Origin of the sequence: Vibrio sp. 10N.222.52.C3 (assembly GCF_041474195.1) — a bacterium.
GTDB classification, from domain to species: Bacteria; Pseudomonadota; Gammaproteobacteria; order Enterobacterales; family Vibrionaceae; genus Vibrio; species Vibrio crassostreae_C.
This window is the reverse complement of sequence record NZ_JBFRTQ010000067.1, coordinates 1-49,104: the sequence shown is the minus strand read 5'-3', so window position 1 is coordinate 49,104 and position 49,104 is coordinate 1. Positions and strand designations below refer to the sequence as shown.

40 protein-coding genes, 2 pseudogenes and 1 riboswitch are annotated in these 49,104 nt (G+C 44.8%); of the genes and pseudogenes, 25 read left to right on the top strand and 17 right to left on the bottom strand.

Annotated features, from left to right (window positions below; translation table 11 throughout):
• Positions 1-132: 132 nt before the first annotated feature.
• Positions 133-1,164: a 2,3,4,5-tetrahydropyridine-2,6-dicarboxylate N-succinyltransferase gene (dapD, locus tag AB4517_RS11440; RefSeq protein ID WP_017059885.1), complete on the bottom strand. Its 1,032-nt coding sequence runs from the start codon at positions 1,162-1,164 to the stop codon at positions 133-135.
• Positions 1,165-1,669: 505 nt separating this feature from the next.
• On the opposite strand from dapD, the gene ushA reads away from it, so the two are divergent.
• Positions 1,670-3,370 (top strand): bifunctional UDP-sugar hydrolase/5'-nucleotidase UshA, encoded by a 1,701-nt coding sequence (ushA, locus tag AB4517_RS11435; RefSeq protein ID WP_017064205.1) that lies wholly within the window; start codon positions 1,670-1,672, stop codon positions 3,368-3,370.
• Between the two features lie 84 nt (positions 3,371-3,454).
• Here the strand turns inward: ushA and AB4517_RS11430 are convergent.
• The 5 genes and pseudogenes from AB4517_RS11430 to AB4517_RS11410 all read right to left on the bottom strand — a co-directional run bounded on the left by AB4517_RS11430 (position 3,455) and on the right by AB4517_RS11410 (position 7,745).
• Positions 3,455-4,096 (bottom strand): annotated as a pseudogene (locus tag AB4517_RS11430) (MarC family protein).
• A gap of 228 nt (positions 4,097-4,324) precedes the next feature.
• Positions 4,325-5,314 (bottom strand): GGGtGRT protein, encoded by a 990-nt coding sequence (locus AB4517_RS11425; protein ID WP_372148374.1) that lies wholly within the window; start codon positions 5,312-5,314, stop codon positions 4,325-4,327.
• Between the two features lie 25 nt (positions 5,315-5,339).
• A complete protein-coding gene (locus tag AB4517_RS11420; RefSeq protein ID WP_017068533.1) occupies positions 5,340-6,032 on the bottom strand; it encodes an iron-sulfur cluster assembly scaffold protein in 693 nt (230 codons plus the stop codon).
• 194 nt (positions 6,033-6,226) lie between these two features.
• A riboswitch (Fluoride riboswitch) is annotated at positions 6,227-6,311 on the bottom strand.
• 155 nt (positions 6,312-6,466) lie between these two features.
• Positions 6,467-6,760 carry a YebG family protein gene (locus tag AB4517_RS11415; protein ID WP_008223840.1) on the bottom strand — a complete coding sequence of 98 codons (294 nt, stop codon included), beginning with the start codon at positions 6,758-6,760 and terminating at the stop codon, positions 6,467-6,469.
• Between the two features lie 88 nt (positions 6,761-6,848).
• Complete coding sequence (locus tag AB4517_RS11410) at positions 6,849-7,745, bottom strand: LysR family transcriptional regulator (protein WP_372148373.1); 897 nt, start codon at positions 7,743-7,745, stop codon at positions 6,849-6,851.
• Positions 7,746-7,953: 208 nt separating this feature from the next.
• Between AB4517_RS11410 and AB4517_RS11405 the strand changes: the two genes are divergently transcribed.
• The 5 genes from AB4517_RS11405 (at position 7,954) to recD (ending at position 18,802) form a co-directional block, all read left to right on the top strand.
• Positions 7,954-8,904 carry a TDT family transporter gene (locus tag AB4517_RS11405; RefSeq protein ID WP_017071043.1) on the top strand — a complete coding sequence of 317 codons (951 nt, stop codon included), beginning with the start codon at positions 7,954-7,956 and terminating at the stop codon, positions 8,902-8,904.
• 127 nt (positions 8,905-9,031) lie between these two features.
• Positions 9,032-12,508 carry an exodeoxyribonuclease V subunit gamma gene (gene recC, locus AB4517_RS11400; RefSeq protein WP_372148372.1) on the top strand — a complete coding sequence of 1,159 codons (3,477 nt, stop codon included), beginning with the start codon at positions 9,032-9,034 and terminating at the stop codon, positions 12,506-12,508.
• 6 nt (positions 12,509-12,514) lie between these two features.
• On the top strand, positions 12,515-12,676 hold the full coding sequence (locus AB4517_RS11395) for a hypothetical protein (RefSeq protein ID WP_372148375.1): 162 nt from the start codon (positions 12,515-12,517) through the stop codon (positions 12,674-12,676).
• 241 nt (positions 12,677-12,917) lie between these two features.
• Positions 12,918-16,592 carry an exodeoxyribonuclease V subunit beta gene (gene recB / locus AB4517_RS11390; RefSeq protein WP_372148371.1) on the top strand — a complete coding sequence of 1,225 codons (3,675 nt, stop codon included), beginning with the start codon at positions 12,918-12,920 and terminating at the stop codon, positions 16,590-16,592.
• Positions 16,592-18,802 carry an exodeoxyribonuclease V subunit alpha gene (gene recD, locus AB4517_RS11385; protein ID WP_372148370.1) on the top strand — a complete coding sequence of 737 codons (2,211 nt, stop codon included), beginning with the start codon at positions 16,592-16,594 and terminating at the stop codon, positions 18,800-18,802. Before recB ends, recD begins: the two co-directional genes overlap by 1 nt.
• A gap of 81 nt (positions 18,803-18,883) precedes the next feature.
• Here recD and AB4517_RS11380 read toward each other — a convergent pair whose 3' ends face one another.
• Complete coding sequence (locus AB4517_RS11380) at positions 18,884-19,075, bottom strand: hypothetical protein (RefSeq protein ID WP_046224581.1); 192 nt, start codon at positions 19,073-19,075, stop codon at positions 18,884-18,886.
• 283 nt (positions 19,076-19,358) lie between these two features.
• Positions 19,359-20,696 (bottom strand): amino-acid N-acetyltransferase, encoded by a 1,338-nt coding sequence (gene argA, locus AB4517_RS11375; RefSeq protein ID WP_017065782.1) that lies wholly within the window; start codon positions 20,694-20,696, stop codon positions 19,359-19,361.
• A 161-nt stretch (positions 20,697-20,857) separates the two neighbouring features.
• On the opposite strand from argA, the gene AB4517_RS11370 reads away from it, so the two are divergent.
• From AB4517_RS11370 to csdE, 4 genes are all read left to right on the top strand, one after another.
• Positions 20,858-21,331 carry a DUF2850 domain-containing protein gene (locus AB4517_RS11370; RefSeq protein ID WP_017064193.1) on the top strand — a complete coding sequence of 158 codons (474 nt, stop codon included), beginning with the start codon at positions 20,858-20,860 and terminating at the stop codon, positions 21,329-21,331.
• 81 nt (positions 21,332-21,412) lie between these two features.
• Positions 21,413-22,525 carry a murein transglycosylase A gene (gene mltA / locus AB4517_RS11365; RefSeq protein ID WP_017064192.1) on the top strand — a complete coding sequence of 371 codons (1,113 nt, stop codon included), beginning with the start codon at positions 21,413-21,415 and terminating at the stop codon, positions 22,523-22,525.
• A gap of 113 nt (positions 22,526-22,638) precedes the next feature.
• A complete protein-coding gene (gene tcdA / locus AB4517_RS11360; protein ID WP_065584400.1) occupies positions 22,639-23,448 on the top strand; it encodes a tRNA cyclic N6-threonylcarbamoyladenosine(37) synthase TcdA in 810 nt (269 codons plus the stop codon).
• A 37-nt stretch (positions 23,449-23,485) separates the two neighbouring features.
• Positions 23,486-23,914 (top strand): cysteine desulfurase sulfur acceptor subunit CsdE, encoded by a 429-nt coding sequence (gene csdE, locus AB4517_RS11355; RefSeq protein WP_017059900.1) that lies wholly within the window; start codon positions 23,486-23,488, stop codon positions 23,912-23,914.
• A 69-nt stretch (positions 23,915-23,983) separates the two neighbouring features.
• Here the strand turns inward: csdE and csdA are convergent, their stop codons facing one another.
• From csdA to AB4517_RS11340, 3 genes are all read right to left on the bottom strand, one after another.
• Complete coding sequence (gene csdA, locus AB4517_RS11350) at positions 23,984-25,195, bottom strand: cysteine desulfurase CsdA (RefSeq protein ID WP_372148369.1); 1,212 nt, start codon at positions 25,193-25,195, stop codon at positions 23,984-23,986.
• Between the two features lie 87 nt (positions 25,196-25,282).
• Complete coding sequence (panE, locus tag AB4517_RS11345) at positions 25,283-26,176, bottom strand: 2-dehydropantoate 2-reductase (protein WP_372148368.1); 894 nt, start codon at positions 26,174-26,176, stop codon at positions 25,283-25,285.
• Positions 26,177-26,286: 110 nt separating this feature from the next.
• The gene (locus AB4517_RS11340; RefSeq protein WP_146491379.1) at positions 26,287-27,096 is read right to left on the bottom strand and encodes an outer membrane protein OmpK; all 810 of its coding nucleotides are present in this window, start codon (positions 27,094-27,096) and stop codon (positions 26,287-26,289) included.
• A gap of 586 nt (positions 27,097-27,682) precedes the next feature.
• Here AB4517_RS11340 and AB4517_RS11335 point away from each other — a divergent pair.
• Positions 27,683-29,029 carry a DUF4397 domain-containing protein gene (locus AB4517_RS11335; protein WP_372148367.1) on the top strand — a complete coding sequence of 449 codons (1,347 nt, stop codon included), beginning with the start codon at positions 27,683-27,685 and terminating at the stop codon, positions 29,027-29,029.
• Positions 29,030-29,105: 76 nt separating this feature from the next.
• Here AB4517_RS11335 and AB4517_RS11330 read toward each other — a convergent pair whose 3' ends face one another.
• The 4 genes from AB4517_RS11330 to AB4517_RS11315 form a co-directional block, all read right to left on the bottom strand.
• Positions 29,106-30,464: an AmpG family muropeptide MFS transporter gene (locus AB4517_RS11330; RefSeq protein ID WP_372148366.1), complete on the bottom strand. Its 1,359-nt coding sequence runs from the start codon at positions 30,462-30,464 to the stop codon at positions 29,106-29,108.
• A 53-nt stretch (positions 30,465-30,517) separates the two neighbouring features.
• Positions 30,518-31,066: a peptidylprolyl isomerase gene (locus AB4517_RS11325; RefSeq protein WP_372148365.1), complete on the bottom strand. Its 549-nt coding sequence runs from the start codon at positions 31,064-31,066 to the stop codon at positions 30,518-30,520.
• The gene (locus AB4517_RS11320) at positions 31,066-31,635 is read right to left on the bottom strand and encodes a YajG family lipoprotein (RefSeq protein WP_017067736.1); all 570 of its coding nucleotides are present in this window, start codon (positions 31,633-31,635) and stop codon (positions 31,066-31,068) included. Before AB4517_RS11320 ends, AB4517_RS11325 begins: the two co-directional genes overlap by 1 nt.
• A gap of 66 nt (positions 31,636-31,701) precedes the next feature.
• Positions 31,702-32,853: a methyltransferase gene (locus AB4517_RS11315; RefSeq protein ID WP_017068516.1), complete on the bottom strand. Its 1,152-nt coding sequence runs from the start codon at positions 32,851-32,853 to the stop codon at positions 31,702-31,704.
• A gap of 174 nt (positions 32,854-33,027) precedes the next feature.
• Between AB4517_RS11315 and bolA the strand changes: the two genes are divergently transcribed.
• The 9 genes from bolA to nqrM all read left to right on the top strand — a co-directional run bounded on the left by bolA (position 33,028) and on the right by nqrM (position 41,147).
• On the top strand, positions 33,028-33,336 hold the full coding sequence (bolA, locus tag AB4517_RS11310; RefSeq protein WP_017064186.1) for a transcriptional regulator BolA: 309 nt from the start codon (positions 33,028-33,030) through the stop codon (positions 33,334-33,336).
• Between the two features lie 521 nt (positions 33,337-33,857).
• On the top strand, positions 33,858-35,198 hold the full coding sequence (locus AB4517_RS11305) for a Na(+)-translocating NADH-quinone reductase subunit A (RefSeq protein ID WP_372148364.1): 1,341 nt from the start codon (positions 33,858-33,860) through the stop codon (positions 35,196-35,198).
• A gap of 5 nt (positions 35,199-35,203) precedes the next feature.
• Positions 35,204-36,448 carry an NADH:ubiquinone reductase (Na(+)-transporting) subunit B gene (locus AB4517_RS11300; RefSeq protein WP_010439046.1) on the top strand — a complete coding sequence of 415 codons (1,245 nt, stop codon included), beginning with the start codon at positions 35,204-35,206 and terminating at the stop codon, positions 36,446-36,448.
• The gene (locus AB4517_RS11295; RefSeq protein ID WP_017059911.1) at positions 36,438-37,205 is read left to right on the top strand and encodes a Na(+)-translocating NADH-quinone reductase subunit C; all 768 of its coding nucleotides are present in this window, start codon (positions 36,438-36,440) and stop codon (positions 37,203-37,205) included. Before AB4517_RS11300 ends, AB4517_RS11295 begins: the two co-directional genes overlap by 11 nt.
• Positions 37,205-37,837: an NADH:ubiquinone reductase (Na(+)-transporting) subunit D gene (locus tag AB4517_RS11290; protein ID WP_008223083.1), complete on the top strand. Its 633-nt coding sequence runs from the start codon at positions 37,205-37,207 to the stop codon at positions 37,835-37,837. Before AB4517_RS11295 ends, AB4517_RS11290 begins: the two co-directional genes overlap by 1 nt.
• A 7-nt stretch (positions 37,838-37,844) precedes the next feature.
• Complete coding sequence (gene nqrE / locus AB4517_RS11285) at positions 37,845-38,441, top strand: NADH:ubiquinone reductase (Na(+)-transporting) subunit E (protein ID WP_009848375.1); 597 nt, start codon at positions 37,845-37,847, stop codon at positions 38,439-38,441.
• Positions 38,442-38,470: 29 nt separating this feature from the next.
• Positions 38,471-39,697, top strand: coding sequence for an NADH:ubiquinone reductase (Na(+)-transporting) subunit F (nqrF, locus tag AB4517_RS11280; protein ID WP_372148363.1), 1,227 nt, complete (start codon positions 38,471-38,473; stop codon positions 39,695-39,697).
• A gap of 174 nt (positions 39,698-39,871) precedes the next feature.
• Positions 39,872-40,876, top strand: coding sequence for an FAD:protein FMN transferase (locus AB4517_RS11275; RefSeq protein ID WP_017059913.1), 1,005 nt, complete (start codon positions 39,872-39,874; stop codon positions 40,874-40,876).
• A gap of 16 nt (positions 40,877-40,892) precedes the next feature.
• Positions 40,893-41,147, top strand: a complete 255-nt coding sequence (gene nqrM / locus AB4517_RS11270) for a (Na+)-NQR maturation NqrM (RefSeq protein WP_009848378.1) — start codon at positions 40,893-40,895, stop codon at positions 41,145-41,147.
• A gap of 135 nt (positions 41,148-41,282) precedes the next feature.
• Here the strand turns inward: nqrM and AB4517_RS11265 are convergent, their stop codons facing one another.
• Complete coding sequence (locus AB4517_RS11265; protein WP_017059914.1) at positions 41,283-42,521, bottom strand: response regulator; 1,239 nt, start codon at positions 42,519-42,521, stop codon at positions 41,283-41,285.
• A gap of 162 nt (positions 42,522-42,683) precedes the next feature.
• On the opposite strand from AB4517_RS11265, the gene dinB reads away from it, so the two are divergent.
• Positions 42,684-43,760 (top strand): DNA polymerase IV, encoded by a 1,077-nt coding sequence (gene dinB, locus AB4517_RS11260; protein WP_372148362.1) that lies wholly within the window; start codon positions 42,684-42,686, stop codon positions 43,758-43,760.
• Between the two features lie 64 nt (positions 43,761-43,824).
• Here dinB and AB4517_RS11255 read toward each other — a convergent pair whose 3' ends face one another.
• Positions 43,825-45,759, bottom strand: coding sequence for an ATP-dependent DNA helicase RecQ (locus AB4517_RS11255; RefSeq protein WP_017059916.1), 1,935 nt, complete (start codon positions 45,757-45,759; stop codon positions 43,825-43,827).
• A 145-nt stretch (positions 45,760-45,904) separates the two neighbouring features.
• Here AB4517_RS11255 and AB4517_RS11250 point away from each other — a divergent pair, with 145 nt between their 5' ends.
• The 4 genes and pseudogenes from AB4517_RS11250 to AB4517_RS11235 all read left to right on the top strand — a co-directional run.
• Complete coding sequence (locus tag AB4517_RS11250; RefSeq protein ID WP_017059917.1) at positions 45,905-46,378, top strand: GreA/GreB family elongation factor; 474 nt, start codon at positions 45,905-45,907, stop codon at positions 46,376-46,378.
• An 88-nt stretch (positions 46,379-46,466) separates the two neighbouring features.
• Positions 46,467-47,243 carry a YggN family protein gene (locus AB4517_RS11245; RefSeq protein WP_136982350.1) on the top strand — a complete coding sequence of 259 codons (777 nt, stop codon included), beginning with the start codon at positions 46,467-46,469 and terminating at the stop codon, positions 47,241-47,243.
• Between the two features lie 289 nt (positions 47,244-47,532).
• Positions 47,533-48,894, top strand: a complete 1,362-nt coding sequence (locus tag AB4517_RS11240; RefSeq protein ID WP_017059919.1) for a sodium-dependent transporter — start codon at positions 47,533-47,535, stop codon at positions 48,892-48,894.
• Between the two features lie 119 nt (positions 48,895-49,013).
• Positions 49,014-49,104: pseudogene (locus tag AB4517_RS11235) on the top strand (helix-turn-helix domain-containing protein); the annotation flags it as partial.

Genomic DNA, 49,104 nt, shown 5'->3' with positions numbered 1-49,104 from the left:
AATACGTGGATTCCATATAGGTAATGGGGCAATAATGATTCCCAGAACATACAAAAAAGCCGCTGGATTGAACCCCAGCGGCTTATTATTTTCTAGCATCTAGCATCTAGCATCTAGCATCTAGCGCTTAGATTAGTTGTTGCTGTGTAGTTCGCTGTTTAGCTCAACAGCAGACTTGTTCGCAAGACATTCAATTTGGCCAGTGATTGAGTTACGACGGAACAGAAGATCAGAAACGCCAGCTAGATCGCGAGCTTTAATGATCTCTACTTCGTTGCCTTCTTTATCTAACATGCGAACCTTAGTACCCGCAGTCACGTAAAGACCAGACTCAACCGTACAACGGTCGCCCATAGGGAAGCCAAGACCAGCGTTTGCGCCTAGTAGGCAGTTTTCGCCGATAGAGATAACCATCGTACCGCCACCAGACAGAGTACCCATGATAGAAGCGCCGCCGCCGATGTCTGAACCGTTACCTACAACAACACCCGCAGAGATACGACCTTCAACCATGCTCACGCCAGTTGTACCAGCATTGAAGTTGATGAAACCTTCGTGCATTACTGTTGTGCCTTCGCCTACGTGTGCGCCAAGACGAACACGAGAAGTGTCAGCAATACGAATACCTGTTGGTACTACGTAGTCCACCATTTTAGGGAACTTGTCTACGCAATCTACAGACAGAGCACGACCTGCAAGGCGAGCTTCGATTTGACGCTCAGCCAGCTCAGGTAGGTCGATAGGGCCTTCGTTTGTCCATGCGATGTTGTGCAGTAGACCGAAGATGCCGTCCAGTACCGTACCGTGCGGTTGTACTAGGCGGTTAGAGATAAGTTGTAGCTTTAGGAAGCCTTCAGCAACTGATGCTGGCTTCTCGTCAGTAGCAAGAACAACAAGAACAAGTGGCTGTTCAGACGCTGCCGCTTTTTCTGCGAAAGATGCGTTAGCTGCATCATCGTTTGCTGCGAATGCCTTCGCCAGTTCTGCGCTTTGTGCAGCAGAGATTTCGATAGCTTGGTTGCCTTCAGCGTAACCTGACACTTCAGCTACAGCTGCTACAAGAGCGTCGCTTGGGTTTAGAAGCGGGTTAGGGAAGAACGCTTCAATGATTTTATTGTCGCGATTTTTGGTTGCCGTACCGAAGGCTAGTGAAAAATAAGCCATGTTGAATCTCCATGTGTTGAGTCTTGATTTTGCTATTCCAAAACAACGGCTCGAATAACAAGCGCTGCCGTTAGCAAAGTTAATTTAATTGCGTTCATCATAAAGAGAGCGCCCTCGTTATGAAAGGGCGTATCGGGATAAAGTCTGTAAAATGATATTGCTTGTCTTTTGAGAGATAGTTTTCATTATCCGGATATTATACCTCGCTCTTAAATATGGGCGTTCTTACTTAAGTAGCGCGGTGCCATTTCATTTCCATGCCTGACACTTATCTTTAGTCCATCCTCTTGTTAGCCGTATCAATAGAGTGAGTCACACTTTCTTTATAAATTCATGTTTATTATCAGAATTATTCGACTTCTGTTGATTAATCGCTTGTGCCTACAGTTAGGGTAAATACTCAACTTTCCAGACATGTAATTAAGAGAACGATCACTAAAACCATGCAAGATGTCAGTATATTGCCTGCCATAACGACATTAAAACGATTAATAAAGGATCTTCTATGAATTTTACTAAGTCTTTACTGGTGTTATCTATCGGCGTAGCGATGGTTGGTTGTGGCTCGGACAGTGACGATATCGCAGTGACATGTGACACTGCCGCTTCTTGTACCAAGTTTACTGTTTTACATACCAACGATAACCATGGTCGCTTCTGGGAAAATAGTAAGGGTGAGTATGGAATGGCGGCTCGTAAGACGTTGATTGATAGTATTCGTGCGGAAGTGACTCAAAACGGTGGTGAGACGATCCTACTGTCCGGTGGTGACATTAATACTGGTGTTCCAGAGTCTGATATGCAGGATGCGATACCAGATTTTGTTGGCATGAACCTTCTTGGTTACGATGCGATGGCATTAGGTAACCATGAATTCGACAACACCTTGGATGTGCTTGAGATGCAATCTGAGCTAGCTGACTTCCCGATGCTTGCGGCGAATATTTATATCAAAGATGGAGACACAGTTACTGATGAACGCCTTTTCTCTCCATATAAAGTATTCACCATTAATGGTTTAAAGATTGCTGTTATTGGCCTGACAACCAAAGATACGGCTAAATTAGTTAATCCTGACAACGTCGCGACAATTCACTTTGCCGACCCACAAGTTGAAATCAAAAAAGCCATAAAAGAAATAGAGGCCAATGAAACGGTTGACCTGATTTTTGCTACCACGCATATGGGGCATTACGCAGATGGTCAGCATGGTAGTGAAGCGCCTGGCGATGTATTGCTTGCTCGCTCTCTAGAAGAAGGTCAGCTAGATGCAATTATTGGTGGACACTCTCAAAACCCTGTTTGTATGGAAGGCAATGAATACGCCGACTTCAACCCAGGGGATGACTGCAAACCTGATCAGCAAAATGGTACCTACATCATGCAAGCTCACGAGTGGGGTAAGTATGTAGGCAGAGCTGACTTTGAGTTTTATGACGGCAAACTGCATTTAGCGAAGTACGATCTGGTTCCTGTGAACCTAAAAGAGAAGGATGAAAACGGTGATTATCAGTTTATTCAATCTGAAATAAAGCCTGATGCAGCTGTAAAAGCTACTCTCTACCCATATCAACAACAAGGGCAAGATCTCCTCGATGTCATCATCTCAAAGACAGATGCAAAACTGGAAGGTGATCGTGATGTTGTTCGTTCAGAACAAACTAATCTTGGTCACTTGTTAGGAGAAGCATACCGCACTTATGAATTGGTGAATGCTGACTTTGGTGTAATGAACTCTGGTGGTGTCCGTGACTCAATTGCGGCAGGAGACATTGCTTATCGTGATGTACTGACGGTTCAACCTTTCGGGAACTTCGTGACTAAAGCAACGATGACAGGTGCTGAAGTAAAAGCGTATTTGGACGTTGTTGCGACGAAGACTGCAGGATCCGGCGCTTATGCCCAACTCGACAATATCAGCTTAACGGTTGACTGCGATTTGAGTGATGTGACCATTCGAGACATCAATGGCAAAGGTTTTGATTTAGCAGACACTTACACGTTCTCCGTGATCAGTTTCAGTGCGGCTGGTGGTGATGACTACCCAGTAATTGACGTTGAATCGACACAGTTAACGGATGCCTCGGTACTGCGCGAATTCTTTGTTAAGAACCCTGATGTCACTGCAGCGAATTACGCACCAGCGGATGGTGATCTAATCTACATGAGTAAAGGTTTAGAAGTAAAAGGCTGCCCTGCGAACTAATTTATAATTCGTAAACAAAAGCGCCAAAGAAAATAGCCAGCGAATCGCTGGCTATTTTTGTATCAGAAATTTGTTGTTCTGAGCTTAAACAAACAGCGCCTTATGAGCTTGTTCAATACCTTCAATCAGCATCTGCATACCAATAACGGCGAGTATCAAACCCATCATTCGGGTAATTACATTCAATGCACTTGGTCCAACGGCTTTAACGAAGCGCTCGCCAAATACAAACAATACGTAGGTTAAGGCGCATAGTAGGCCAAAGGCGACGATGGTGATGATGGTTTCGTAGATGCCTTCGGTGCTGGCAAAGTTCATCGCGGTGGCAATGGTGCCCGGTCCGGCTAAGATTGGCATTGCCAGTGGCGAGACGGCGATACTGAGCGCCGCATCTTGTTGAGCGTCTGAGTTGACCTTCTCTTTTGCTTTAGAGTGTGTTGAGTCACCTTGCAGCATATGAAAGCCAATCAAGAACACGAGGATCCCGCCGGTGATACGAAGCGCGTAAAGCGTGATATCAAAGAGGTCGAAGATGAGTTTACCCGAGACAGCAAAGGTGCTGACGATGATGAAGGCGATGAACACTGAGCGGAAAGCGATAGACTTGACCGTTTCCCTATCATTATCACCTGTTAATCAAAGAAAGATCGGTGTGTTGGCGATAGGGTTCATGATGGCAAAAAAGCCCATGAACACGGTAATGGTATGAATGATGAGCTCTTTCATATTATTCCTTTGAAAATATGTAGTTAAATACGACAGCAGAATGTATTTAATCTTAGATACAAATAATTATTAGAAATAGATAGTAGAGCAAGTGTGAATAAAAAACAGCCAGCATAAGGCTGGCTGTTTGGTTTTAGTGATAGGTGTAGAGTTTTAGTCGTCCGTTATTGCTTGATTCTCAACTAACAGACTCTACATAACAGGCAGATTGTGGGACTCACTTTGTCGTTATGCGTGTTGAGATTCACTCACTGCCACAGCCAATGCAACCGTCGATCCGACCATTGGGTTGTTGCCCTTGCCGATGAAGCCCATCATCGCCACGTGAGCAGGAACTGAAGAGCTACCTGCGAACTGAGCATCAGCGTGCATTCTGCCCATGGTATCGGTCATGCCGTAAGACGCTGGGCCTGCTGCTACGTTATCTGGGTGCAATGTTCGACCTGTACCGCCACCTGAAGCAACTGAGAAGTATGGCAAACCTTGGCGAGTGCGTTCTGCTTTGTAGATACCAGCAACAGGGTGTTGGAAGCGTGTTGGGTTGGTTGAGTTACCCGTGATACTCACATCCACTTCTTCTCTGTGCATGATCGCTACACCTTCACGTACATCATCAGCGCCGTAACACAAGATCTCGCCACGAGGGCCTTGTGAGAAGCGGCGACGTTCTGTTTCAACTAGCTCACCCGTTTGGTAATCAAATTGAGTGCGAACATAAGTAAAGCCATTGATGCGAGAGATTAGGTAAGCGGCATCTTTACCTAGACCGTTCAAGATAACTTTCAATGGTGTTTTGCGTGATTTGTTCACGTTCAGTGCAATCTTGATCGCACCTTCTGCAGCAGCAAAAGACTCATGGCCTGCAAGGAAAGCAAAGCAGTGGCTCTCTTCATTGAGAAGGCGAGCAGCCAGTGCGCCATGGCCGATACCGACTTGGCGTTGCTCCGCAACACTGCCGGGTTTTGTGAATGCTTGAAGGCCTTCACCAATGATATTCGCTGCTTGTTCTGCGTTGTTCGCTTTACGGAACAGAGCCAATGCTGCACCAAGAGTGTAAGCGTCAGCTGCGCTTTCAAATGCGATAGGTTGAGTGTCCATCACTAATGCTTTTGGGTCGACATTATGTGATAAACAGTATTGGTTTGCTTGCTCTAAAGAGTCGAAGTTCATTTCTGCCAATACGCGAGTTACTGATTCATTAAATTGAGTGTTCATCATATCTTTCCTCTTTTATTGGCAAAAATTATTGTTGACGTGGGTTAATGGTGGTCACGGCTTCGTCGAAGCGACCATAAGTCCCTGTCGCAAGGTCAGCAGCTTCGTTCGCTGGTACGCCTTGGTTAATCGCCTTCATCATTTTGCCGAGGTTGAGATATTCATAGCCAATCACTTCGCTGTGATCATCAAGTGCAAGCTTAGTTACGTAACCTTCTGCAAGTTCTAGGTAACGAACGCCTTTCGCTGAGGTTGAATAACTGGTGCCGACTTGGCTACGCTGTGTTTGACCTAAGTCTTCTAGTGCTGCGCCGATCTCTAGGCCACCTTCAGAGAAAGCAGACTGAGTTCGACCGTAAACAAACTGCAGGAAGATTTCGCGCATCGCTACGTTGATCGCGTCACATACTAAGTCAGTATTCAGCGCTTCTAGAATGGTTTTTCCGGTGAGGATTTCCGCAGCCATCGCGGCAGATTGAGTCATACCTGAACAACCAATCGTTTCGATTAATGCTTCTTCGATGATGCCGTTTTTTACGTTAAGAGTCAGTTTTGCAGCACCTTGTTGTGGTGCACAAGTGCCAACACCGTGGCTTAAGCCAGAAATAGCGATGACATCTTTTGGGCTAACCATTGCGCCTTCAACTGGAATTGGAGCTGAATTGTGAAGATCACCCCTTTGAATAGGGCACATTGATTGAATTTCTGAAGAGTAGTGCATAATGTTTTCTCACTTATAGAGCCATTTAAGGCCTAGGGCGTTGAGAAAACAGGACGTGTTGGAAGAGGTGCGGCTAATTCACTACAGATCTTGAGTATCGATAATCCAAAGGTGTCATGGAACTTGGTCTTAATAGACTAAGTCCATTTCAAAATGGAGGAATAGCGATACGTCCAACAGTATTACCTGTTTTCGATTCTGTAGGAGTCATTAGCACTGTTCGGAAAGAACGGGCGGTTGAAGCAAAAGCTTAGGTGGAACCCCATCACCTGATGGCTATAGATTAGATCTTCCTCACACTTTCATGCAAGCGAATGTTTAGAGCGATTTCGACTATAAACAAGCTTCATTATATTTCGATAAGTATAAAAAAACGCCAATAACGAACTCTGATTAGAGGCGTCATTGACGTTTTTTAGAAAGGTATCAGCTAGTTAAGCTGCATCTTCTTCTGCGTCTTCAACAGCTTCAAGCTTCTTAGCTTTTTTCGGAGCTGGCTTACGCTTAGCACCTAATGCGTAAAGAACTTCTTCTTTGTTCTTCGCTAGGTACATTGCAAGTTCTTCTTGCTTGCCTTCATCTTCAACTAAATCGCTTTTGCCTAACAGTTCAAAAAGCTCATCAGCCATATCCAGCATTTTGTCGTATGCGTCAGCTTCGGCTTTAGAGGTAAAAGTCATTTTCTCTTCTCCGTTGCGTTCCACCACGTACTTGACGATAACAGCCATGGTTAATCCTCTAAGTTTGATAAATTTTACTGGCTTTTTATACAGTTTCTGATGTTAAAAGTCCAGTTGGAGCCCGTACTATGCGGCCTCAATCTTGATGTGCCGCCCAGTCTTCACAATAACTCATGAAAGATTTCAGCAGTGGGCTTTGATATTTGTCTTTATGGACCAGCATCCAGAATCGGCGTTTCATATCAAGTGGCACATTAAGCGCTTTTACTCGGCCTGAATCGATCGCTCGCTGAGCAGCTAAACGAGACAAACAGGCAAAGCCAAGACCGGCAGAAACAGAGTTGATGATTGCTTCTGTGGTGTTGAGTTCAAAAGATTCATACCAATGTTCGATGCGCGGTGCGACGGCACGAAGGAAAAACTCGCGAGTCCCTGAGCCTGATTCACGTAAAATCCAATGGCTGTCTTCTAAATCGCTTAAAATCACTTTTTCTTTGGCAACGAGAGGATGTTGATTACTAACAATAATGCACATTTCATCGCTGCTAAACTGACTCGAAATGAGTTCAGGGTGTAATGTTTTTCCTTCAATTAGCGCGATATCCAGTTCATAATCCACCAACTTTTGGCAGATCAGTGCACTGTTTGAAATGAACAAGCTTTGATCCTGATGTTGAGTTCGTTCGCGAAAGCATGACAAAATAAACGGTGCGACCTGATTACCAATCGTGTCACTCGCGCCGACCTTTAGATTGCCACTTAAAGGCTGATCATCACGGAACAAAACATCAATACCAGCAGCACGATGTAATATTTCATCCGCCAATGGAAGTAACTTATGTCCCTCTTGGTTGAGAATTAATCGGTTGTTGACCCGGTCAAATAGAGAGTGGCCGAGTTGTTTCTCCATTTCGCCTAGTGCCATGCTGACCGCAGCTTTAGACAGAAACAGAGCCTCAGAGGCAGCAGTCAATGTCGAGTGCTGAGTAATAGTGACGAACACTTTGAGCTGTTTTATTGAAATATTAGCCATCAGATTCCTAGTTTTACTCTGCTGGTGAAAATGGATTCTGTTCAGTATTGATGAACACTTGTTATATATAATTGGATATTGTTTAACGAAGCGCAAGCGTATTATGGCTTCAACAAGCTGATGAGTTCACAAGTTTAGTGAATTAGGTTTAAGAGAGGCTGACATGATTCAACGTATTAAATATAGATTAACAGGAGCTCCAACACCCATGGCAGGGTTAGCACTCGCAATTGCAAGCTTAGGCTGGTGTTGGGATGGTGTTCTAGTCGCACAAGGTATCTTACATACACCGGGTTTGGTGCAGTGGATCAGTGCTGGCATTGCGGCGGTATTACTTCTTGTTTTAGCTGTGAAATTTTTGATTCATGGTCACCTATTGCGTGAAGATCTTGCTCACCCTGTTGTCGGCAGTGTGGTACCAACATTTGCAATGGGGTGCATGGTGGTGTCAGCGTCTTTGGCGCCAATCTCTCAATTCTTACAAGAAGCTATGTGGTTGGCTTCTGTGGCTTTGCATGTTGTGTTTCTAACGAGCTTTTTGTACCACAGAGCTAAAAACTTTGAGATTCACCACATGGTGCCAAGCTGGTTTGTGCCACCGATCGGTATTATCGTCGCTGACGTCTCTTTCTCAGGTAATCCAGTTTTAGAGCCAGTAGCTAACGCGACTTTGGTATTCGGCTTATTGGTTTACGCAGTAATGCTACCAATCATGGTTTACCGTTTGATCTTCTCTCACGAAGTGCCAGATGCTGCAAAACCAACGATTGCGATTATGGCAGCACCGGCAAGCCTATCTTTGGCGGGTTACTTAACCGTTACTGCTAACCCTTCACCTGTGATCATTGGTTTACTATTTGGTATTGCAGTGTTGATGACGTTCATTATCTATATGGCGTTTTTCAAACTACTTCGTCTTCCATTTAGCCCTGGTTATGCAGCGTTTACCTTCCCAATCGTGATTGGTGCAACAGCCTTGTTCAAACTGGCTGCGTGGATGCAAGCACAAGGTATTGAAGCGCATTACATCAATCAAGTGTTTGGCCTAGCGTATCTAGAATTGATTGTGGCAACGTTTGTAGTGGGTTATGTGGCGGTTCGTTATTACATGAATTACAAACCTCACCGTGTTCTAAGCGCGGTAGGCAGTAGATTGTAAGAAGCAATAGTTCAAAAGATAAACGGAGCTTAAGTTTTCAGTATTTCATAAGCTTATATTCCTAATCCAAACTCGGCACTTATGCTAATCTGGCTTTATATTGTGGCAAGATTAGCGTGAGTGCACTTTGTTTACTGTTTACCATTCCAATAAAGTCGATACTTTAAAAATCCTTCTCGTTCATTTAATCAAAAGTGATCCTTTAGCCAACCCTTTCGAAAAAGAGCAGATCTTGGTTCAGAGCCCAGGTATGTCTCAATGGCTTAAGATGGAACTCGCCAAAGAGTTTGGTGTAGCAGCAAATATAGACTTTCCTCTTCCAGCAACCTTCATTTGGGATATGTTTACCCAAGTGCTTCCTGATGTACCTAAACGCAGTGCTTTTAACAAGGAAGCGATGACATGGAAGCTGATGAGTTTGTTACCCGCTAAGCTTGACCACCCTGATTTTTTACCTCTACAACGCTACCTTGAAAACGACGAAGATGATTCGAAGTTGTACCAATTGGCAGAGAAAATTGCCGACATCTTCGATGGTTACTTGGTGTATCGACCGGAGTGGATGGCGATGTGGGAAGCGGGAGAGCCCGTTGCCGAGTTAATTGATGATGGGGGGCAACAAGAACATCCTTGGCAGCCAATTTTGTGGAAGACACTCTATGAGCAAACCCTGTCTCAAGGCCAATCGAAGTATCACCGTGGTAACTTGTATCACGACTTTATTGAAGCGTTAGCCAATCAACAAGGTCAGCTACAACACTTACCTAAGCGTCTGTTTGTGTTTGGTATCTCTTCGCTGCCTCCTCGTTATATGGACGCGTTGAAAGCACTTGGTGAGCAGATTGATGTTCATTTGATGTTTACCAACCCTTGCCAACATTATTGGGGCGATATTCGCGATCGTAAATACTTGGCAAGAGTTGAAGCGCAGCGTCGTAAGCAGTTTGCGTTGGTTGATGGTTTACCTCAGCTAGAAGGTGAAGTATCACCTTTGAAAGATGGCATTGAAGCCAACGTTGAAGATGAACTGCATACTAGCCAAGCTGTCGGTAATAGCTTGTTGGCGTCTATGGGTAAATTGGGCAGAGATAACCTGTTTTTGCTATCTCAATCAGACAGTGAAGAGCACGAGTTCTTTATTGATGTAGAGAGAGACAGCCTGCTCCATCAATTGCAAGCCGATATTCTCCAGCTAGAAGAACATCAAGATGATCACATCTTAGATTCCAGCAATCATAAACAGGTGGTTGAGCTTGGCGATCGTTCACTGACTGTACATGCGTGTCACAGCCCAATGCGTGAGGTGGAAGTTCTTCATGACCAGCTATTGGCGATGTTTGATGCCGACCCGACCCTGAAACCACGCGATATCATCGTGATGGTGTCTGACATTAATGCTTATAGCCCAGCGATTCAGGCGGTATTTGGTAATGCTCCGGGTGAGCGTTATATCCCTTACTCGATCTCTGATAGAACTGCAGACCAAGAAAGCCCAATTCTGACCGCTTTCATGCAATTGGTCGCGCTACCGAACACGCGCTGTTTAGCCTCTGAGTTGCTAGAGCTGTTAGAAATTCCTGCGATGATGGCACGCTTTGGTATTGACGAGTTTCAATTCGAGCAAGCCAAGCAATGGGTTGAAGAGGCGGGCATTCGTTGGGGGGTTGATGCTTCAACTGCAACAGAATTTGATCTACCTGCGACTGAGCAAAATACCTGGCTATTTGGTATTCAGCGTATGTTACTGGGCTATGCGATGTCAGACTCTGCGGGCTTGTTTGAAACTGAACATTCTCCGATTGCGGCTTATAACGAAGTTCAGGGTATTAACGCCGAACTTGCGGGTAAGTTAGCGCACTTTATTGACCGTATCGCTCATTACCGCCAACGACTAACTGAAACCCAATCAATCGATATGTGGCGTGAAACCTTGCTGCAAATGATTGATGATTTTTTTGCGGTTGAGCTGGAAGGTGAGGTGGTGCTTAAGTCGATTCGTGATGCACTTTCACAACTGAATGAACAGCTTGATGATGCCTTGTATGAGCAAGAGTTGTCGCCGAGTATCATCTATCAGTACTTAAATAATAAACTGTCGGGCGCCCGTATCAGTCAGCGTTTCTTAGCGGGACAAGTTAACTTTTGTACCTTGATGCCGATGCGTTCTATTCCGTTCAAAACCGTCTGTTTGTTAGGCATGAATGATGGGGTTTACCCTCGCTCAATGCCGCCAGAAGGTTTTGACCTGATGAACGGGCGCACTCGACCTGGTGATCGTTCTCGTCGTGATGATGACCGTTATCTATTCCTAGAAGCAATGCTGTCAGCACAAGAGTGTTTATACATCAGCTATGTCGGCCGTTCGATTCAAGATAATACTGAGCGAGTACCGTCGGTGTTGGTTTCTGAGTTGATTGAGTACTGCCACCAGAACTACTGCCTAAGTGCAGATCAAGCGTTACCAAGTGATGATTCTGGTATCAAACTGACTCAAGCAATCAGCTTTGAACACACCATGACACCATTTAGCCCAGCAGCCTTTACGCAAGGTGATGCAGGTCATGTATTGAGCTACGCCAAAGAATGGCTTCCTGCGGCTAACCGTTCCGGTGAACGCAGTGGTGAATTCAATCGTGCCTTGGATGACTATTTGCTTGGTGCGACCTATCCATTGGAATTGGATTTGGTTGAGCTGCAGCGTTTCTGGCGCTTGCCAGTGCAATACTTCTTTAATCGCCGCCTAAAAGTGGTGTTTGAGCCCCCGCTTCCGGTAATGGAAGACGATGAACCGTTCGTGCTTAATGGTTTAGAAAGTTTCCAACTAAAAGACGCTTTGCTTCAAGTATTACTCGATCATCCTGAAGGGGCGGATGAAGCGGTTCGCTTGTTTGTCTCTGAGCAAAAAGCTCAAGGTCGATTACCGGTTGGCGCTTTTGGTGATATCGAATTTGAAACCAACCGCGTTCAAGCAGAAGACTTAGCCAAAGAGATTCGATTTGTAAGTGGGCAGCCACAACAAGATCTCGAGGTAAATATTGAATTTGACGTGTTAGGCGAAGGTAAGCCTGTTCGCTTGATGGGGTGGTTAACTCAAAACTATCAATCAGGTCTAGTGCGTTTTCGTAGCGGCAAAATACGCTCTCAAGATTACTTGGCTGCGTGGATTGATCATCTATCCTGCGCTGTTATGGGACACGGAAAAACGACTCATATTATTGGCTATGACAGAAAAGAAGGCGTGGTTCACCAAACGCTACAACCTATCGGCGATGCGCAGCAGGCGAAGAGTTTATTAGCTGAGTTAGTGCGACTGTTCTATCAAGGTATGACTGCACCACTGCCGTATTTCCCGAAAACCGCCTTAGCCGGCGTTGAAGCGGGCTTTAGCCGTGGTAAATGGGTCGATGATGAAGAGAAGTCGCTCAAGAAAATGGCCGATACTTTTAATGATAGCTTCGCTTTCACGGGCGAGGGTAGAGATACCTACATCTCGCGTATTTGGCCTAAGTGGGACGAGGAGCTGGCGGCTGAGTCGCGTATGTATTCAACGCTTGTGTTACAGGCGGCAAGGTTGGCGGCTGCCGATCTGGAAGATCAGGAGTAAGTGGCTGTGATCGACAAGATCAGTAGCGTGTGCGCTGAATTAATGAAAAACGAAAGAGAGTCGCTGGTAAGCATTTGGGATGCTTACTTTCCTGGTGAAGGGAATCAAAGTGAAGAGAAGCAAGTTACAGGAAATAAAGTGGCCGCCAGTAAATCATTATTAGTGTAGGGCGTTCGCTGTACGGCCACAGGTCAGAGGGACCATTATTCTGTGGTTCAAAGTAACGCCATAAAGTACAAAACTCGTATGCGCTCCTGAACTCGTGGGCGCATAGTAGCGAGGCGATCCGAATTGATCCGTGAGAGAGATCGCACTAACTATTAACAAATTAGCGTAGGACGTAAATTGAATGACGTTTTCCACGCTAGGTCACATTTGTAACAACACATTTATCAGAAGGCAGTAAGGCATGACGACCACAAGCAGTGTTCAGGTAATCGCTCCACAGACACTCGATACCATGACGTTTCCACTTCATGGCGCGCGTTTAATTGAAGCATCAGCGGGTACAGGTAAAACATTTACCATCGCTGGCTTGTACTTACGCCTACTGCTCGGGCATGGCACGGCCGCTCCACAAGGTGATCTGACTGAAGCCACTCGACACCATGAGCCGCTAACCGTAGACCAAATTCTGGTGGTGACCTTTACTGAAGCAGCTACGGCTGAGCTGCGAGATCGTATTCGTGCTCGTATTCATGATGCACGCATTGCGTTTGCACGTGGGCAAAGTGACGACCCAGTGATTGCGCCTTTGTTACAAGCCATCGATGATCATGCTGGCGCGGCTAAAACTCTGCTTAACGCTGAAAGACAAATGGATGAGGCTGCGGTATACACCATTCACGGTTTCTGTCAGCGAATGTTGACTCAAAATGCTTTTGAGTCTGGAAGCCGCTTTGATAACGAATTTGTGACCGATGAAAGCCACCTAAAAGCACAAGTAGTTGCTGACTATTGGCGTAAACAGTTTTACCCGCTGCCCATTCAACTGGCTGGTGAGGTTCGTAATATTTGGGGTTCACCGGCTGCGTTATTAGCAGACGTAAATCGTTATCTGACAGGATCTCCGCTGAAATTGACGGTAGATGCGATGTCGGGCGACCTGCAAACTCTGCACAACCAAAACCTAGATAAAGTGAAGCAACTTAAAGCGCTATGGTGTGAATCCGAAGCGGACTTTTTGGCTTTGATCTCTGCTTCGGATGTGAACAAACGTAGCTACACCAAGAAGTCTCTGCCGACATGGTTAGAAGCGGTGACAGCATGGGCGCAGAGCGACACTCATGATTATCAATATCCAGATAAGTTAGAGAAGTTCTCGCAAGCCACTCTCATTGAAAAAACACCGAAAGGCACTGCACCTCAGCATGCAGTTTTCGGAGCGATTGAGGATTTCTTAAATCACCCAGCTGATTTGAAAGCTCCGTTATTGGCGCATGCGATTACTCATTGTCGAACTATGCTCGCCAAGGCGAAACAGCAAAAGCAGTGGTTGTCGTTTGATGACCTACTGACCCAGTTATCTGCGTCGATCGATGTCGATGAGCAGTCACTGCTGGTGGAGAGAATCCGTACCTTATACCCGGTGGCGATGATCGATGAATTTCAGGATACCGACCCACTGCAATACAGTATTTTTAGCCGAATCTATCTTGATAATCCGCAGTGCGGCTTGTTTATGATCGGTGACCCAAAGCAGGCGATTTATGGCTTCCGTGGCGCAGATATCTTTACCTATATCAAGGCGAGAAACCAAGTTAGTGCTCACTACACCTTAGGCACTAACTGGCGCTCAAGTGCCGATATGGTCAGTGCAGTAAACCAAGTGTTTATGAATTCGGACAGCCCGTTTATCTACGATCAAGACATTCCATTTTTGCCCGTTGCTGCCAGTCCATCAGCCGACAAACGCCAATGGGTGATGAACGGAGAAACTCAGCACGCACTTACCTTTTGGCTGCAAGAGGCTGAAGATAAGCCATTGCCGAAAGGTGAATATCACAAGGCAATGGCAGAAGCGACAGCGAGTCAAATTCAAACTATTCTGACCGCTTCTCAAAATCAACAAGCCTATTTTGATAACGGCAAAAAACAACATGCAGTGAATGCGGGTGATATTGCTGTTTTGGTTCGAACCGGTAGTGAAGGTCGTCTGATTAAGAACGCGTTGTCGGAACAAGGCATTGCGAGCGTGTATTTATCCAACCGAGACAGTGTGTTCACCAGCTTTGTCGCACAAGATATTCAACGTTTGTTGCAGGCGGTGCTGACACCTGAAAATGACCGAGCATTACGCGCCAGTTTAGCGTCGGAGTTGTTTGCTCTGGATGCCGCATCATTGGATGAACTCAACAACGATGAAGTGGTGTGGGAAAACGTCGTTAACGAGTTTAGAGAATATCGTAAGTTGTGGCTTCAGCGCGGCGTGTTGCCAATGCTTCGCAGCGTGATCAGTAAACGACATCTCGCGGAACGCTTACTGGAAGAAGAAAATGGTGAGCGCTCACTCACTGATTTAATGCACATTGGCGAATTGTTGCAACAAGCAAGACTAGAACTCGACAGTGACTATGGCTTGTTGCGTTGGCTGGCTGAAGCAATCTCAGATGCACAAAATGGTTTAGGTGGCAGTGACGACGACATTCAACGCCTTGAATCAGAAAGAAACTTGGTTCAAATCGTTACCATTCATAAATCGAAAGGCTTGGAATATGACTTAGTATTTTTGCCGTTCGTTGCAAGCTATCGTGAAGCGAGTGAAGGTAAGTTCTACGACCATGATTCAGACACCACAGTACTCGATATTACTGGCAGCGACAGTGCCTTAGCGCAAGCCGATAAAGAACGACTAGCGGAAGATTTGCGCCTGGTTTATGTAGCGCTGACTCGTGCGGTTTATGGCTGTTTTATTGGTATAGCGCCACTGCGTAAAGGGCGTTCAACCAAAGAACCGACAGGCGTGCATTTGAGTGCGATGGGCTACTTGGTTCAAAACGGACAAGAGCAGGGTATTGCCGAATTGCATCAAGCTCTAACGGCAATTGAAGGCAAAAATTCAAGTGTGCTGTTAGCCGAAACACCAACCGCTCATGAACAGGTGTTTGTACAAACAGAGCAAGTGAGTGACGACTTACATGCTAATGAACTCAAGGCTTCAATCGACCGAGCTTGGCGTATCACCAGTTACTCGGGGCTTGTAAAGCAAGGCAGTCACGGCGCGAGCCATGACGCGACCATTGAGGTGTCTGGTTTTGATATTGACTCGGCTGATGAGCAGGATGAGTCTGAGTTGATTGAGCCTGAACGCTCTATCTTTACGTTCCCTCGTGGTGCTCGCCCAGGTACTTTCTTACACATCTTGTTTGAGGAGGTTGAATTTACCGAGCCAGCAACCAGTGAACATAACACGCAAGTAATCACTTACTTATTAGAATCAGAGCAATATGAATTAGAGTGGCTACCTGTGCTTCAGCAACTGGTCGATACAGTGCTGAACACCGCATTAGACGGCAAGAACTTAAAGCTAAGCGAGAAAGACTCGACGCAACGTTTAGTTGAGATGGAATTCTTACTGCCGATCGAAGTATTGGCTGCATCTGAACTGAATCAAACCATTCAATATCACGATCCATTGTCAGCCAAAGCGGGCGATCTAGGTTTCCAAACCGTGCAAGGTATGTTGAAAGGCTTCATCGATTTGGTGTTTGAGCACCAAGGTAAATACTATGTACTCGACTGGAAATCGAATCACTTAGGAGATGATGTTGCTGTCTACCATGGCGAGGCATTGAAATCGGCGATGGCCGACCATCGCTATGATTTGCAATATCAAATCTATGCATTGGCGTTGCACCGTTTCTTACGCAGCCGCGTTGCCAATTACAGCTACGAACAACATTTTGGTGGCGTGTACTACTTGTTCTTACGAGGAATGGACGGCCAATCTCAGCAAGGTATTTTCTCGGCGAAACCAACACTGGCTTTACTTGATGAAATGGATCAATTGATTGACGGTAAAGTGATAGACAGACGTTCGGCACAATTGAATGACGATGAAACTGGACAGATGGGGCTTTTATAATGACAACAACGACCACTAATACCGGCATAGATACTGCGAACACAGCAAAGCCAGTTTCACTTATTCCTGAGCAACTGATGGATGTACTCCAGTTTCTTGCGGATAAGGGTTCTATTCGTCAGTTGGATTATCAATTTGCCCGTTTTCTTGCTCAGCAAGCCACGAGCTACCCTCAAGAGATCGGCTTTCTCGCGGGGGTAGTGAGCCATGAATTAGGCAAAGGACACATTTGTACTCAGCTTATACAGCAGCATACGACAGGCCCTGAACTAGCGGCAGATCTTGCTCAGTTACTTGGGTTATACGGTGAAACTGCACTGCAATTGAACCAAAAACTGTTGGGTATTGATTGGGTGGCTGTGCTTCAATCATCAAACTTAGTGGGAACGACCAACGATTGTGTTAAGCCTCTAATGTTCGATGGGCAGCGTGTCTATTTACAGCGTTATTGGAACTACGAAGTTGTGTTGGCTGAGACCTTAAACCGTTTAAGTAAGCCGGTAGAGTTCAATACTGAGCAGAAAAAAGCGCTGACTGAAACGCTCAATCTGCTTTTTGCACGTAGCTATCATTTTCTGTTTAACGCCTTAGCCAGGGCTGAAGCAAATCAGCAGACGTCTCAGGTATTACGCCAACAATTGGTGTGTGACCATCTTGATATTGTGAATGAGCAGGCTTTAGATTGGGGATCAATCGACCAAGCGATTGTACAAGCTAAGCAGGTGACGGACTTAGATGTGTTGGACGACTTGGTGCCGTTATCGGCATGTTTGAACTGGCAAAAAGTCGCGGCAGCGGTGGCGCTGAGTCGTCGTTTTGCGGTGATTTCTGGTGGGCCGGGTACTGGTAAAACAACCACGGTAACCAAATTACTGTCGGCGATGGTCGAGCAATCTCTCAGCCAAGGTAAAACACCAACGATTAAGCTAGTGGCACCAACGGGTAAAGCGGCGGCGCGTTTAACCGAGTCGATCGGTAAAGCAATTGAACAGCTGCCATTAGCGCCTGAAGTGAAAGCCAACATACCGACCGAATCGAGCACCTTACACAGATTACTCGGCGCGATTCCTAACCGTGCTGAGTTTAGGCATAACCGACGCAATCCACTCCACCTTGATATCTTGGTAGTGGATGAAGCTTCAATGGTTGATCTGTCGATGATGTATAAGCTGGTGGATGCACTTCCTGAGCACGCAAGGCTCATCTTATTGGGTGATAAAGACCAACTCGCTTCAGTAGAGGCAGGTGCTGTGCTCGGTGATATCTGTTCATTCAACTCTGCAGGGTACAGCACAGCGCAAGGCAATTTGATTGCAGAGATGACAGGTTTTGATGCGATAGCTAAACCAAGACAAGACAAAGCTGGAGCGGTGAATCCGCCTGCGATTGCGGATAGCTTGTGTATGCTGCAGAAGAGTTATCGTTTCGATGCGCGCTCCGGTATCGGTCAGCTGGCAAAAGCAATCAATAATGGTTCTGCGAATCAAGTAGACCAAGTGTTTGCCAAAGGTTTTGGCGATATCGAAAACCACCCTCTGTCGAGTGACAGCTATAACCTGATGCTGCGTACTTTGGTTAACGAGTATGGTGCGTACCTCAATAGAATGAATGTGTCGTTGGAAGAGTTAGAAACTCAAGAAGCGAGAGCGAAATCGGTACTCGATTTGTTCAGCCAATGCCGACTGTTGTGTTCCATTCGTGAAGGGGATTTTGGTGTTAAAGGCCTCAACCACAGAATTGAAAGAGCACTGGCCGCAAGGCGTTTGGTGAGCCCTCATAATGATGAGCTGTGGTATCACGGACGTCCTGTTATGGTGACGCGAAATGATCATGGCTTGGGTTTGTACAATGGTGATATTGGTATCTGTATGCTTGAGGCGGGTTCTAGTCAACCTGACTTAACCCCTCGTTTGAAGGTCTATTTTGAGTTGCCCGATGGCAGCGTAAAAGCTGTGCTACCAAGCCGAGTGCCCGATCATGAAACGGCTTATGCAATGACAATACACAAATCTCAGGGTAGTGAATTTGATCTGACCTTAATGATCTTGCCGCCAGATTTCAGCCCTATTTTAACGCGGGAGCTTATCTATACAGGTATTACACGTGCGAAGAAACGACTGATGATGTTCAGCGATACAAATGTGTTGAAGCGTGGGATTAAGGTGAAAACAGAGCGAGTGAGTGGTTTAGGCAGTCGCTTAACGAATTAGTCGTTATGGACGGCTAGAGAAGGTTTTGAACTTAGGGCTAGATAAACACAAAGCAACCATCCTTGGTTGCTTTGAGCGTTATTAGGAATCAGAGCCTAAAAACGCTCGAGTAAACGATATGTGGTTTATCTTGTACTTTGCTTGGCAATTCAAAATAAACTCTTTTAGATTCTCGCTAACAGGGAACACGCAGTGTACGTCTAGCCCTTCTAAGAATTGGTTATCAGCCATATCCCAAAAACTTTGCAGCGAGTTACAAACAATGGTTCTCATATCAATATTGCTCTTTTTGCTGTTTATATTAACGAGCAGAGCTAATGTTAGCGTGCTGGCCGTCAACGGGTATAGCAATCCGTGCAGTGACCACCTCAATGAGTTCGACATGACTATCGAGATGGCAATTCCAATAAAAACATTTGTTAAGATTATTAAAGCGTCTAAATTCTATACAATTATACGTGTGAGTGAAAGTGCATAGTTAATAAATCTCATATAGAAAACGATTACATTTGCAATTATTTTTCTGTCGAAGTGAGATTGTGCTCCAAAACTTTATTTATACGTTGAGCGCCAAGATCTTTGAGTTTCTCTGATAGTTGTATAACCCTTGTTTTTCCATCGGTAATTCATCAACCGCTATCTCGTAAAAACCCTGTTCACGGAACCAGTGAAGGCTGTGCGTAGTAAGGACAAAAATCTGGTCGATATCACGAGATTTTGATTGGTGACGCATGTAATCCAGCAACAATTGCCCACGGTTTCCATCGCGATAGTCAGGGTGAATCGCCACACACGCCATCTCTGCCATGTGATCTTCCGGATACGCATATAGTGCAGCGCAACCAATAATCAGTCCGTCTTTTTCGATAATCGTAAAGCGGTGAATCTCTTGTTCCAATTGTTCTCTTGAGCGACGAACGAGAATGCCTTGTTCTTCCAAAGGACGAATAAGGTCAAATATGCCACCAATATCGTCAATCTGAGCTTGTCTTACTTGCTCGGCACTAGCCATGACCACTTGGGTTCCAATACCGTCAAAAGAGAACAACTCTTGGATTAATGCGCCATCTACCTTGTAGCTGATTAGATGACAACGAGGCACACCAGCTCGACAAGCGGAGATCGCTCCTTTCAAGAAGCGCAGTGTTCCTGTGCTCATGTCTTCGGCAGGATTTTGAGATTCCGTTAATCGTTCTAGAATTTGCTTGGCATCTTTAGGGAAGAGTTCGGCGAGCACGTTACCGCGTTCATCTGTTACCCCTTGTTCGGAGCAGAAGCCAATCAGCTTGTCGGCCTTTAGACGAATAGCAACTTGGGTAGCGACCTCTTCAGAAAGTAGGTTAAAGCTTTCGCCTGTCACGGAGCTGGCAATAGGGCCAAGCAGTACAATTGAACCTTGGTCAAGCGTGCGATTGATCCCTTCGATATCGATTCGACGAATACGCCCGCTGTGGCAATAATCCGTACCGTCATCCACGCCAAGCGGTTGAGCCGTAATGAAGTTACCACTCATAACATTGAGTTGAGTGCCTGCCATCGGTGTGTTGTTTAAGCTCATTGAGAGGCGTGCGGTGATGGCAAGTTGAAGCTGTCCAGCAGCCTGCATAGCGACGCCCAAAGAATATTCATCAGTGACCCTAATATTCTTGTGATAAGGCGTATGGCAATCTTGCTTGGCGAGCAATTGGTTGATCTGCGGTCTTGCCCCGTGAACGAGAACAATCTTTACTCCAAGGCTGTGGAGCAAGGCTATATCACTAATAATGTTACCAAAGTTCCTGTCGGCAACGGCTTCGCCTCCCAGCATAATGACCATGGTTTTGCCACGGTGAGCATTTACGTAAGGGGTTGATTGTCTGAAACCTTTTACTAGCGCTGTACTTCTTAATTTCACAGAACAAGTCCATTTTGTTTATTTATTCGATAATTTAGCATTTAAATTCAAATGTAAACAACACCTTTTTGGAATAAAGCGCAAACTATTCTTATCTAGGCTTCAATATATAAACTGTCTCAGTGTAGAATGCGCATAGCATCCTTATGAGTAGTCACCGAATGCAACAAGCTCCAGCAACAAAGAACAAAATCGATGAGATAACCAAAGGTCTCTATAGCGAAGCTGATCAGCGCAATCAATCTAAGTTGAAGCGTAAGATCATTGAACGTTGTTTAATGGTTCTAGCCTTAGTGGGTTCGTTTGCGGTGGTTTCTTTGTTCGGCGATGTGCTTTCCCGAGTGCAAAATGCGGCGACGCCCGACAATCTGATATACGGCACTTGGATAGAGCAAGATGTTGCACATTATGCGACCGATGAGTTTGTTCTGAATGCTAATGGTGTGTCAGTTCGTGGGTCTGTTGTTTCGACGAGCTTTGACTTTGATGGAAACTACTTTGAATACAAGGCGGGTGATAAAACCTATCGCTTCCGCATGACCAATTCTGACAATACAGAAATGGTGCTCGATTCTGACAGTCACTACAATCCCATCTTCCGCCTTAAGGGCCATATCGATAACTCCGTCCGATAGGTTATCTTCTTGTAAACTCTTACAATCTAAGATTGTGTTATCTGACTGTTTTTGTCATCCTCGATGCATAGAATTTTTAGGATGACTCTTGTGATTAAAAAATGGCTTCCCCTTGTCGCTGCCTCTTTGTTATTTGGCTGTGCTCAACCCACTGATCTTGCTCAGCAACACCTTGATGACGAATTTCCTCGCACCTTGAATAAGGTCGATCAGGTTGAATCCAATAAACCAAGAGACTACACCGCATTTGCAGAACAAGCTGAGATGGTGGTTTCTAAATCCCCTTCGATGGCTAAAATCTATGAGCCGCTTTATCAACAACTCAATGAGTGGGCGATGTTGAGTGGAGATCCAAGCGAGCTAGCGAATTTTGGCGTTCAAACCGCTCAACTAGGTGGTGGTGATAAACAAGGCAATGTTTTGTTCACGGGCTACTTTTCTCCTGTGATGGAGCTGCGCCACGAAGCGAATGAAGAATATCGTTACCCTGTTTACGGGCTTCCTGAGTGTGGTAAAGAGTGTCCAACACGCCAAGAGATTTACAACGGCGCACTAGAAGGTCAGGGCCTTGAGTTAGGTTACTCAGCAAACCGTATCGACCCATTTATGATGGAAGTACAGGGCAGTGGATTTGTACACTTCGGTGATGATGACACGCTGCAGTATTTCGCCTACGCGGGTAAGAACAATAAAGCTTATGTGAGCATTGGCCGTGTTCTGATTGAACGAGGCTTAGTTCCACGCGAAAAAATGTCGCTAAAAGCAATCAAAGAGTGGGTATTGGCAAACGATCCTGAAGTGGTCAAAGAGCTGCTTGAGCAAAACCCTTCTTTCGTTTTCTTTGAAGCGAGAGACGACCTATCGGTAATGGGCAGCGCGGGCATTCCTCTATTACCGATGGCGGCGGTAGCGGGCGATCGCTCTATCTTACCTATGGGAACACCGATTCTTGCTGAGGTTCCACTACTGAATGCTGATGGTACTTGGAGCGGCGCTCATCAACTAAGACTGCTATTGGTTTTGGATACGGGCGGCGCGGTTAAGCAAAACCATTTGGACCTTTACCACGGCATGGGCCCTCGAGCGGGTACAGAAGCGGGCCATTACAAGCATTTTGGTCGTGTGTGGAAGCTCGGTTTAGATGGCAGCGCAACTGAAGCGCCTTGGGCTTTGCCTCCTGAAAAGGTTGAGTAAGCTACAATAAAAAAGGGCATTGAAAGCGAATCGCTAATCCCCTAGACTTTTTATTCAAGAGTGCGTATAAAACGCACTCTTTTCTTTTTCTCAGAAATAAATTGGCGGCAACAATGCGTGAATTGACCACTCCAGCTTCAGAAAACTATGACCAACGATTTGGTGGCACTCGTCGCCTATATGGCAATAGTGAAGTCGACATACTTAGAGCTGCACACGTGTGCGTGATCGGTATTGGCGGTGTAGGTTCATGGGCTGTTGAAGCGCTTGCTCGTACTGGTTTAGGTGAGCTGACTTTGATCGATATGGATGATGTGTGTGTGACCAACATCAACCGTCAGATCCACGCAATGTCGGGTACCGTTGGTAAAAGCAAAATCGAAGTGATGGCAGAGCGCGTTAAGCTGATTAACCCTGAGTGTAAAGTTAACCTGATTGACGACTTCATCGGCCCAGACAATCAGGCTGAATACCTGTCGAAAGAGTTCGACTTTGTATTAGATGCGATTGACAGTATGAAAGCTAAGGCTTCACTGTTGGCATATTGTCGTAGCAACAAAATTAAGGTGATCACCACTGGTGGTGCGGGTGGTCAAATCGATCCGACTCAAATCAAAGTGGCTGATCTGACGAAGACGATTCAAGATCCGCTCGCGAAGAAGCTAAAAGATACCCTTCGTCGTCATCATAATTTCCCTAAGAATTCAGCACGTAAGTTTGGTATCGATTGTGTGTTCTCAACTGAACAGCTGAAATACCCTCAAGCTGACGGCAGTGTATGTGCTGCGAAAGCGACAGCAGAAGGTCCAAAACGTATGGATTGTGCGACGGGTTTTGGTGCGGCAACGGTTGTAACGGCGACGTTTGGTTTTGTAGCTGTTTCGCGTATCGTTGAAAAGCTGATTCAAAAGCACGCTAAGTAACGTCTTTTACTCAATTAACAATCGACTGGATATTAAAATGACCACATTCCCAAGCTCTCCATTCGGCACTGAAATTACCAGTGATGATATCGTCGCGAAGATGCAGACATTCAGCGGCTGGGAAGACCGTTATCGCCAAGTGATTCAATGGGGTAAGAAACTGCCAACGATGCCTGATGAACTGAAAAGTGAGCAGGTGATTGTCTCTGGCTGTGAAAGCCAAGTGTGGTTGGTTTCTCAGAATATCGATGGTGTTTGGCACTTTTGTGCTGATTCTGATGCGCGTATCGTTCGCGGTCTGATTGCTTTGGTGATGGCTGCGTATGATGGAAAAACATCAGAGCAGGTTCAAGCGTTCGATATTGATGGTTACTTTGAACAAATCGGTCTAATTACCCACCTTAGCCCATCTCGCGGTAATGGATTAAAAGCGATTGTTGCTCAAATCCAAGAGCTAAGTGCTTAATATCTCCTTGATACACAGAAGCAAAAAGGGTTGACGTTAAACGCCAACCCTAAGTAATTTCGCTACTCCCTAAAGCATATCAACGGCTTTTTCTATCGCCGCTACGAGCTTTTCAACATCATCCATGTTGTTGTAAATACCAAATGAAATTCGAACCGTTCCTTTCACATTAAGTGCATCCATTAATGGGTGAGCACAATGATGTCCTGCACGTACTGCGATACCTTGCTGATCCAGTAGAGTCGCTATATCTTGATGGTGAACACCATCCATCACAAAAGTAATCACACTTGCGTTAGGTTGATACCCTAAAATCTGAATGTCATCCAGTTTACTGAGAGCAAGATAAGTCTCGTGTTGTAGTTGGTGGATATGATTTTCGACATCTTGTTGTACAAAACCACTTAACCATTCTATTGCGGTGCTTAGTGCTATGGCTCCTGCCACATTTGGCGTGCCCGCTTCGAATTTGCCAGGCAGTTCTGAAAAAGTAGTGCCAGAGAAAGAGACGCGCTCGACCATTTTGCCACCACCATGCCAAGGTGGCATCGCTTCTAACAATTCAAGCTTGCCGTAAAGCACACCGATGCCCGCAGGGGCATAGAGCTTGTGTCCAGAGAATACGTAGAAATCCGCACCTAAAGATGAAACATCTACGGGTTCATGAACGATACCTTGTGCACCATCCACCACCACAATCGCATTCATCTGGTGGGCTTTTTCGATCACTTGCTCAATCGGCTGACGTGAGCCCGTGACGTTGGTTATCTGAGCTAATGCAACAATCTTGGTTCGTTCATTTAAAAGCGTATCAAACGCGACTAGGTCAAATTCGCAATCCGATGTCATCGGTACTTTAACGACTTTAGCGCCGGTTTGTTCTGCAACAATTTGCCAAGGAACTATGTTAGCGTGATGCTCCATTTCACTCACTAAGATCTCATCGCCAGGCTGAAGGGTACTTCTTGCATACGTTTGAGCAATTAGGTTGAGCGCTTCGGTTGCACCGCGAGTCCAGATGATCTCTTTTGAAGAGCTTGCACCGATAAACTGAGCGACCTTATCTCTAGCCGATTCAAATTGACTGGTCGCGTTCGCTGTTAAGCTATGACTGCCACGGTGAACATTAGCATTTTGTTTGGAGTAATATTGGCTAATGGCATCAATAACTACCTGAGGTTTTTGTGTTGTTGCCGCGCTGTCTAAGTAAATCAATGGTTGTTGATTGATGGTTTGTGATAGCGCAGGAAACTGCTCTCGGATGTGATTGATATCAAACATCTATTCTTACCTAAAATCTTGGAAATTGGTGCTAGCGTTGTGCTTAGCGGTATTGTTATTTTATCGCGACTTGTTAACCGTTGCTGACTAATCTTGATGATTCCAGCTATTTTCTTGCTCTTTGACCTGATCGAACAGCTTTTGGTTAACGGGAACTTTTATCTGATGCTTAAGCGCTGTTTTTATTAGGTGCCCAGTGATGAAGTCGATCTCTGTCTTGCGTTGGTAAAACATATCCTGCTTCATGGATGAGTTGTTCTGCGCTGTGGCTTGGATTACCTGTTTGACGCTGGCTTCTAATTCGTCGAATGAACAAGCGATCTCTTCGGCTTGCATAACTTTTGTGAGCTCTTCAACGATAGAGCTTAAAGTATCCCCAAACTTTTGGTCTGCAAGTTCGCCATTCTTGATTTGTTCCAACCCAGTCAGTGGATTGATAGCACAATTGATGGCGAGTTTAGTCCAAAGCGCGGTTTCTATTTGTGGGTTCCAACGCACAGCAGGGAGAGCATCATCTAAGACATCAACTAAAAACGTACACTGTTGGCCAGTTTGGTTGAAAGCACCCAATTGAGTTTGGCCCAATCCAGTATGAGACACATTGTTGCGGTCGGGTTTGAATGCAGCTTGAGTAGTCGTCGCCAATATTATTGGGTAAGCATCAATTTGAGTGGCTATCTCATCAACCGCGCCCATTCCGTTATGCATGAACATAAGAATGGTGTCGGGATCGAGATGTTGAAGTAACGGAGTCGTGGCTTCTGCTACTTGCCAAGCTTTGACCGTGAAAATAACCAAGTCACTCGCTGATAGCTTTTCGATATTGTTGTTACTGAAGGAAAGGGAAGCTTGTCCATCAAGTGATAAGTCAATTGAGTTATCAGTGGAACGACTCCACAAAGACACATTATGACCAGCTTGAAGTAGTTTTATTGCCCATAAAGAGCCGATGGCCCCTGGCCCAACAATCGTGATGTTCACAGCAATACCGAGATAAGAAAGTGATGTTGCAAGGATAGCGAGGCATTAAATGAAAGCAATAAAAAATGGCACCCGAGGGTGCCATTTTGGAAACTTTCTTAGAAGTTCGATTAGAACTTGTAAGTTACTGCTACGTAGTGACCTACGCCAGAAGATTCAGCTTGTGTAGATGCATCCCATGGAAGGTTTGCGCCATCTTTAAAGCCGTATACATCGCTGTATAGTTTCAAGCCGTAACCAACTGCAAAGCGATCTGAGTGCCAGTAAAGACCGTTAAACATCGCGCCGCCGTTGCTTACTTGAGAGTACTCATCTTGCATACCGAATTGGTAATCGATGTAACCTTGGTAAGAGATGAATGAACCGTTCTCGAAGAAGTAGAATGGCTTGAACCAGTTAGTCGAGATTTGGAAACCGTTCCAGTCTTTGTTGTTTGAGTCGTATGTACCGTAAAGGTTTAGACCCATTTTGCCAAACCATGGAACCATTACATCAGAACCAAGACCAACTTTTTGAGTGTTAACGCCAGAGTTACCACCCCATTCCATAAGCGTAGATACGTAAAGCTCTTGAACTGGACCGAAAGAAAGATCTTTACCTGTTAGCCCGTCAAGAGACATACGAGGAGCAAACTTCATGAAGATTTTTTCTTGGCCATTTTTATCACTACCTGGATCAGAAGTTAGGTTGAATACGTCAACGTAACCGTAAAGATCAAAGATTCCAGAGCGACCACCAAATTCCATCTCTAGGTAATCATGAGTAGACTCAGTAACGCCTTTCTCATTGAATGCACCCATAAGGTTGAACTGCATCCATTTGTAATCGTTCTTATGGATGTCGCCGTCAGAATAATCAGCTGCCATTACTGGAGCAGATACTGCTGCAAGTAGGCCAAGAGTTAAAAGTGATTTACGCATAATGGAACTCTCTATGTTTGAAATAAGTAACCCGCTAATCCGTGCGTGTTTATGATGTCCGAATGCCGAGCATAATAGCGATTTTGTTCTCAAATAAAAGTGAGACAGAGTGAAAACTACAATTATTAAGGTGAGGTAGATCACACTAATGATCTAAATGATGGAACTTTAAGGTAGTAATGCATCTTGATGCACCTCTAATTCTATTGATTTTGTGAAATTCGATTATTTTGTGGATAAATAGGTGAAATACTGCGCTAAGCAAACGATTCTACTAATTACAGTGACATGCATATCAAAATCAACAGTATTCCTTTCTAAGCGTTTTCTCTTAAAAAATTAGTCATTCAAACCACCTCTTAATCTTGTCTTTGATCTATTTTTGACCAACAGCGTAATGGAGTTGGAATCAATTGATGGACAACTCATGTGATGACTGCCTAGGGATTTGAACCTAGCTACTTTCTGAATCACGGAGAATTAAAGACAGTTCACTGCACTAGATTTTGAAATACTTTTTAAAGATTAGTTATTGGACTAATCATTTGTGTGACGAACTGGTCTAACTTTTTTGGAGAGAAGACCGATGAAATATTCACCAATACTCGCGGTAGCGATGTCAGCCCTGTTCATTGTGGGGTGTGATGATGACGACGAACCAACAACTCAACTGCAAGCTGTACATGCATCGCCAGATGCTCCGTTGGCTAATGTGTTAGTCAATAGTCAGGCTCGTTGGAGCGGTGTCGATTATGCTCAAGCATCCGGATATGCCTCAGTAGATCAAGGACAGACAACCCTGCAAGTCGATGTCCGCCTCCCAGGTGACGCAGTAGCGACTGTGATTCCGCCAAGCCAATTCGATTTGAGCGGTGATCTAGATTACACCGTAATGGTGGTCGGCGATGCTGATGGTTCGAATAACCCGGTTGAGGCTTTAGTTGTTACAAGGCCTGCTGAGGGAACGGCAACCAGTTCAAGCTTAGATGTGCAAGTTGTTCACGCGGCAACAGGGGTTGGGGATGTGAACTTATACGTAACGGCACCGAATGATCCATTGGGCGCTCCGCTTGGCACTCTCGGTTATAAAGACTTTACTGACGTACTCAATATTCCAGCAGGGCAATACCGAGTGAGATTAGAAACCGTGAGCGGTAGTGCTATTGCTTTTGACTCTGGAGAAATCACTCTTTCTGGCGGTAGCGAGCTAACGATTGCGGCGGTGCCAAGAGCTGATTCAAACAGTGCATCTCCGGTGAAGTTGATGGTGATGGATGGTCAGGGTTCATCTTTAATCTACGATATGGCAGAAAAGGCAGAAGTGAGAGTGGGGCATTTGGTTGATGGTGCGCCGGATGTCGACCCATTTGTCAACGGTTCTGCATTTGCTCCACTTGCTGATTTAATGTTTAAAGAGATCCGTGGATTCTTAGATTTAGCAGCAGGGGCTTATGATATTGACATCTTTGCCGATGGCACAACGACCAATGCGTTGATTGATGCTGACGGGGTGGCTGTATTTGCCGGAATGGATTACAGCATTTATGCCGTGGGTACGGTAAGTCCACTCAATTTGGAAGCACTCGTTGTTCCTGAAAGTCGACGCCCAGTTGCAACCAGTGCGGTGTTAAATATTACTCATGCGGCGGCAAACCCAGTCGCAGCATCTGTTGATATCTACTTGACTGAGAACGTGGGAATCTCTGGTAGCACTCCGGCACTAAGTGATGTGAAGTTCAAAGATTACGCGAATGGTATTTATGTTGCAGCGGGATCTTATTTTGTGACGATTACTGTAGCGGGTCAGCCGTCGGTTGTGGCTATCGACTCTGCGCCCGCAACCTTAGCTGATGGTGTAGTGTATCAAGTGGTGGCGATCGATGACTCGGCTGGCACAGGCTTCAACCTTATTGTCAGTGATACAACAGACTAGTTCTTACAGGTTACTAGTGACAAAGAAAAAGAGGGTAGCGTGATGCTACCTTCTTTTCTTTTGCTTTTTTGTTCAACTACTCTTGGTTGGTTTTTGCTTTTTCCAGTAAATCTGTGAAAAAGTGGCGTAACGAGTAGAGCATGATCAAACTTGGAATCACCATTAATGACGTTAGTATAAAGAAGGTTGACCAATCATTGAGGAAGTCGACCAGCTCACCGCTAAATGAAGCCAGAGTTGTACGACCGAAATTTCCCAATGATGCTAGCAAGGCGTATTGCGTTGCCGAGAAAGCTTGCCCAGTTAATAGCGTTAAGAAAGAGACAAATGCGACGGTCGAAAAGGCAGTCGTGAAATTATCGACAATAATCGTTGCCAAGAATAAGTTTTCATTGGGTCCTACTTGAGCAATCCATGCAAACATTAGGTTGCTGGCTGCCATGGCTACGCCGCCAATCATTAGCCCACGTACAATACCAAATTTCACATTGAAGACACTGCCAAGCAAGGTGAAGAATATGGTTGCACCCCAACCAATTAATTTGGAGTAGTGGCCGATTTGTTCATTGCTAAAGCCGATCTCTTTATAGAAGGGAATCGACATTCTGCCTAAGAAGGCCTCACCTATCTTAAACAGGAATACGAACAGCAGTAGGGTGATGGCAACTTGAACTCCGTTTCGTTTGAAGAAGTCATAAAACGGTTCTAACACGGTAACACTGAACCAAGCCACGACTTTCGAACCGACAACCTTATTGTGGCGTTGCTGAGCCTGTTCTTGCAGGGCTTCGCGTTGTGTATTTGGCTCTCCGACAAAAAGAGTAAACAGCATTAGTACGATAACGACGCCTGCCATTCCGTAATACACGCCATTCCAACCGATTGAGTCTGCGTTAATAAAGGCAAGGTAGCCTGGTAGAGAATACCCCGTCCACCAACCAATTACGGCCATTGCAGAAGCTTGCGGCAGTTTTGATGCTTCGGATTTTGGGAAGGTATCAATACGAAATGCATCAATCGCGATGTCTTGCGTGGCTGAGGCAATGGCAATAGCGAGCGCCAACATTGAAGTAAACGCCAAGTTCTCTGCGGGATTGACGCCTGCGATGAATAAGGTACCGATTAAAACAATGGATTGGCAGAAAAAGATCCAACTGCGTCGCTGGCCGAGTATTGCGTGAAGCACCGGCAGTTTTACTCGGTCTACCAATGGTGCCCATAGAAAGTTAATCGCATACACGGCAAACACACTGCCAAAGTAGCCGATGGCAGCACGCGTTAAACCTGCATCTTTTAGCCAACCAGACATATTGGATCCAATAAGAACCCATGGGAAGCCACTCGAACAGCCGAGCATAAACACCCAAAGTAGGCGTTTATCTAGGTAGCTGCGGAAAGTCTGCATCCAAGAAAGAGAGGGAGTGCCTGATGACATAGGGCGTCCTTGTGTAGAAAAACGCCCTTAAGAAATAAGGGCGTTAGATTGGATTACTTAAGAAGGGTCACTTTAGTGATGACGATTGGGTCAACTGGTATGTCTGACATGCGGCCCATTCGCTTGGTTGGAATCGTTGCCATCTTTTGAACAACATCAAAACCTTCAGTTACTTTGCCGAATACAGCGTAGCCTGGGTTGCTACCTTTTGCGTTCAAGAAGTCATTATCAGAGAAGTTAATGAAGAACTGACGAGTTGCAGAATCTGGCGCATTAGTACGAGCCATCGCGATTGTTGCTGTATCGTTCTTCAAGCCATTGCTGCCTTCATTCTTGATAGGAGCGTAAGTTACTTGTTGATTCATCTCTTGATCGAAGCCGCCACCTTGCGCCATAAAGCCAGGAATAACACGGTGGAAGATAGTGCCTTCGTAGCTGCCGTCTGCCACGTATTTTAGGAAGTTCTCCGCGCTAACCGGTGCTTGTTCTTGGTTAAGCTCAATAGTGAAGTCACCTAATGTTGTTTCCACGTTTACTTTAGGACCAGCCCAAACGCTTACGCTCACTAGCATTAATGCGATAGAAGATAAAATACGACCCATTAGAAACGTTCCTTCATGTAAGTTTGTAGCTCTTGGTCGTTAGCGATCTCAGTAAGAACCAAGTTGATCACGTCATTAAGAACCATAGAGATGTCGTCGTTAGATGCACTCAATGCACCAGTGCGTGTTGCAGTGCCGTTGAATGTTTTAACTAGTTTGCCTTCAGGCGTTTCAGCGGTAACTTCAAGCGTTACTTTACCGTCCATTTTGTTTTCCATAATGGTGTGCTCTACGGTAACTAGTGCTTCTTGAATCTCTAAAACAATTGAGTTTTCACTGTTTACGCTCGCACGAAAACCTTGAGACTCTAACTGCTGAGCAATAGCGTTTTCTAGAGAAATACGCATGTTTTGCTTAGCATGAATTGGTTGAATGTTTGAACGGCCACTATCAACCAATGCAACATATTGAGCGGCACGAACATCTTTACTGGTTAGTGTGTATGTTTTGCCTTGTACAAGGTTGCTTGAGCTTAGTGAAGCTTCTGGCATTACATTGATTTGTTCTTGCTGAGGGGCTGAACATGCTGTCAAAGCCATAATAGAAGCAGCCAAAATCAGTTTTTTCATTCCTTTATCCTTTCTAAATTCACACCAGAAGCTCGGTATCTTAAATTCTTGTGAAGTCGTTTCTGCTTATTTATTAAAATTCGCAGGCTCTCTTGTTGCTTGTAATATCTCAAATTTTTGGTTTAGTTCAAGCGTTTCAACGTTAGCTTCACCAAATAGTCTTGCTAGTTTGACATCGTATCCGAGGTGTCGGTTGCCAATAACAATTAATTTGCCTCCATTGCTTAGAACATGCTTTGCATCACAGAACATTTGCCACGCAATGTGATCCGTAATCGCTTGTTGCTGATGGAATGGAGGATTACACATCACTAAGTAGGTGCTGTTTTTCTTGAAGCCATCTAAACAGTTGTTGGCGATGAACTGGAAGTTGCCTTCTTCACCAAGGTTATCTTTGACGTTTTGGCGCGCCGATTCCACCGCCATAAAGCTTTCATCCACACAGGTAATACGAGCTTGTGGGTTCAATTGCCCTGCTTTTACACTCAATACACCGTTGCCACAACCAAGATCGATGATATGACGTAGCTCAGGATCTTGAGGGATGTGCTCTAGCATATAGCGAGCGCCTTGATCGAGTGCTTCCCCTGAGTAAACATTTGGTAAATTTTTCAGGCGGATATCTTCACCGTCTACATCCCATTCAACAAAAGGCTCTACCGTTTGAATTGGCTGGCAGTTTGGAGATGAGAAGACTAAGCGGTGTTTTTTCTTCGCTAGTGATGTTTTGGTTTCGCCTAGGTATTTTTCGAACAGGTTAAGCGTAGAGGTGTGAATCTCTTTTACCTTGTTGACGCCGATCACTTGGCAGCCTTCAGGCAATGCTTGGCGTAGCTGGCTCAGTTGCCAGATTAGGTGACGATTTGTTTTTGGCAGCTGCATGATCACAAGGTCGATACCGTGTGGGATATCATCCATCGTGTTCAAGAAGTTCACTCGGTTACTTTGATTGCGCTGCAAGTTTTTCAGGGCACCGCGATGAGAGATAAATGAGTCGCTCATCATGGTGACATCATGATCTTTCGAGAACCAAGCGGATAGGGCACCGAAGCTGTCGTTCATGATCAGGATGTGTTTGCCAGGTTCGAGGTTCATCTCTTCAACATGACTGATCAGGTATTCGTCGCCCGCATCCCAAGCTTGAAGGGTTTCATTTGAACGTTTCGGGAAACGATGTAAGGTTAAAGTTCTATCGTGAAGGGTAAGTTCGGTTTTCATTGCTTGAGATACTTATGTAAGAAATAACAAAGATATTGTCTCAAATGCAGGCTGAACAAGATAGAAAAAACTCAACCAAACCTACGCCATTCGCTATCAAATACTCAGACAGTCGACCGCTTAGGGTTTATACTCATCCCACGGATAATGCCAATACGTTATTAAGGAATCACAATGATCCAAGAAGTTATCGAAACAAAATTGCACAATGAGTTTTCACCAAGTCATTTAAACGTGGTTAATGAGAGCTATATGCACAATGTTCCGGCCGGTTCTGAGAGTCATTTTAAAGTGATTGTTGTCAGTGATGTGTTTGAAGGATTGCGTCTTATTGCTCGTCATCGAGCGGTAAATAAAGCTCTTTCAGAAGAGCTAGCGAATAATATTCACGCACTGTCCATTCACACTTATACAAAAGATGAATGGATGAAGCAGCTCGATAACGTGCCAGACAGCCCTATGTGTATGGGTGGTGGCAAGTAACACAGCGAGCATATTGACAAAAGGTGGTGATGCCGCCTTTTTTGTCGCCAAACCTATGTGTTTTTCGTTGTTACATCACTCAAACTGATGGCAATTTGAACGACTAAAAATACCTACAATGAGTAATGTTTTTATTAACAGTGTTTCAACATAACTCGTAAAATAATAGTTTGTGACAGAGTATTAATCTCTTGTTTAAAACACGATTCAAAAGCCATTTTATCTGTGCGGCTCGTCAAATTTATACATATTTTAGAGTCCATATGCTTCAAATCTCACCAAATATAGGCCGTATTCAAGTTATTGGTCATGGCATCAAGTTGTCAAAAAATGCTAGAATACGGCACCTGATAAATCTCACATAATCTTTGTGGTGAATTTATTAATGTAATGTTGCGATTTTGGTATCTCAAATTTACCAAAACCGGACACTGTAATGTCGTGTCTAAGGGCGATTTTAAAACGTCCTGAATTTACGCAATTAAAAGAATCTTTTTCCCGATAAAGTAGTGCAAGTGCGTATGATTACAATAAAGAAGGGTTTGGATCTTCCTATCGCAGGAACTCCATCCCAGGTGATTAATGATGGTAAGTCCATCACTAAAGTCGCCTTGCTTGGCGAAGAGTACGTTGGTATGCGTCCTACGATGCATGCTCGCGTTGGTGATGAAGTGAAGAAAGGCCAAGTTCTTTTTGCAGATAAAAAGAACCCAGGTGTTGTATTTACTTCTCCAGCAAGCGGTAAAGTTATTGAAGTGAACCGTGGTGCTAAGCGTGTTCTTCAATCAGTAGTGATTGAAGTAGCAGGCAATGAGCAAATCACGTTCAATAGCTATGAAGCTAACCAACTAGCAAGTCTTGACCGTGAAACGGTTAAAGCTCAGTTAGTTGAGTCTGGCACATGGACCGCTTTGCGAACTCGTCCGTTCAGCAAGGTTCCAGCAGTTGATTCTGAAACTCAGGCTATTTTCGTTACTGCTATGGATACTAATCCGCTAGCAGCTGAGCCAGAATTAATCATTAACGAGCAGTCTGATGCTTTCGTTGCTGGTTTAGATCTTCTTTCAACTCTGACTAACGGTAAAGTGTACGTTTGTAAAAAAGGTACTAGCTTACCTCGTTCAGCTCAGTCTAACGTTGAAGAACATGTTTTTGATGGCCCACACCCTGCAGGTCTTGCAGGCACGCATATGCATTACCTATACCCGGTAAATGCACAAAATGTAGCGTGGAGCATTAACTACCAAGACGTTATCGCATTCGGTAAGTTGTTCCTTACTGGTGAGATTTACTCTGAGCGTGTTGTTTCTCTGGCTGGTCCAGTAGTTAATAACCCACGCCTAGTTCGTACTCAAATTGGTGCTAGCCTTGAAGAGTTGACGGACAGCGAGTTGATGCCAGGTGAAGTTCGCCTGATCTCAGGTTCAGTATTATCTGGTGTTCACGCTTCAGGTCCACATGCTTACCTTGGCCGTTACCATCAACAGGTTTCGGTTCTTCGTGAAGGTCGTGATAAAGAGCTATTTGGCTGGGCTATGCCTGGTAAGAACAAGTTCTCTGTTACTCGTTCATTCCTTGGTCACGTGTTTAAAGGTCAGTTGTTCAACATGACAACGACAACAAACGGTAGTGATCGCTCTATGGTTCCAATTGGTAACTACGAGAAAGTAATGCCATTAGATATGGAGCCTACTTTGCTGCTTCGCGATCTATGTGCTGGCGACGTTGATAGTGCACAAGCACTTGGTGCGCTAGAGCTAGATGAAGAAGATTTAGCACTGTGTACCTTTGTATGTCCTGGTAAGTACGAGTACGGTCAGTTACTTCGTGAATGCCTAGATACAATTGTGAAGGAAGGGTAATTTTCATGGGCCTTAAAAAGTTTATTGAAGACATCGAGCATCATTTTGAACCAGGTGGTAAACACGAAACGTGGTTTGCGCTTTACGAAGCTGCAGCAACACTTTTCTACACACCAGGTACAGTTACAAAGAAAAGCTCGCATGTCCGTGATAGCGTTGACTTAAAACGTATCATGATCATGGTTTGGCTTGCGGTATTCCCAGCAATGTTCTGGGGTATGTACAACGCAGGTGGTCAAGCTATTGCAGCACTAAACCACATGTATTCAGGTGCAGAACTAGTTTCTATCATTGATGGTAACTGGCACTACTGGCTAACCGAAATGCTTGGAGCCTCCTTAGGAGCCGATGCAGGTTGGGGCAGTAAGATGCTCTTGGGTGCGACTTACTTCTTACCTATCTACGCGACGGTCTTTATCGTTGGTGGTTTCTGGGAAGTACTGTTCTGTATGGTGCGTAAGCACGAAGTTAACGAAGGTTTCTTTGTTACTTCTATCTTGTTCGCGCTTATTGTTCCGCCAACACTTCCTCTATGGCAAGCTGCACTAGGTATTACCTTCGGTGTTGTTGTTGCTAAAGAGATTTTTGGTGGTACGGGTCGTAACTTCCTAAACCCTGCACTTGCTGGCCGTGCGTTCCTATTCTTTGCATACCCTGCTCAGATTTCTGGTGACGTAGTTTGGACTGCAGCTGATGGTTTCTCTGGTGCAACAGCGCTTAGCCAATGGGCTCAAGGCGGTGGTAGCGCGCTAATGAACACGGTATCTGGTGAGACGATCACTTGGATGGACGCATTCATTGGTAACATTCCAGGTTCTATCGGTGAAGTATCAACGCTTGCACTTATGATCGGTGCTGCAATGATCGTATACATGGGCATTGCTTCATGGCGCATTATTGCTGGTGTTATGATCGGTATGATTGCTGTATCAACATTGTTTAATGTGATCGGTTCTGACACTAACGCAATGTTCAGCATGCCTTGGCACTGGCACCTAGTTCTAGGTGGCTTCGCATTTGGTATGTTCTTCATGGCAACAGACCCTGTATCAGCGTCATTTACCAATGGTGGTAAGTGGTGGTACGGCATCCTAATCGGCGCAATGTGTGTAATGATTCGTGTAGTTAACCCTGCATACCCAGAAGGCATGATGCTTGCGATCCTATTCGCAAACCTATTTGCTCCTCTGTTTGACCACGTTGTAATCGAGAAGAACATTAAGCGGAGACTAGCGCGCTATGGCAAGTAATAACGATAGCATTAAAAAGACGCTGTTTGTTGTTATCGCATTGAGCTTAGTGTGCTCAATCATCGTTTCAACAGCTGCAGTTGTTCTTAAACCTAAGCAACAAGCTAACGCAGTTCTGGATCAGCAAACTAAGATCCTTGAAGTTGCGGGCATTGAACTTGCGGGTAATATCCCTGAACTGTACGCAGAGAACATTGAACCTCGTCTAGTTGATTTCGCTACTGGCGATTTCGTTGACGGCGATGCTGCTGCATACGACCAACGTAAAGCGGCAAAAGATCCAGCTCAGTCAATCAAGCTTTCAGCTGAAGATGACATCGCTAAGATCCTTCGTCGTGCTAACACGGGTACTGTATACCTTGTGAAAGATGGCGCTGAAACTTCTAAAGTTATCATCCCTGTTCACGGTAACGGTCTATGGTCAATGATGTACGCATTCGTTGCGGTAGAAACTGATGGCAACACAGTTTCTGGTATCACTTACTACGAGCAAGGTGAAACTCCTGGACTTGGTGGTGAAGTTGAGAACCCATCTTGGCGCGCTCAATTCGTTGGTAAGAAATTATTCGACGAAAACCACAAACCTGCTATTCAGGTTGTTAAAGGTGGCGCTCCTCAAGGTTCTGAGCACGGTGTAGATGGCCTTTCTGGTGCAACACTGACTAGCGTTGGTGTTCAACATACATTTGACTTCTGGTTAGGTGATATGGGCTTTGGTCCGTTCCTAGCAAAAGTTCGTGACGGAGGTCTGAACTAATGTCTAGTGCAAAAGAAATTAAAAAGAGCATCTTAGCGCCGGTGTTGGACAACAACCCAATCGCGCTACAGGTTCTTGGTGTGTGTTCTGCTCTTGCGGTAACCACTAAGCTAGAAACAGCATTTGTTATGACTATCGCGGTAATGTTCGTTACTGCTCTGTCTAACTTCTTCGTTTCTTTGATCCGTAACCACATTCCTAACAGTGTGCGTATCATCGTTCAGATGGCAATTATCGCATCACTAGTAATCGTGGTAGACCAAGTGCTTAAAGCATACCTATACGATATCTCTAAGCAGCTATCTGTATTCGTAGGCCTAATCATTACTAACTGTATTGTAATGGGTCGTGCTGAAGCATTCGCAATGAAGTCTGCGCCAATCCCATCTCTAATCGATGGTCTTGGTAACGGTCTTGGTTACGGTTTCGTTCTTATCACTGTTGGTTTCTTCCGTGAGCTTCTAGGCTCTGGCAAACTATTTGGTATGGAAGTACTACCTCTAGTGAGCAACGGTGGTTGGTATCAGCCAAACGGCTTGATGCTTCTAGCACCTTCTGCATTCTTCCTAATTGGTTTCTTGATTTGGGCAATTCGTGTGTTCAAACCAGAACAAGTAGAAGCGAAGGGGTAAGGTAGTCATGGAACATTATATTAGTCTGCTAGTTAAATCGATTTTCATCGAAAACATGGCGCTTTCTTTCTTCCTAGGTATGTGTACATTCCTAGCGGTATCTAAGAAAGTTAAAACTTCTTTTGGTCTTGGTGTTGCGGTAGTTGTAGTACTTACAATCGCTGTTCCTGTAAACAACCTTGTTTACACACACATCCTGAAAGAAAACGCGCTTGTTGAAGGTGTCGATTTAAGTTTCCTTAACTTCATCGCATTCATCGGTGTTATCGCGGCACTTGTACAAATCCTAGAGATGGTTCTAGACCGTTTCTTCCCACCTTTGTACAACGCACTAGGTATCTTCCTTCCACTGATCACAGTTAACTGTGCAATCTTTGGTGGTGTATCTTTCATGGTAACTCGTGACTACAACTTTGCTGAATCTGTTGTTTACGGCTTCGGTTCTGGTGTGGGTTGGATGTTAGCTATCGTTGCTCTTGCGGGTATCCGTGAGAAGATGAAGTACTCTGACGTACCTCCAGGTCTTCGTGGCCTTGGTATCACGTTCATTACTGTTGGTCTGATGGCGTTAGGCTTTATGTCTTTCTCTGGTGTTCAACTGTAGGGTAAGCACCCAGTAATAAGGAATAACAAATGCAAAGCATTATTCTTGGCGTAGCGATGTTTACCATTATTGTATTGGCTCTAGTACTAGTGATTCTTTTCGCTAAGTCTAAGCTAGTACCATCAGGTGACATCACTATTGCTGTAAACGGCGACCCTGAAAAGGCGATCGTTACTCAACCTGGTAGCAAGCTACTTGGTGCCCTAGCTGGCGCTGGTATCTTCGTATCTTCTGCTTGTGGTGGCGGTGGCTCTTGTGGTCAGTGTCGTGTGAAAGTTAAGTCTGGTGGTGGCGACATCCTTCCAACTGAACTTGATCACATCACAAAAGGTGAAGCTCGCGAAGGCGAACGTCTTGCATGTCAAGTTGCTATGAAAACTGACATGGAGATTGAACTAGATGAAGATATCTTTGGTGTTAAAAAGTGGGAATGTACTGTTATCTCGAATAACAACGAAGCTACTTTCATCAAAGAACTTGCTCTAGCGATCCCTGAAGGTGAAGAAGTTCCGTTCCGCGCGGGTGGTTACATTCAGATAGAAGCTGAACCACATCACGTGAAATACGCAGATTACGATATTCCTGAGGAATACCGTGGTGACTGGGATAAGTTCAACTTGTTCCGTTACGAGTCTATCGTTAAAGAGCATTCGATCCGTGCTTACTCTATGGCTTCATACCCAGAAGAGAAAGGCATCATCAAGCTTAACGTGCGTATCGCAACTCCGCCGCCAAACAACCCTGACGTAGCTCCTGGTGTTATGTCTTCATACATCTGGTCTCTTAAAGAAGGCGACAAATGTACTATTTCTGGTCCATTTGGTGAGTTCTTTGCTAAAGACACAGACAATGAAATGGTATTCATCGGTGGTGGTGCAGGTATGGCGCCTATGCGTTCTCATATCTTCGACCAACTTAAGCGTCTTAAGTCTACTCGTAAGATGTCTTACTGGTATGGCGCGCGTTCTAAGCGTGAGATGTTCTACATTGAAGATTTCGATGGCCTAGCGGCTGCAAACGAAAACTTCGTGTGGCACTGTGCACTGTCTGATCCTCAACCAGAGGACAACTGGGACGGTTACACTGGTTTCATCCACAACGTACTGTACGAAAACTACCTGAAGGATCACGAAGCTCCTGAAGATTGTGAGTACTACATGTGTGGTCCACCGATGATGAACGCTGCTGTTATCGGCATGCTGAAAGATCTTGGTGTAGAAGATGAAAACATCCTACTAGATGACTTCGGTGGTTAATCCACTTAAGTGATTGATATTATGGCTGACTCCTACGAGTCAGCCATTTGTTTTTCTAAGACAGCTTTTGACAACATACTGGCTTATATAAGAAAGAGTAAGGCATTCAAAATACCTATTTTTTACTCTTATTTTTCCTTATATAAATCCTCAACATTAGACAGGAGTAAGCAAGTGAGAATTTGGCTTGTTGCATTAACTTCTTTGATTTTTCTTGCGGGCTGTGAGCAGTCAAGAGAGCAAGTGCATTTGAGTGGCCCAACGATGGGCACGAGTTACAATATTAAATACATCAATGGTGATGAATTTCCTGAGTCTAATGAAGTTCATACAGAGATCGATCGTCTACTTGAAGAAGTAAACGACCAGATGTCGACTTACCGTGAAGATTCCGAATTAAGCCGTTTCAACCAGCATAAAGGTGCGGATGCGTTCGAAGTATCTGAGCAAACAGCGACGGTTGTGAAAGAAGCGATTCGTTTGAACGGTCTTACTGAAGGAGCTCTGGATGTAACGGTTGGTCCGTTAGTTAACTTATGGGGTTTTGGTCCTGAAGCTCGTCCTGAAGTTGTGCCATCAGATGAAGAGCTGGCGGCTCGCAAGGCTAAGATTGGTATCCATCATCTTAGTGTTGAAGGCAACATGTTGAAGAAAGACCTACCTAACCTGTATGTCGATCTATCCACGATTGCAAAAGGTTGGGGTGTTGACGTCGTCGCTGACTACCTTGATTCTATCGGTATTCACAACTACATGGTTGAAGTCGGTGGCGAAATTCGTCTGAAAGGTTTAAACCGTGAGAACGTGGGCTGGCGTATCGCGATTGAGAAACCAAGCGTTGATGAGCGTAATATCCAAGAGATCATCGAGCCGGGTGATATGGCTATCGCAACCTCTGGTGATTACCGTAACTATTTTGAACGTGATGGTGTTCGTTACTCACACATCATCAACCCTGAAACAGGAAAGCCTCTTCACCATAAAGTGGTTTCTGTGACTGTTTTAAACCCGTCTTCAATGACTGCAGACGGCTTATCTACGGGCCTTATGGTCTTAGGTGAGGAAAAAGGAATGGAAGTCGCAAACCAACATAACATCCCAGTGTTCATGGTGGTAAAAACAGCAGATGGCTTTAAAGAAATTGCTTCTGAAGCATTTAAGCCATACTTAGGTAAATAAGGTAAGCGAGATAATTATGAATACATTTCTGATTACATTTGGTGTTTTTCTTGCAGTAATCGCAGCGATGTCAATTGGCTACATTATCCAAAAGAAAGTTGTGAAAGGTAGCTGTGGCGGTTTGGGTGCTGTTGGTATTGATAAAGTATGTAACTGCCCTGAACCTTGTGACGCGCGTAAGAAGCGTGAAGCACGTGAAGCTTACCGTGAAGAGAAGCTGGCTGAGCGTCAACAAAAAGAAGCGGCTTGGAGTAAAGACCGTATCGCTTAATTGGTGACAGTCATAGGGGATAGAGTTATCTATGCCCTCAAATTGAAAAGCTCAAGATTATCGTCTTGAGCTTTTTTAGTTTTGAGGTCTAGCAATTAATCTTGGTATACCAAAAATGGAAACAGAGGCGAATGACTATTGTTCGATTTGCATGCTGTTACGCGCAAACACTAGTTGGTTTCTACCTTGCTCTTTTGCCGTATAAAGAAGCTCATCAGCGGCTTTGATCTGCTCATCTAGCTTCGCGTCTAAATCGGTTACGCCGATACTGATACTGACCTTGATTCTTTGAGAGTCATGCTCAACAACATGGCTTTCAATGGCTTCTCTCATGGACTCTAAGTTGTCAACAAAGCTTTCAAATGCGCCGCACGACTGAATACAAAACTCTTCGCCACCAAAGCGCACAGCGACATCGTCTTTGAAATGATCTTTGATTATTTTCCCTACATCGATCAGCACGGCATCACCACCATCGTGTCCAAAGGTATCATTCACTTTCTTAAAGAAGTCGATGTCCATCATCGCGATGTTTCGTTGATCGCAGCCTTTACAAGGATGATTGAACAGGTAGCGACGATTCCATAAGCCAGTAAGAGCATCCTCGTTGGCATGTCGAAATAGCTCATTAGCCGCTTCTTTCATATCAAGCAGCTGATGGATACGGCAGAAAAACTCTTCTTGGTTAAAAGGTTTGTAAAGGAAATCGTTGGCACCCGCTTTAAGGAATCGCGCTGTCATAGTGCGATCATCACTCCCGGATAATCCTAGAATGGCCAACTGGTTTCTGTCGTGATCGCGTCGAATCTCACGGATCATCGCTATACCGTCTTTCTTCGGCATATCATGGTCTGTAACAACGAATGTAATATCAGGGTCGTTATGAAGAAGCTTTAATGCTTGTTCGCCATCTTCGGCTTGGATTGTTTGGATATATTGGTGTTCTAGAAGTTGAACTATGTAACGGCGAACGACCGCTGAATCATCGACAACCAGTGCTTTGTGGTGGCGATTATTCGAAATTCTTTGAACTAGAGGGAGTAGGTAGCTTACTGACGACATACTGTCTTTAAGTATGTAATCGATAACGCCTTTGGCTAGGACTTGCTCTCGCAGTTGATTGTCGAACATCCCGGTCAGAACAATGATTTTCTGTTGGTAGCCTAAGACGAGATCAATGATCTCGCCGTCTTGGCCGTCAGGTAAACAGTAGTCGAGGACTGCACACAAGAAATCCGTTTCTTGCTCTAAGATCGCTTTGGCTTCTTCTACAGATTCCGCCAACGCAACTTCATAGCCATCGTTCTTAAATTGTTGGTAAAGATAGTTTCTGAATGCGCGACTATCCTCTACCACTAGTATTTTTTCACTCAAAAGCTATCCCTACTTATAGACTAAATACTCCTAACAATACTATCAGAATAGTGGGCGGCGAATGAAGTGAAACCTGTTGAGCTGGACTCCAGATCATTTTAAATCTGAGAATAATTGATTATACTGTTCATAGATACAGTTGTAAGGTTGAGTTATTTCCAAATGTGCAGTTCGGACCAAGAGAAAGTCAGAAAAATAATCCATGTCGATATGGATTGTTTTTACGCGGCTGTAGAAATGCGTGATAACCCTGCTTACCGAAATCGCCCGTTAGCTGTTGGTGGGCATGAAAAGCAACGCGGCGTTTTGAGCACCTGTAATTATGAAGCCCGCAAGTTTGGTGTTCGCTCTGCAATGCCTACCGGAAAGGCCCTACAGCTTTGTCCTAATCTATTGGTTGTGCCGGGAAGAATGTCGGTCTATGTCGAGATATCTAAAAAGATCCGTGAAATCTTCTCTCGATACACATCAATCATTGAACCACTTTCCTTGGATGAAGCTTTCCTTGATGTCACCGATTCTAAGCGGTGTCACGGTTCAGCAACACTTATTGCCGAGTCTATTCGCCGTGATATTTGGAACGAACTGACCCTGACAGCTTCTGCAGGAATTGCACCGATTAAATTCTTGGCGAAAGTGGCCTCAGATCTGAATAAGCCCAATGGTCAGTTTGTTATCCCTCCACAAGACGTGCAATCAGTGATCGATGAGCTACCACTTGAAAAGATTCCCGGTGTCGGCAAAGTGAGCATAGAAAAGCTGCACCAAGCGGGTTTCTTTACTTGTAAGGATATCAAAGAGTCTGACTATCGAGACCTGCTACTCAAGTTTGGCCGTCAAGGTGCATCACTCTGGAAGCGCAGTCATGGCATTGATGATCGAGAAGTTATCATCGAGCGCGAGCGAAAATCGGTAGGTGTAGAGCGCACCTTTACCCAAAACATTTCAAGCTACGCAGAATGTTGGCAGGTTATCGAAGATAAGCTATTTCCTGAACTCGAGACTCGCTTAGAAAAGGCTAGCCCAAGCAAAGCGATCATCAAGCAGGGCATTAAGCTCAAGTTCGCCGACTTTCAACAAACCACGATTGAACACATCCATGCCTCTCTCGATCGTGAACACTTCAAAGAGCTGCTTAGTGAAATACTGAAAAGACAACAGGGGCGAGAAATACGCCTGCTTGGTTTAAGCGTAATGCTGCAACCTAAAGACCAAATGCGTCAGTTGAGCTTCTTTTAAAGATAATGAGTGAGATGAATACCGACTACGCTTCATAGCCTAGTCGGTTTTTTATAAGTAAGAATTACCTAGGAAGTTGTTTTACTCGCGCTAAGGTATCACTGAACGGTTGCTGCTCTAGCTTGCCGTAACCGACCATTTTACTGGCTTTGAGTTTGGTTGAAAGCGGGGTGGCGATTCCACATAAGAAGCGAGTAATTGCCTCGTCGGTAATCAGTTGTTGGCTAGCCGAAATAAACTCATGTATCCATGTCATCACCGTCTCATCATCGATAGGTTCAACATCAACGGTTGGTAAGATTGCCACTTCTCCTCGACATACAGAGCAGTGACCGCAGTTTGTTGGTGCTTTATCATCGGCAAAATAACTCGCAAGGCGTGAGCTTAGGCAAGTATCCGCCTCAAAGAAATTCAGCATTTGGTTAAGGCGGTTTATCTCGCTGTTTTCTTTTGCTTTAAACAACTCAGTTAGACGCTCTGACAGTTGCATCATATCTTCAGAAGTATTGTGGATCGCGTAGACATCGGTGATCTGCTTGCTTTCTAGTTCAATCCAACCTTGTTCATTGAAGTAGTCGATAGCCGCAATCACACGCTGACGATCGGCTTGGAAGTGTGTCCAAAGCGCATCGAAGTCGACTTGGCACCACACTCTTGCTTGAGGAGAGCATTGGAAAATCGCTTCGACAAATTGACGACGTTCACTTTGAAATTGCTCTGTGATCTGCTGTTTCGGACGAATGAACTTAAATTTGTAGTCTGCGAAGTAGCTGTACTTGGGCTCAATCACACCTTCAATTTCGAGATACACCAGTAGTGTTTTTAGCGGTAACTGACGAATGTTGGATTCACGTGATAGTTGATTAAGCATGATCTCCCATTGATTCGAGCCAGAAGCGCCAATGTTTTGATTTTCGTAGATCTCTTTTAATACCGCTTGGATCGATATGTTGTCTGGCGTATCACCAAAAACGAAGTTCTCGAGTGTGCTTAAACCGTGTTTGTTAGCCAGTAAAATACATTCAGACGCTTGCCCATCTCGACCAGCTCTGCCGATCTCTTGTGAGTAGTTTTCGATCGATTTTGGTAAGTCAAAGTGAATCACTCGGCGAATGTTGGACTTATCCACGCCCATACCAAACGCGATAGTTGCGACGATACAGCTCACGTCATCATTCATGAATTGGTGTTGAATAGCATCTCTATTTTCAGGCTTAAGACCCGCATGGTAAGCCACTGCATTAACGCCAGCATTGCGAAGCTGCTGAGCCACCATCTCTGCCGTTTGTTGAAGGGTGACATAAACAATAGTCGGAGCGAGAGAAGCTTGGTTAACCACATTGCACAAGGTTTCTAGCTTACTGGTTTGTTCACAAGGTTGAATCGACAGATCGAGATTTTGACGATAGAAACCCGTAACCACAACGCGCTCCTCATCAATTTCAAACTTTGACTTCATATCTTGGATAACCGCTGTAGTCGCAGTGGCTGTCAGTAGTAGAACCTGAGGAATATTGAGCTGTTTTTGGTATTGAGGAAGCTTCAGGTAGTCGGGTCTGAAGTTGTGTCCCCATTCTGAAATACAGTGCGCTTCATCGACCACAAGCAGTGAGATCGACACTTGGGAGATAAACTGACGAAAGCGTTCGTTCTTCAAGCGCTCGACGGAGATCATGAGGATCTTGGTGTCACCGTTACGCACTGACTGCATAACCTGTTGTGTGGTTTGTCGGTCTTGGCTTGATTCGATTGCCGCTGCGCTAATGCCTTTACTGTGCAGGAAAGCGAGTTGGTCTTTCATCAAGGCTAACAGTGGCGATATCACCAAGGTTAAGTGCGGTAACTCTAATGCTGGTAATTGATAGCACAGCGATTTACCTGAGCCTGTCGGGAATATCGCGGCAGTCGAGTGACCAGATAGAACGTTATCAATGACTTGCTTTTGCCCATTGCGCAGTGAGTCGAATCCGAATACTTGTTTTAGCTTCTGCTCAATCATTTATGTTCTACCTGAGTTATTAAGTGTCGTATTGATGCTAAAGCGGGCGCCTATTCATGATAGCGTCGCTTGATGAATCAAATGTCTTGCACCTGATTGTACCTAATTCTATTCTGTAGCTCCTATAGAAAAGCACCCCAATAGTATGAATAAGTCTGAGCTTCGCCAAATAATCATAGAGCAACTTGAATCCCGATTACGTATCGCCCAATCTGCGACTCAGCGTGCGATTGATGCTGCGACCGATGAAGAGACTGTGCCTGAACATAAGTACGATACATTGGCATTAGAAGCTTCGTATCTCGCCCATGGTCAAGCGGTGAGGGTACAAGAGTGTGAAGACGATATTCAGTGTTATCGTAACTTAGTGTTGCGTGATAGTGAGAAGGTTACGGTGAGCAGTTACGTTGTGGTCATTGACGAGCATGATCAATATAAACATTTCTTTATGGGGCCGAGAGTCGGCGGACTTTCTGTCACGTGGAATGAGAATGAGATTGCCATCGTGACGGCAAATGCACCTTTTGGCCAGGCTCTAATGGGTAAAGAAGTTGGTGATGAGATTGAGTTTAAGGTCGCAGATAAACAGTTTTGCTACGAAGTTATCTCTATCGACTAACTAACTGACTAATAGATATAAAACGTTTCTCTGACAAAGGAGCATATACCAAGGGTATAGTAATCTGTCAGATTGATGAGAGGATGTTATGAAAAACAATGTATTTATGAAAAACAGTGTATTAATTGCATCGTTAACAGCGGCGATCTCTGTTGTGAGCCTGCCAACATTTGCGGCTCAATGTCGAGTTGATTTGAAGAATGAGTTGCGAATCGATGACCAAAAAGTCGAAATTCATCAGGTAAATGGTGATACCGCCGTGTTCGATGATAATAACGATCTCTATATTCATGGCGAGAAAGTTGAGCTTGATGCTGACCAACAAGCGGCGATTGAGAAATATCGCGAAAACATGAGTGAGTACTTACCTCGAGCGAAACAAATGGCCAACGATAGCTTAGCGTTAGCCAATGACGTGATTGATGATATCGCGGCTAGCCTGGATTCACCTGAGTCATTTGATAATGTAAAAGAATCAATGAAAACCTACTTTGCAGAACTGGAAGCGCGTTATTACAAAGATGGCGAATTAGTGTTGCCTGCAGAAAGCTTTGATTCGATGGCCAATGGCTGGTCTGAAGATTTCGAGAAGGCGAAAGAAATCTTTAACCAAGAATTTATCTCTAGCGCTTTTAATGCGATGTCAGAAAAAATGAAACAAGACGGTGGCCTAAACCTGACTGAACTGGCTGACAGTATGGCTGAATTAAAGCTGAAAGTTGAAGAGCGAATGAAAGAACACTCTCAACAAGTACAGGAGGAAGCGAATGAGTTCTGTGATTCACTTGATGAGATGGCAGAACAAGAGCAAGAACTGCATGAAATCATTCCGAACTTAAAAGATTACCAAGTCTTCACAATTTAATTCGAGTCTAGTGATGAATAGTAAGAGCACCGGTCGGTGCTCTTTTTGTTTGTATAAATGGAACCACACGGCGAGTATTTATCTCAATTCAATCCATTTCCTTCTTAAGCCTACTGCTTCGCTTTGTTGCTTATAATTGAACGATAAGACTGGTTTTTTGTTAACTTTGTTGTTCTAAATAGCGCATTGATTGTAAAAATCAGAGAATTGTTCATTTATTGGTTGTGCCTATCATTGCTTTTTATTACTGTACTTCTCAACTAGTTCACTGATTTTTAATGCGGGCGATATGGACCAACAATCTTCCTCTTCAAGAGAGCACTTTAGCTCTCGTTTAGGTTTTATTTTAGCAGCGGCTGGTGCAGCGGTTGGCTTGGGTAATATTTGGGGTTTCCCGACTCAAGTTGCTAGCAACGGTGGTGGCGCTTTCCTTTTAGTCTATTTGATCATGATCTTCGTGGTTGCTTTCCCTATGTTGGTGGTTGAGATGGCTATAGGCCGTCACGGCCAAGCAAACCCAGTTGATAGCATGCGATCTTTGACGACAAACCCTTTGGGTAAGAAAGTCGGTGAGTTTGTCGGTTGGGTTGGACTGAGTGTACCAAGCGCAGTGTTGGCGTTTTACAGTATTGTTGGTGGCTGGTTGATCTGTTTCCTAATTGGTGCGGTCGCGGATCTTATCGGCCTAGAAGCGATTGCTGATTGGTTTAAGGGCTTCAGTGTTGAGCGCAACGTATTTGGTACCGTCGCGTTCTATGTACTGACTATCTTGATTGTGCAGGGCGGTGTTAAGCAAGGCATCGAGAAATGGTCGACTCGTTTGATGCCTGCGCTGTTTGTTTTATTTGGCTTATTGTTTGTTTACATCATGACGCAATCTGGCGCGATGGAAGGCCTAAAACATTACCTTATTCCAGACTTTGAGAAAGTGTGGGATAGAAAACTGATTCTGGCGGCAATGGGACAGGGGTTCTTCTCACTCACTATTGGCGGTTGCTCGATGTTGGTTTATGGCTCTTACTTAAGCAAGAAAGAGAACCTACCAAAAATGGCGATGAACGTAACTCTGGTGGATACTGCTGTCGCTTTTATTGCTGGATTAGTGGTGATGCCAGCAATGTTTGTTGCGATGCAAAAAGGCGTTCAAATCTACGCTGAAGACGGCTCACTATTAAGCTCTGACACTCTAGTATTCACGGTTTTGCCGTTGATGTTTGATAGTTTAGGTGTGCTTGGACAGATCTTTGCGATTGTGTTCTTTTTACTACTAACGATTGCTGCACTGACTTCTTCGATTTCGATGCTTGAAGGCCCGGTTGCGCTAGTGAGTGAGCGTTTCAATACTAGACGAACGCCAACAAGCTGGGTGATTGGTGGTGCTATCGCGCTGTTTAGTGTGGTGATTGTTTACAACTTTGCTGCGATGTTTGGCATGGTAGCGATGATTGCAACTCAGTATCTTCAACCAGTCGCTGCACTGATGTTCTGTGTGTTTGGTGGTTGGGTATGGAGCCGAGCTTCAAAAGTGAAAGAGCTTGAACAAGGCAGTCCTGATTTTCAACTCGGTTGGTTTGGTAAGGTTTGGCCAATGTATGTGAAGTTTGTGTGCCCAATTTTGGTAGCAACGGTTATCTGGGCATCTTTCGGTTAATGCAGAACCCTATCTGGGCTTTTTGAAATTACCTCCTCTGAACTTGAAATATTAAGCGCAAAGCCACTCATAATGAACTGACCCCCAATAGTTGGACACCAATTATTGGGGGTCTTTTTATGTCCAAATATAGCCGAGAGCTAAAATGTATCATTGCTAAGCAATACTTAGATGGCACGTCATCTCTCTACTTAGCAAAACAATATTCAA

Coding starts and splice junctions, on each gene's coding strand:
- dapD (WP_017059885.1), bottom strand. CDS start 1,164: ATGGCTTATTTTTCACTAGCCTTCGGTACGGCAACCAAAAATCGCGAC.
- ushA (WP_017064205.1), top strand. CDS start 1,670: ATGAATTTTACTAAGTCTTTACTGGTGTTATCTATCGGCGTAGCGATG.
- AB4517_RS11425 (WP_372148374.1), bottom strand. CDS start 5,314: ATGATGAACACTCAATTTAATGAATCAGTAACTCGCGTATTGGCAGAA.
- AB4517_RS11420 (WP_017068533.1), bottom strand. CDS start 6,032: ATGCACTACTCTTCAGAAATTCAATCAATGTGCCCTATTCAAAGGGGT.
- AB4517_RS11415 (WP_008223840.1), bottom strand. CDS start 6,760: ATGGCTGTTATCGTCAAGTACGTGGTGGAACGCAACGGAGAAGAGAAA.
- AB4517_RS11410 (WP_372148373.1), bottom strand. CDS start 7,745: ATGGCTAATATTTCAATAAAACAGCTCAAAGTGTTCGTCACTATTACT.
- AB4517_RS11405 (WP_017071043.1), top strand. CDS start 7,954: ATGGCAGGGTTAGCACTCGCAATTGCAAGCTTAGGCTGGTGTTGGGAT.
- recB (WP_372148371.1), top strand. CDS start 12,918: ATGACGACCACAAGCAGTGTTCAGGTAATCGCTCCACAGACACTCGAT.
- recD (WP_372148370.1), top strand. CDS start 16,592: ATGACAACAACGACCACTAATACCGGCATAGATACTGCGAACACAGCA.
- AB4517_RS11380 (WP_046224581.1), bottom strand. CDS start 19,075: ATGAGAACCATTGTTTGTAACTCGCTGCAAAGTTTTTGGGATATGGCT.
- AB4517_RS11370 (WP_017064193.1), top strand. CDS start 20,858: ATGCAACAAGCTCCAGCAACAAAGAACAAAATCGATGAGATAACCAAA.
- mltA (WP_017064192.1), top strand. CDS start 21,413: ATGACTCTTGTGATTAAAAAATGGCTTCCCCTTGTCGCTGCCTCTTTG.
- tcdA (WP_065584400.1), top strand. CDS start 22,639: ATGCGTGAATTGACCACTCCAGCTTCAGAAAACTATGACCAACGATTT.
- csdE (WP_017059900.1), top strand. CDS start 23,486: ATGACCACATTCCCAAGCTCTCCATTCGGCACTGAAATTACCAGTGAT.
- csdA (WP_372148369.1), bottom strand. CDS start 25,195: ATGTTTGATATCAATCACATCCGAGAGCAGTTTCCTGCGCTATCACAA.
- AB4517_RS11340 (WP_146491379.1), bottom strand. CDS start 27,096: ATGCGTAAATCACTTTTAACTCTTGGCCTACTTGCAGCAGTATCTGCT.
- AB4517_RS11335 (WP_372148367.1), top strand. CDS start 27,683: ATGAAATATTCACCAATACTCGCGGTAGCGATGTCAGCCCTGTTCATT.
- AB4517_RS11330 (WP_372148366.1), bottom strand. CDS start 30,464: ATGTCATCAGGCACTCCCTCTCTTTCTTGGATGCAGACTTTCCGCAGC.
- AB4517_RS11325 (WP_372148365.1), bottom strand. CDS start 31,066: ATGGGTCGTATTTTATCTTCTATCGCATTAATGCTAGTGAGCGTAAGC.
- AB4517_RS11320 (WP_017067736.1), bottom strand. CDS start 31,635: ATGAAAAAACTGATTTTGGCTGCTTCTATTATGGCTTTGACAGCATGT.
- AB4517_RS11315 (WP_017068516.1), bottom strand. CDS start 32,853: ATGAAAACCGAACTTACCCTTCACGATAGAACTTTAACCTTACATCGT.
- bolA (WP_017064186.1), top strand. CDS start 33,028: ATGATCCAAGAAGTTATCGAAACAAAATTGCACAATGAGTTTTCACCA.
- AB4517_RS11305 (WP_372148364.1), top strand. CDS start 33,858: ATGATTACAATAAAGAAGGGTTTGGATCTTCCTATCGCAGGAACTCCA.
- AB4517_RS11300 (WP_010439046.1), top strand. CDS start 35,204: ATGGGCCTTAAAAAGTTTATTGAAGACATCGAGCATCATTTTGAACCA.
- AB4517_RS11295 (WP_017059911.1), top strand. CDS start 36,438: ATGGCAAGTAATAACGATAGCATTAAAAAGACGCTGTTTGTTGTTATC.
- AB4517_RS11290 (WP_008223083.1), top strand. CDS start 37,205: ATGTCTAGTGCAAAAGAAATTAAAAAGAGCATCTTAGCGCCGGTGTTG.
- nqrE (WP_009848375.1), top strand. CDS start 37,845: ATGGAACATTATATTAGTCTGCTAGTTAAATCGATTTTCATCGAAAAC.
- nqrF (WP_372148363.1), top strand. CDS start 38,471: ATGCAAAGCATTATTCTTGGCGTAGCGATGTTTACCATTATTGTATTG.
- nqrM (WP_009848378.1), top strand. CDS start 40,893: ATGAATACATTTCTGATTACATTTGGTGTTTTTCTTGCAGTAATCGCA.
- dinB (WP_372148362.1), top strand. CDS start 42,684: ATGTGCAGTTCGGACCAAGAGAAAGTCAGAAAAATAATCCATGTCGAT.
- AB4517_RS11255 (WP_017059916.1), bottom strand. CDS start 45,759: ATGATTGAGCAGAAGCTAAAACAAGTATTCGGATTCGACTCACTGCGC.
- AB4517_RS11250 (WP_017059917.1), top strand. CDS start 45,905: ATGAATAAGTCTGAGCTTCGCCAAATAATCATAGAGCAACTTGAATCC.
- AB4517_RS11245 (WP_136982350.1), top strand. CDS start 46,467: ATGAAAAACAATGTATTTATGAAAAACAGTGTATTAATTGCATCGTTA.
- AB4517_RS11240 (WP_017059919.1), top strand. CDS start 47,533: ATGGACCAACAATCTTCCTCTTCAAGAGAGCACTTTAGCTCTCGTTTA.